Source organism: Rouxiella badensis (genome assembly GCF_002093665.1).
GTDB classification, from domain to species: domain Bacteria; phylum Pseudomonadota; class Gammaproteobacteria; order Enterobacterales; family Enterobacteriaceae; genus Rouxiella; species Rouxiella badensis.
This window is the reverse complement of the sequence record NZ_MRWE01000008.1, coordinates 57,672-113,115: the sequence shown is the minus strand read 5'-3', so window position 1 is coordinate 113,115 and position 55,444 is coordinate 57,672. Positions and strand designations below refer to the sequence as shown.

Here is a 55,444-nt window from a genome sequence, read left to right as displayed (position 1 = left end):
GTTGACGATAAACGCCAGCGAAGTATCCTTAATCAGCGAGATAAACAGGCCAATATAGGAAGGCAACAGGTTGGGCCACGCCTGCGGCAGCAGGATAAAGCCAAGAATTTTTAGCGGACTCATCCCAGAGGCAATTCCCGCCTCTTGCTGTCCCGTTGGCAGTGACTCGAGACCGGCGAGGGTTGAATGCATCACCGCCGCTGAGGTAAACCACGCCAACGCAAGCACCACGGTCAGTGGCCCCGGAATTGAGCCGCCAAAAACGACCGGCAGTAAAAAATAGAGCCAGAAAATAACGAAGATCAGTGGGATACCGCGAATGAACGACGCCCAGAGGAACAGAACGTGTCGCGTCCAGCCGCCGAAACGCCACGCTAACCCGGCCATCAGCACGCCTAAAACCAAGGCCAGAACACCCGCCGAAAGCGCCATAATCAGCGTTAGCAACACCCCGCCCGGCTGCCCGTCGGCGACGCGCCCCCACAGCATATAAGTAAAATTATCGTGCAGGACCGAGTAATCAAACTCCATGATGCCCCTCCGCCGACGCTTCCTGCGTTAACCCCGCAATCCGAGGCTGTTGACGCTTTTTAGCCGGGCGCTTCGGCCCTAGCCAGGTCAATAATCCCCCCAGAATCAGGCCGAGCAGCAGATACAGTCCGGTGCCCACGGCAAAGCCTTCAAAGGCGTGCGCGTTATAGCTTTCAATCTGGCTAACTTGATAGGTCAGCTCCGAAAAACCGATGCCGGTGGCGAGTGATGAAAGCTTCATCAGATTGAGATACTGGCCGGCGATTGGCTGCCAGGCGTTAGTCACGGCCTGAGGCAACAGCACGCTTCGCAGCCGCTGCCAGTCGCTAAATCCTTGTGAAATTGCGGCTTCGCTTTGCCCTTTAGGAATCGCATTGAGGCCCGACTGCACCTCTTCGAGCAGAAAGGCAGCGGTAAACAACGCCAGTCCCCACGCCGCACAGAGAAACTCCGGTGTCAGCCACGCCACGTTACCCGGCAGCGTCGCCCACGGATGATTGTCGCCGATGTAAAAACGCCAACGCTGCGGCAATGCACCGTAGGCGGCGAAATACCAGAAAAATAGCTGAACCAGCAGCGGCGTATTACGAAATATCGAGACATAGGCGGCGACAAATGCCCGCCCCACCCGCTGGCCGCCGAGTCTCAGAGCCAGCAATAACACGACCAGACCACTTGCCAGGAGGCTGCTCACCACGCTGACGTAAAGCGTGGTCAGAAAGCCTGAGATAATCCACTGCAACGGCTGGCCGGTTAGCACCCCGGCCCAGTCTGGATGCCAGCTCATTGCGCGGGCCCTTCTTCCGGGTGCAGCGGGAACAGCACTTTCTGCAGAAACCGCTGCGCCCGCGGGTGGGCGGGCCGGGTGAAGAAGGCTTCAGGCTCGGCCTCTTCAAGTATTTCGCCGCCGTCCATAAACACCACTCTGTCGGCGATTCCGCGTGCAAAACTCATCTCGTGGGTCACCACTATCATGGTTATCCCACTCTGTGCCAGCTCACGCATTACCAGCAACACCTCCCCGATCATCTCAGGGTCGAGCGCTGACGTCGGCTCATCGAAAAGGATAATGGAGGGATCGGTGACCAGTGCACGCGCAATGGCCACCCGCTGCTGCTGGCCTCCCGAAAGCTGCTCGGGGTAATGCAGCGCGCGGTCTTTCAACCCTACGCGTTCGAGCAAGGTCTGCGCCTTCTTGCGCGCGTCCTCTCGCTTCCAGCCGTGCACTTTAATGAGCGCAAGGCTGACATTGTCCTGCGCCGTGAGGTGGGAGTAGAGGTTAAACTGCTGAAATACAAAGCCAATATGAGTACGTAACTGTCGCAGCGCGGCGCCGTTCAAGCGCGAGGTAGGCTGCTGGTTAATGAAAATTTCGCCTTCGCTTAGCGTCTCAAGATGATTGATCAACCGAATTAAGGTCGATTTACCCGAGCCAGATGGACCGCATACCGCAATCACTTCGCCGCTCGACACACTCAGATTGACCTGTTTTATCACCTGATGAGGGCCAAAGGATTTGCTGACCCGGCGGAATTCCACCGCCGTTTGGTTTTTCACCGCTGAACGTGAAAAAACCGCAGACGTCGCTGCGGTAGAGAGAGAGTCTTGCTGCATCGCAGGTACCCGCCGATTATTTCGCTTCGATTTTGAACAGTCGCGGCTGCGGGGATTTCGTCTGCGGGCCAAACCATGTGTTGTAGATACTGACCGCCTGACCGTTTTTCTCGAGGGTCAGCAGCTCGTCATTGACCGCTTTCAACAGGTTGCTTTCGCCTTTTTTGACACCGACACCAATCTCTTCTTTGCTCAACAGTTCTGGCAACACCTTATATTTCGCCTTGTCCGGCGCGCCATCGAGCAAGCCCGCCAAGATAGTGCTGTCCTGGGTGATAGCCTGAACGTTGCCGTTGCGTAACGCCGATAACGCCAGCGGAATGTCGTCATAAGACAGCACGCGTGACTGCGGGAAACGGTGATGAAGTTCCTGCTCGCCGGTCGTACCTTTTACCGCACCGATGCGAGCGGTCGCGTAGGCGTCCAGTTTGTCCGGTGAACCCACCGGCACCAGGAACTGCTGACCGGTCACAAAATAGGGAACGGAGAAATCGACCACCTGCGCGCGCTCAGGTGTGATGGTAATGTCGGCAACGATCAGGTCAGCCTTACCCGATTGCAGAAGAGGAATGCGGTTTGCCGGGTTGGTCGGCACCAGCTGCAGTTTGACCCCCCAGGCCTTCGCCAGCGCCTTGGCAAAATCGACGTCGTAGCCCACGATGTCGTGAGTTTTTGCGTCAACGGAACCGAACGGCGGGTTTGAGTCGAAGGTCGCCACTCTGACCACGCCGGCTTTCTTGATATCGGCCAGTTGGTCCGCATGAGCGGCCACGGCGGTAACGCTGCTGAGTACCAGAAGTCCCCATGCGGAAAGATTGCCACGGCGCAAAATAGATTTCTTCATTCCTGTTCCTTATGCAAAAGCCTGAGCTTCAACCCTATATCCGGTCATAAACCAGAGTGTCTTTTCTTATATTGCTCAGAGAATTACACAAGCCCGTAAACGGCACTACCAAGAAAAAATGCTAAGAATTACAGGAAAATGCATAACGGGACGGAGAAATTACTGCTAACTTTTTGGCAATACTTACAGAGGAATTTATTATGACAACACACCTTTCACGCCCGGTCGCCGTAGTGACCGGCGGCACCAGCGGCATCGGATTGGCGGTAGTGTATGATCTGGCAAAAGATCATCAGGTTTATGCATTGGGCCGCAACAAGGACAGCCTGGTTGCGCTGCGTCTGTTGCAAAACGTCGAGGCGGTCGAGATTGACCTGCTCGACTTCGAGGCGCAGCAAAAACTCATCCACTCACTGCCGCAGATAAACGTGCTGGTTCATGCGGCTGCCGTTTCCGAACAAACTACCGTTGAGAACGCCACGCCAGACGTCTGGCAAAAACAGTTTTCCATCAACCTTTTTGCGCCCGCCGAGCTGACTCGACTCGCCCTCCCCGCACTGCGCGAACAAAACGGTCAGGTGGTGTTTATCAACTCGGGGTCAGGCACGCTGGCACTGCCGGGACATACGGTCTATTCGGCCAGCAAGTTTGCCCTCAATGCCCTCGCACACGCCCTGCGTGGAGAAGAAAGCGACAACGGCGTGCGGGTCGCTACGGTATCTCCCGGCCCCACGGATACGCCAATGAACAGAAAGAGCCGCGAACGTGCCGGTAATTTTGCAGAAATTGATCCGCTGGAATACAGCACGCCTGAGTCGGTTGCCCATGCGGTGCGGCTGGTGGTTTCCGCCAGTGAAGACACACAGATAACCGACGTTAATGTTCGCCCGCGCCACGACAAGGCAAAGCGCTAGTTTCCCCCTTCCTCGTTCTTAAGCCGGCAATGTTCCTGCTGAATGGCTAAAAATGCGTTGCCAGGCTTCTGTCTTTAGAGAAAAACATAAGCAAAATTATTCTATTCCTATGATCTCTAAGGAGCTATGACGCCGCAAGAGGTGGCCCGTTTCCATGCAGAATTCGGACCGCCCTTTTATCTATGCATTATCTTTTTATCATCGGTTTCTCAACCAGAAACCAGGATAATGACGCCAGTACGAAAGTAATTAATAAAGATAAAATCATTGAGGCGTAAAAAGGGATGCCCATTTCATTAATAACTATCTGCTGCACAGGAAATGCATAAATATAGATACCGAATGAAAAGTCAAACCTTCCCTTTATCAATTGATCTTTAATTGAGACCCCGATCACAATTGTCATTACACAAATGGCTATCGGCCCTAACACATTGGTGAGAAGCCCGCCGCAGGAAGCGAAATAGATAACCAACAGGCCTGCTGTCAGCATCAGGACTTTTAGATGAAGATTGTTAATCCACCTGTCCCTATTAATATATAACAGTGCTCCAACACAAAAAGGCACAGTGAATAAACTTGTCCCTATTATCGCCAGGTGGGTAATGCCTTTCTTAACACAAATTACCTGTATAATTGCCGATAAAATAAGCGGAATAAAAGCCGCCAGATTCTTATTTTTGAAAACGGTCAAAAATAACGCAATCACGATGTAATCGAACACTTCAAAAAACAAGGTCCATAGACTTCCGTTCATGGTATTGCTGAGTAAATAACCCGAGGTAAAGTCATTGATATCACTGGGCATGACGCCAACAACGCCAACCCCCGTTATGACCATAACCCTAATGAACGTCTTAACAGGTTCCAGAGAGAGTGCCCATTCCGCCCACCCAGCTTTACCAAAAAGACCGCAACATAAATATAAGGTAAATATCAGGCAAACGGCCAGGCCTGGATAAATCCTTAAAAATCTTTTTTTAGCGTAATCAAAATTAGATTTTCGCCTTTCATAACTTTGCGTAATTAAATAGCCAGATATTGAAAAAAATATAAAGACAGCAAGAGAACCTAAAGTTCCCGAGCCTAAAAAAGTCGGCTCGTCCTGACCACTTAATGCAAAATGATGACTGTAAATAACCATGATTGCAGCGAGGTGTCGGATAATATCGAAACAGTTGTTATGGGCGGGTCCCTGTTTTGTTTGCATAAATCTCCGTTAAATCAGCTTAACCAAAAGCCTGGAGATTTAGCCTCCATATCGTAAGCTTTTGGTAAAGAAATCGTAAAGTGCTATCCTAAGCCACTTTTAAAATACTTCAAGCGGCCAGAGTGAATAGAGGCTAAACAAATTGATTTTTCAGAAAAATTGACCCAATTTATAATGAGAAATCTTTACTATTAAGCGCTATAGGGTTCAAAGTTGACGGCTAAGAAATTGGTGCACTGCCCGGTTAAATGCGCCCCCAGCGGTGCAACCTGCATTTCATCGAATTGATAAGCGCTGGAGTGCCCTGTATACAGCTCTTCTCGTCAAAATGTCCATTTCGAGATAATGAAAGTCGAGTCCTCGGCATAAAGCCAAAAAGTTAAGCCTTAATCTAGACGCATTCTCATTAAAGAGTGTGTCTCATGATAAGTACCAAAAGGCTGAAAACCCTATAAGCTTGATGATAATGGGGTTAAAAAATAGACTGATATCATTTTAGGTTGAAAGGAACAGCCAGCGAAAGGTAACGGCTGGGGCAACTCGGCCCCAGCTCGCGAATTTTAACCTTCAGTAATGATGTGTGCAGCACAGATAACCGACAGATGGCTTAGCCCCTGCGGCAGGTTGCCGTAGCATTTTTTAGTCCGTACATCATACATTTCGCTCATGATACCGGCATTTTTGCCACCGCCGAGGATCTCCAGAAGCGATTGCAAGTTCTCTTCTGCTTCCTTCTGATGGCCGAGCACCGCCAGCGATGACGCCAGCCAGAAGCCGCAGGCGATAAAGGTATTCTCCTCCTTCTCAACGCCGGAATAGCGATAAAGCAGGTTTCCGTCGGTGCCGAGTTCCTGCTGAATCGCCCTCAACGTGCTGAGCATTCTCTTCGGCGAAACCTCTTTGCCGTACTGGTGCATCAGGCCGACGGCGGCGTCGAGATCGTTGCTACCGGCCCAGAAGGTATAGCTCTGCCGTTCCTCTGACCAGCAGTTCTCTTCTATCCAGTCTCGTATCCTGTCGCGCTCGCGCTCCCAGCGCCCAACCCACGTCGGCTCGATGTGCTCGCCCTTAGCCAGATGCACCGCCTGATGAAGAGCAAGCCAAGAGGCCATTTTCGAGTGGGTGTAATGGTGCGACTCCTGCAATTCCCAGATGCCCGAATCCTCCTGACGCCAGGTGTCGGCACAAAGGTTGGCCATCTGACCGAGCAGCCGAGAGGTTTTGAGATCCAGCACGTGCCCTGCCTGGGTAAACAGCACCGCAGTATCCAGGACGTCGCCATAGTTGCTGAGCTGTAGCTGGCTGGCGGCGTTATTGCCGTGGCGTACCGGCTGCTCACCGCGATATCCCTGAACCGGGATCATCACCTCTTCCGGGACCGGCTCGCCGTTCAGCGTAAAACAGGTATGCATCTCACAGCCGCTGTCGTACAGCGCGTCCGTGAGCCAGGAGAAGGCTGCCTGACAGTCGTCGAGCGCGCCGATATAGAGGAACGAGCGAATAATCATGCAGGCGTCGCGCACCCAGGCGTAACGATAGTCATAGTTTTTACCGCTGCCCTTGCCCTCCGGCAGGCTGGTCGTCGCCGCCGCCGCGAGCGCACCGGTGGGCGAGTGCCACAGAAACTTCAAGGCCAGCGCAGAACGAATAACCTGGGGCTTATATTTCCCTTTGTAGTCAAGAGAATCCACCCAGTCACGCCAGGCGATATCGCTGGTCTCAATATGCTTGTCGATTCGTTTGAGCGAAGGTACCGCCAAGGGTTTATTTTCGGTCACCAGCAGCGCAGCCAGCGTTCGTTCACCGGCCTTTACCGGAAATGTCGCCTCTGCACCATCGTCTGCGCATGAGGAAAACTTGATATTTTCCTGAGTACGCAGCATCAGCAGCAGGTTACCCACGTGCCAGGCCGTGCCCTCTGGCGTTTCATGTTGCCACGGCGTGCGGGTGTCAGATGCGGTACCGATACGCAGCGTCAACGCCATCGAAACCGTGCCTTCGAGCCCCTCGATACGTCGAGCGAACTCGTTCCACGGCAGACACCCGGCCAGCGTGCTGTTGATAGACTCGGTGACCTTGACCCGTCCTTTCGCCGTTTCGTATAGCGTTTCAAGCACGTTGCTATTCTCGCGATACTGACGGGTCATGCGGTAAGGCTCTGCGGGAAGCAACTGAAAATATCCCCCTCTTTCGGCGTCGAGCAGTCGGTCAAATAAGGGAGGTGAGTCCAGATCCGGCACACACCACCAGTCGGCAGAGCCGTCGGGAGACAGCAGCGATACCGTTCTGCCTTCGCCTACGGCGGCATAGTCGCCGATATCACAAAATCCCTCTTCGTCGCGAAATTCCCCAGGATAATCTTGATTCTTCAAACGGTTTTCCCTCTGTCTTTCAGCCAGTCATGCAACAGCTGGCTCTGCGTTAAACAAATAGGGAAACCCTTTCCCTCCGTTATTTAAGCCTAGCAGCTGAGTGAAAATTTACTGCAAGCAGCAAAGAGCCGCCCATAAAGGCGGCTCGCGGTATGGCTGAAATTGAAAGAATTTAGTCCTGAACGGAGACGCCTTCCTCGGCCTGAGCGGCAACCTTCGCCTGGCTCTTGTTGCTTGAATAGATAAAGTACAGCGCGATAGCCAGACAGACTACGGCTCCCAGACGCGTGGCCGAAAAGTGAATGGTCTGATTCCCCAGCCAGCCGAAGTTGTCGATAAGCATGCTCATCGCCAACTGACCGAAAATAACGGCCACCGTTGCCACTGCCGCGCCAATACGCTGCACGGCAAGCACCATAATAACGATATAAGGGACGCCGCAAAGCGCGCCCATCAGCTGCCATTTCGGCACGTCCAGCAGAGTGACCGCATGTTTAGGTTCAAAGAAAAAGATCAGTAAGGCGGTCACCAGTGCACCAAGAGAGAAAGTCAGAAACGCACAGCGAAACACGCCGACTTTACTGCCCAGCTGACCGTTTACCGCCGCCTGAATGCTCAGGAATGCACCACCGGCAACCGCCAGCAAAATAAATAGAAACGTCATTTTTTCACCTTAACCTTTAGCCACGAGGACCAGTGCGGCAATAATAAATATCAGCGCGATGATACGTTTGTTGTCGATTTTTCGGTGCGCGGTGCCAAACAGCCCGTAGTGGTCGATGATCAGGCTTTTAAAGACCTGCCCCGCGAGAATACCGATCATGGTCAGTGCAATACCAATGCTCGGTACGGCAACGGTGAGGATAACCACATACATCGGCCCCAAAATACCGCCAATCAGCTGCCAACCGGGTTGAGCAAAAAACGAGGGACTGTTGCGCGGGCTGAAAAACAGCATCAACAGAAACGTCAGCGCGGCACCGACGCCGAAAATACTGAAAGTGGCCCATAAATCACCGACTTCTCCCCCCAATGGCCCCAGTAAACCGGCCTCAACGGATAACCCCATCCCGCCAACGACGACGAGCAATATTAATAAAAGCTGCATAAAACAGTCTCCAGTGATGTAGGCGACGATCATATAGCAGCGGTTGATGGCGAAAAACGGTATAATCCAAGAAACACTTTTGCAGGGAATGAGATAATGTACGACCCGAGCGCGATTAATTTCAGAACACTGCTGTTCTTTATTGGCGTCTTTGATGCACAAAGTTTTTCAGTAGTGGCGCGGCGTGAAGGGGTATCGGCCTCAATGGTGTCACGGGTGATTCATCAGTTAGAAGACACGCTCGGGCAGCAGCTGTTCTATCGCAACACGCGCGCGGTAATCCCCACCGAAGCGGGTCGTTTGTTCGTGGAGTATGCACGCACCATGACCGAGCAGCTTAATGAAGCGCGCCGCGAGTTGCTCGATCGAGCGCTTGAACCGGCAGGCCTGGTCAGAATCAATGCGCCGGTATTTTTTGGACAGCGCCACATCGCGCCCTGGTTGACCGAATTATCGAGCCGCTACCCCCGGTTATCGATTGAGCTAACGCAAACCGACGATTATATCGATCCCCATCGTGACGCCACGGACGTTTTGTTCAGGATTGGCACGCTGACGGACTCCTCGTTTCACGCCCGCGTATTTGGCACTCAGCGTTACCATCTGGCGGCGTCTCCCGCCTACCTTAGCCAGTTTGGAAAACCGGCTACGCCCGCCGAGTTCAGCCAGCATAAGTGTCTGGTGTACAGCGGTTCGACCGGCCCTAACCGCTGGCTGTTTCGAAAGCCAGAAGACGACTGGACTCACTACCCCATTTCGGCGGTGCTGACCTCCAACAACGCCGAGTCGCTGCTCACCGCCGCGCTCGACGGGATGGGGCTGGTGCTGTTCCCCGACTGGCTGATCGGTGACAGCATCAAGAAAGGCGAGCTTATCAGGCTATTGACGGACTATGAGGCGGCGATAAAAACCGAACCTCAGCACATCGCTGCCATTTACCCCAATACACGCCATCCCCCACTCAACGTCAGAACGGTGATTGACTACTTTGTCGAGGTCTACGGTACGCCGCTTTACTGGCAGTTTGATTGAGCGGGTAGCCTGCCCGGGGGGTAATCCGCCAAAGTGATCGGTCTGACGGCCCCTTCAACGGTATTAAACAGAGTTTTTTACTGCGTACGTCTTCGAATACGTCGAGCAGGCCGAGAAAGCGGCGCATGAGCAGCAGATTGCCCTGCGCTGTTCACGAAATCTGACGCATCGCCGGGTGATTGACCTTTGAGCCTTAACGGGCCGGTGAAAACCCCTTAAATATCGTTGAATACAATGCCCAATTCACGGCGTACTTCATCGAGCGTTTGCAGCGTGAGCAATGAGTCAGCCAGTGGGCGAATCGGCGACTCAGTCAGCCCATCCGCAACACAAAAGGCCAGATGCGCCGCCTGATGATAAAGCTGGTCGTAAGAAAAACGCGGCTCTTCATAGCTGATTTTCTGCTTATCGTTGTTGAAAATGTGGAAGTTTCCCGGCGCATAGAACATGCCTTCGAGAAAAATATAGCCTTCGGTACCGGCGATCACCGCAGTACCGGGCGTATGGCTAAACAGCGTGGTGTGAAGAGAGGACTGGTTGCCGTTCTTATGTTTGAGGACGATAGACGCCTGCCCATTAACCCCAGTCGGTGCGGTCTGTCCAGACGCCAGCACCTGCTCCGGCGCACCCAGAAATTTGGTCGCCAGCGCAACCGGATACGAGCCGAGGTCCATCAGCGTTCCGCCCGCCAGTTCAGGACGCATAATGCGGTGGCTCTGCTCAAAATATTCACCGTGATCGGCAATAATGGTACGAATCTCACCAATCGCGCCCTGATCAATCACCTGCTGTAGCACATCAAACTTTGGCAGAAATGCGGTCCACATCGCCTCCATCAAAAAGACCTTATGCTCTCGCGCCGCCTCCTGTAATCCCCGCACCTGCTCGGCATTTATCGCCAGCGGCTTTTCGACCAGCACATGTTTACCGGCCTGAATCGCCTTGAGCGCGCAGGCATAATGCGTTGGGTGAGGCGTTGCCACGTAGACCACGTCCACGTTGTTATCCCTGACCAGCTCGTCGATGGAGCCGTAGGCATGGGGAATTGAAAACTGCTGGCCAAAGGCCCGTGCCTTGGATAACGCACTACCGGCCACGGCGTAGGCAATCTGGCGGGTATTTTTTTGCAGCGCTGCAACGAAACGCTGCGCCACCCAGCCCGGTCCGACGATTCCCCAACGTAACGCCGGCGCGCTGCGCCCTTCCGGGGTTCTGGCGGCGGGCAGTGTGTAATGAAATTTCATCGTTGTTCCTTTTATTGATCTCTCGAAAATTACAAATACTCGGGTCCGTATTGTGAAGATATTCAACAACTGCGTGCAGGGCTAGCGAGAATTTGATGCGAAACAATCAAAAATTCCATTTATATAAAATTGAAACTTTTATTCTAAAAGATTAGCATGGTAGCGATTAAATGGCCATTTCGAGCTTTGTACCCCATTACTTCTAAACATAATCATAAAGAGACAAGGAGTACCCGATGCAAAAAGCCCTACACGGAATCTCAACCCATTATTGCAACATTGTGACCGACGCTCGAATTGCCAAAGAGACCGGTTACGACAGCCTTGAACTGCTCAGCAGTAAGCTGGTGCGTTATCTCGATAACGGCGGCACCACGCAAAAACTCAAGAAGATATCTGACAGTTATGGCCTGTCGGTCGGCTGCGTTAATGCGTTGCTGGAAATCGAACGTTATCAGGGCGAGGCCAAGCAGACCATGCTCAAGGAGGCGACCCGACTGACTCGTGCGGCAGCCGAGCTCGAGTGCCCGACGGTGCAGATTCTGGCGCTGGACGGCATTGACGATAAACCCGATGAGACGGTGATGGACATCATCACTGAGAACGTCGATGCCATTGCCAAAATTGGCCAGGAGTACGGCGTTCGCTATCAGATTGAGGTCATTGCTTTCACCAAATTCCGCACTCTTGAACAAGGGCTTGAGGTCATTCGTCGCGTTGGCCGCGATAACGTCGGTATGGTCATCGACTTCTGGCATCTTTATGCCTCCGGATCCAAGCCTGAAGATATCGCGCGTCTTGATAAAAACCTGATCTACGGCGTCCATTTCTGCGACGGCCGCCTGCCTAAACCCGGCGAAGCCTGGGACCAGATGGTGCTGCGCAATTACATGCCGGGCGAAGGGGAAATTGATATTCAGGCCTGGACTGATGCAGTGAAAGCGACCGGATATGACGGGCTATGGTCGGCCGAGCTGTTTAGCCCAAACCGCTGGGAATATGACCTGTATGAGATTGCGACGGAATGCCGCGAGAACATGACCCGCTATACCGGCTAAGCCAGGTTCGTTCAACGATATCAGGTTAAATCGGCAGGAACATTTCATCGATGACCCAGATTGCCCAACGTGGCGTAATCTGGGTCATCGACTTTAGAGGCTTATTTCATCTGCAGCTGCGGTTGCAGTTTCAGCAGTTGACGAGTCTTGCTTGCCTCGCTGGCAGGCACAGCCGACGCCGCATTGCCCCATGAGTTGCGAATATAGGTCGCCACTGCCGCGGTCTGCTCGTCAGACAGTTTCCACGCAAAACTTGGCATTGCACCGCTGGTTGGATTGCCCTCGGTCACTGCGCCACGACCGCCCTGCAAGACAGTGGTCAAGATAGACGAGGCGTCAGGCGACATGATGGCCGGGTTATTGGCCAGTCCCGCCGCAAGATGCGATATGCCTTGCCCATTGCTGTTGTGACAGGCCGAACAGTTGGCCTCATACACATTAGCACCGATCTTCATCTGCGCATTATCCGCCGCCAGTGGGGTCGGTTTTTTGTTGTCCGAACCCGGCTGAGCCTTGATATAGCTGGCGATGGCGTGCAAGTCGGCGTCAGTCAGGTGCTGGGTGGAGTTGGTCACGGCCTCGGCCATTGGGCCCGATGCCACAGCAACATGGTTGCTGCCCAATTTCAGATACTGCACCACCTGATCTTCCGACCAGTTACCAATACCGGTATACGTATTGCTGGTGATCTCTGGCGCATACCACTCGCCGAGATTGCTGCCCTGCAAATAAGCTCCGGTATCCCCGCCGATGATATTTTTCGGCGTATGACAGGCCGCACAGTGCTCAAGACCTTCGACCAAATACGCACCGCGATTGTACTCGGCCGACTTCGACATATCCGGCTTGAAGCCTTCGTTTTTGAAGAACAGCAGATTCCAGCCCATCATCGCCATGCGGATGTTGTACGGGAACGGCAGTTGGGTTTCCGGCACCTTGTTGTTTACCGGTTTCACCGAACGCATATACATCCACAGGTCGTGCATATCCTCATCGCTGACCTTGACGTAGGCATTATAAGGCATTGCCGGATAAAGATTTTCTCCGTCGATACCCTTGCCGTGTCTCACGGCACGGTAAAACTCGCGCTCGGTCCAGTTACCGATACCGGTCTCTGCGTCCGGAGTAATGTTGCTGGCAAAAATGCCGCCAAACGGTGTGCTTATTGAATAGCCGCCCGCAAAGGCCTCTTTGCTGCCAGGCGCGGTATGACAGGCCACACAGTCGCCGGCGACCGCGACATAACGGCCACGGCTAATCGCGGCTGCATCGGCAGCGGTTAACGGCTGCTTCATCTGGGTCTTGTTGTCGGCGACGTTGTCCGCCGCCGTGCTGCCATTTTGATACAGTAAAACGCCCGCCACAACGGCGGCGATGACGACGACGCCGCCGACTACTTTAATCTTTTTCATATCATACCTTTACCAATGGACCAGGGTTTTTCAGATACTGTTCGATGATGGCTTTCGCCGTCCACAGACTCAGTGCACCAATCGTTCCGGTCGGGTTGTACCCGGCGTTGTTCGGGAACGACGATGCGCCCAATACGAAGAGGTTATGGGCATCCCAGCTTTGTTGATAACGGTTGAGCACGCTGGTTTTTGGGTCTTCACCCATGACTGCCCCCCCAATGGTGTGGTCACTGGCAAAACTGTATGGCGAATAGGAGGTGTTGGTGGCGTTGGTCCCGATGACCAGTTTCGCGCCCATCGCCTTGCCTATCTCGACGCTTCTGTCCTCAACGAACTTGGCAGAACGGCGATCGTTCTCGTTGTAGTCGTAGGTCACGCGCAGCAGCGGATTGCCGTTGGCGTCTTTGTACTCTGGGTCGAGATCGAGATAGTAATCTTCGTGCGAGTAGCTGGTGCCCTGCCCAAAGATGAAGGTCCCGTTCTGGAAGGCGTGGGTGTAGGCTTTCTTCCAGTCTTTACCCCAGCGTGGCGTACCCGGAGGCAGTGCATCGGCGTTACCGATTGGCCGAGCGCCGCGGGCAACCACCAAAATACCTGCCCCGCCGATGAAGCCTTTTCCGGTATGGTCGAAGTTATCGCCGTTCCAGTCGTCAACCTGCTGCGAGAGCGCCCCGGCCCCGATAAACTGATTGAGGTATTCGTCTTCAAAGAACAGGTTAGCGCCAGAAACGGTCTGGAAACTGTAGGCGCGGCCGACGACGCCGGTTTTGGTCACCGGATCGTAAGGTTTGCCGATTTTGGAAAGCAGCAGCATACGCACGTTTTGCATCTGGAAGGCAGAAAGCACGACGATATCGGCAGGTTGTTCCCACTCCTGACCGTTGCGATCGATGTAGGTCACGCCGGTCACGGTTTTACCGTCTTCAGCCTTATTGATGCGGGTGACGGCAGACTCGGTCAGCACGGTAAAGTTTTCGCGCTGCATCAGGGCCGGCACCACGCAGGCGTTCGGGCTAGATTTGGAGAAGTTGCCGCAGCCGTAATAAAGGCAGTAACCGCAGTAGGTGCAAGGACCCATGCGCACGCCAAGCGGGTTAACGTAGGCTTTGGAAGCCTGCCCCGCCGGAACCATAAACGGATGCTGCCCGAGTGACTTGGCCGCATCGCGGAACAGGTCGGTCAGGCGCATGCCTTCAAGCGGCGGCAGCGGATATTCGCTGCTGCGGTTGCCTTCAAACGGGTTACCGTCTTCGATAACCTTACCGTTGAGCTTGCCCGCTTTACCGGAAACACCGGCAATTTTTTCAAAACGGTCATAGAAAGGCTCCAGCTCTTCATAAGTCACCCCCCAGTCCTGCAGGATAAGCCCTTTGACTATCTGTTGTTTACCGTAACGCTGAACCGTTTGCGTGTAGGGTTGAAGGTCAAACGGCGTGAAGCGCCAGGCCATGCCCGCCCAGTGCGTGCCAGAACCGCCCACGTTGTAACCCATCTCGTTCAGGTTCCAGTCGCGGGAAGGCAGCGCTTTTTGGGTGCTGTTGTTACGAAAGGTTGTGGTTTCAACGGCAGGCGGGAGCAGCATGCTGCGGCGGGTATCCCAGCGCAGCTCATCGGTATCAATGGAAGGTGGGAAATCGGTGGCGGTTTCAAACCATGGGCCACGCTCAACGGCGACCACGTTAAGGCCTGCGCGGGTCAGCTCTTCGGCTATCAGGGACCCACACCAGCCCAGTCCGACGACGACAACGTCAGCTTTTGGACGGATATTTTTCATATTAGGACTCGTTGTTGCTCAATCGCTTCAGAATTCCAGCTTAAAGAGTGTTATCAATCAGGCTGGTTGGAATAATGTTTAACTTCTGACCTTTCTTGCTCAGCAGATCGCGGAAGTCATAGCGCGCACCTGGGAAACCAATCATTTTCCAGCTCGCCATATCTTTGTTTCCGCCGTAAATCGGGTCGGATAAAAAGCCTTCGCGCACGTTCTGCAATAAAAGTTCGAAGAAAACTTTGGTTTCCACATCTGGTCCCAAATCGAGCTTGCCTGCTTCCATTGCGTGCAATATCTGGTCCTGCTGGTCACCGCTCAGGTCGACGAAATTCTTGCCAAACTGTTTTTGGAGGGTCTTGTCCAGCGCAGCCAGGCCGACGCGATAACGTTCCGCTGGCGTTTTCGCCTCTTGCGGCCCCTGTTCCGGCGTGCCCTTGACGAAACGGCCAAGGCGGTAGGTGCTGCTTGCCTGACCAAAATCCCCGGCAAGTTGGCGGTCAACGAAAATGGCGCAACCGGCCTCTTTGCCGCTAATGCTCATCTCGTCGGCCGGGATAAAGCGTTCGGCAATCGCACCGACGGTATCGAACTCGTGCTGCGTAAGATACTGCAACCCCCCTTTCCGTGGCTGAGCGAGAGGTCGGGTGTCTACCTTGCCCGGTTCCCACGGTTGACCGCCTTTGACTTCCTGCGCACTGGCCAACGGAATCGTTGACGTCACGCCCAAAACGGCAATAGACGATAAAAATTCTCTGCGTTTCATGAATTTCCCCTGCTCAAATAAGTTATTACTGCACTGTCCAGAGAGTAATAAAAACGACACTTAGGAATAAAAAGAGAATGGCTATTCTTGATATAGAGACATGACAGAAAAACCGAACCCATTAGTAAATGATTATGCTTCTCATTAATCGTCAAGTTTTAAGCAATGGGAATCCGAGCATTTTTAAATAAACGCTTTGAGGTATTTATTATTGCTTAGCACTGATTAATTTACGTCGTTTTGAATATAATCCTGTTGTTAAGCCCTGCACTCATATCTTTAGCGGAATACTTTTACTATATTGATTCACAAAACAAATGTAATCGGGCGAATAGTAAACCCATTTGAAGAGTGGTGGTACTTTTGGTTTGATGGTTTCCCATCATTTATAAACAATTTTACAACATAAAATGCGCTTGCTGTTCACTTAGCGTTCCAGATAAAAAAACATGCTGATGGCGCGACAACCGTGTTGCCAAACACCGCTCGCGGGTTAAACTGCGCTAAAAGGTTGTCTCTTCTCTCAAGGAAGCCGGTATGAAAAAGCTTACCCTCGAAACGCTGGCAAAAATGGCCGGCGTTGGTATAGCGACAGTAGACAGAGTATTAAATGAACGCGGTGGCGTCTCTCCAGAAACAACACGCAAAGTTTTAAAAGCCGCAAAAGAGGCAGGATTAAACCGCACGCTACCCGAAGAACGAAGAAGTCCCTGGCAAATAGAAGTTATCTTAAGTTCAAATGATACTTATTTTTTTAAGAAGCTGGCCGTGGATTTTAGAGAGGTCGCCAATGCTCTGGGCTATCAACGCCTCACATTACACCGAACGCTTATTTCTGAATCGCAGCCAGAGAAGTTGGCTCAGCATATTATTACCTCGAGCCATAAAAGAAATGGTTTGATTATTTTTGCCCAAAATCATCCCGCCGTTTATAAGGCGCTCGAGCATTGCAAGAATAAAGGTTTGCCGGTTATTACGCTGGTCACCGATCTGCCCGAATCACAGCGCCTGTGCCATGTGGGAATTAATCAACTTCAGGCCGGGCGCACAGCGGGATTATTGATGGCCAAGATGCTTCATCAGCCCGGAGAAGTCATGATGGTCAGCGGACGCGTCGATTTTAGCGCTCACCGCCAGCGTATCGAAGGCTTCAAGGAAGTTTTGCAGCACAGGGCGCCGCACATTCGACTCACCGAAGTCCTGGCCGGACAGGACCATCCCGAGACTCTGCGTCGGCTGCTTGAACAGACGCTGGCGCAGTCTAAAAATATTGTCGGTATCTATAACACCGGTGACGTCAACGCCGAGGTGAGCGAGGCGCTGGCAAGACACAAATTGCAGGGGAAATGCCTGTATATTACTCACGAGCTCTATGACCTCACGCGGCGTTTGCTCGAAGAGAATATTTTGTCCTTCACGCTGGACCAGAACGCCCGGCAGCACGCTCAGCTTGGTTTAAGTCTGCTGCTACAGGGACTGGAAGAAGGCTTACTGCCGGACACCTATTCAGACGGCAAGGTTGAATTCAAGATTATGACCGCAGAGAACGTCGATTAGGCTTTGAGAAAACGTCAAGCTTCCTGGGCCGCCCTGTAACGGGTTGCTGGCAGACGAAGGCGTTTTACCCTAACTTGATGACAAAATAATTTTGGCACCCGTCCCTGGGTGCCAATACGTTTAATAGCCGAAACTGCGTCCCTGAAGAGGGAGATCACAATACAGCACAAACTCTTCCGCGTTTCTGGCGGCGTACAGGCGGTAGGTTTGCTGCGCAATAACCCATTTTTGCTCTTCACTGTGCCAGTTGGCAATGGCCTTAGACTCAAGCTGAAGCGCTATCTCGCGGCTTTCTCCCGGCTCGAGATGAACGCGTTCGAAGGCGACAAGACGCGCAGCGTAGCGTTTATCGGTCGGTTGAATATAGAGCTGTACGACCTCGGCACCGGCGCAATGACCGGTATTGGTCACCGTTAAACGGGCATCAATCACCCCTGATGCCTCTTCGACAGCCGCTAAATGGCTGAGCTCGAAGGTGGTATAAGAAAGGCCGAACCCAAAGGGGAAAAGCGGTTTCTGCGCGGTGCGCTCAAACCAACGATAGCCGACGTCAGAACCTTCCACGTTATAGTCAATGTGAATTATCCCTCCCTTTACCGGGCTTCCGGGTAGCGATGTGGTGCTTTCAGGATTGACTTGTTTAGGATGCGGCAACTGCGCTTCGCTGGCCGGGAAAGTCACGGGCAGACGCCCGGAGGGATTAACGCGACCAAACAGCACACCGGCAATCGCCTCACCGCCTCCCGACCCGGGGTACCACGCCTCTAACACCGCAGCAACCTCATCGAGCCAGGGTAACGTGACAGGTCCGCCGGTTTCCAGCACCACTACCGTCTGGGCATTCACCGCGGCCAGTGCCTCGATGAGCCGGTTCTGGGCCTCTTCAAGCCCCAATCCCTGCGCGTCCAGCGCCTCTGATCGCCATTCGTCGGCAAATACAATGACCGCATCCGCCTCGCGCGCCTGTTGCGCGGTTTTGCTAATATCTTCACCGCTGGAAAAAACCACCTCAGCAGCGTACGACTCGGCGCGGATCGCCCACAGAGGGGAAGACGGATGATAAACTTTTTCGGTTTTAATCCCCATGAAATCAATACCCGGCAGGCTCAGGCAGCCGACCGGCGTGACCGCCGATGACCCTCCCCCACACAGCACGCCGTGGTCGGCATGCGCCCCGACCACCAGCAGCCTGTTAGCGCCTTTTCTCAGTGGCAAAGTTTGTGCCCGATTTTTCAGCAGCACTATGCCCTGCTCCGCCTCGCGCTGCGCGATAAGCCGGTGCGCCATATAATCGATATCGCCGTAGCGAGTGGCTGGATTTTCGACTGCACCCACCGAGAAAAGGCTGCGCAGAATACGGCGCACCATGTCATTGATGCGTTTTTGCGGAACCTCACCTGACTCGACCGCCTCCTTCAGCGGCTGCCCGAACCAAACCTGCCGGTCGAGATTGGCACCAGACTGTACGTCCAACCCGGCCAGCGCAGCCTTCGCCGCCGAGTGAGTCGCTCCCCAATCGGACATCACCCAACCGGGATACTGCCAATCGCCCTTCAGCACCTGGTTTAATAAAAATTCATTTTCCGACGCCCATTCGCCATTCACTAGGTTGTAACCGGGCATCACCGCTCCCGGCTTGCCAATCGCATTGGCAATCTCGAAAGCCAGCAGGTCAGACTCACGCAGTGCGGCCTCGCTGAGGTCAGAACTCACCACCACGCGGCCGGTTTCCTGGGCATTAACGGCAAAATGCTTGACCGTTGAAACCACGTGCTGCGACTGAATGCCGCGCACGGAGTGTCCGGCCATGACGCCGGTTAACAGCGGGTCTTCGGAGAGATATTCAAAATTCCGCCCTCCTCGCGGCTCGCGCACCAGGTTGGCTCCCCCGGCAAGCTGCACGTTAAAACCTTTAGCGAATGCCTCGCGGCCCACCAGAGTCCCCGTTTCCTCAGCCATTTGGCGATTAAAGGTTGAAGCAAGAAGCAGTCCAGAAGCCAGCGCCGTGGCGTTATCGCCCGGGCGAATATTACCCAGCGCGCTGACGCCAAGGCTGGCGTCGCTCTGTTGCATAGCAGGAATACCCAGGCGGGGAATAGCAGGATAATAGGCAGCAGAACCTATCGCACCGTCTGGGATAGACTCACCGCCAAGCGGGATAGCCATCGGCCCTGAGAGCCAGGCAAACTTCTCCTCTTCGGTCATCTGGTTCAGTACAATTTCTGCTTTTTGATCGGCGGTTAAGCCTTCTTTCTGCCAACTGTATTTCACTCGCGATCTCCTGTTGAGGCTATTGCATGCCCATCGTGGATAAGACATTAACAACAGTACCCTAGCAAATCGCGAGGTCCATAAACCGCCTTAACGTGTTATTGCGCTGCGCCAATCTGATTGAGCGTTTCCAGGGCTTCTGCTGGAATTTTCAGCTCGGCGGCGGCCAAATTTTCCTGCAAATGCTGCGGAGAAGAGGTTCCCGGGATAAGCAGGATATTGGGCGAGCGTTGTAGCAGCCAGGCGAGTGCAACCTGCATCGAGGTTGCCCCAAGCGACTGAGCAACCTCATTCAAGCGGTTATTTTGCAAAGGCGTAAAGCCTCCCAGCGGGAAGAAAGGCACGTAGGCAATCTCCTGCACCGCAAGCTGGTCAATCAATGCTTCATCCTTACGATTTACCAGGTTGTAAAGGTTCTGAACGCAGGCAATCGGGGTGATTTTTTGTGCATCGACGACCTGTTTTGCCGTGACGTTGCTCAGACCGATATGACGAATCAGGCCTTTGTCCCGCAGGGCAGCCAGCGCTTCGAGCTGTTCATCCAGCGTCCCCTCCGCCGGTTGATGAACGTCATACATGCTGCGAAGATTCACCACATCCAGCACCTCCAACCCCAGATTACGCAGGTTGTCCTCGACGGCGCGGGTAAGATCCTCGGCGCTGAACGCCGGCAGCCACCCCCCTTTGCTGTTGCGCACCGCCCCCACTTTAGTGACGATACACAGGTCGTGCGGATAAGGGTGTAACGCCTTTTTAATCAGCTGATTAGTGATGTGTGGCCCGTAAAAATCGCTGGTATCGATGTGACGTACGCCGGACTCAATGGCATCGCGCAACACCTGAAGCGCTCGCGCCTCATCGGCTGGGGGGCCAAATACGCCTTTCCCGGCCAGTTGCATTGCGCCATAGCCCATACGTGGAACCTGGCGGTCGCCGAGTTGATAAGTCAATGTTGCTGTAGACATGAAACACCTCCTGAGTGAGTGACACAGTAATTGTATCGGTATTATTACTGTGCAACTATTAGGCTAAATAACGACAAACTGTACGGGATGGCGGACAATGCAGTTGGATATAGCCCTGCTTCACGCGGTGGTCGCGGTGGCCAAGGCGGGAGGATTTCGCGAGGCGGCACGCGTTACCGGCAGCAACGCTTCAAGGCTGAGTGATTCCGTTCGACGGGCCGAGCAGCAGCTGGGGGTGCGCCTGTTTCATCGCACCACGCGCACCGTGGCGCTGACCGAAGTGGGTAGAGCGCTGATGGAAAGGCTGATGCCGGCCATGACCGAAGTAGACGCCGCGCTGGACATCATCAATCGCTATCGCGACACGCCTGCGGGCACACTGCGCCTCAACGTGCCGGTCAGCGCCGCGCGGCTGGTGCTCCCGACGCTGGTGCCCGAGTTTTTGGCGCGTTACCCCGACATTCAGCTGGAAGTGGTGGCAGAAAGCAACGTGCAGGACGTCTTTCGCGAAGGCTGTGACGCCGGTATCCGTTATGACGAATGCCTGGAGCAGGACGTCATCGCCCTGCCCATTGGCGCTCGTCGCCAGCGTTTTGCCGTGGCCGCTTCGCCGCAGTATCTTGCACGTCACGGACGGCCTGAGCACCCCAGCGAACTGTTGAAACATCGCTGTATACGCGGCCGTTTTGCGAGCGGCGTCATCCCCGAGTGGGAGTTCGAGCGCGACGGTGAGGTAGTGCGGATTCAGCCCAGTGGGCAATTGGTGGTTAGCATTGGTGCCGCGGTTGACCTGGCGGTCGCCACCGCCATTGCGGGCGGTGGCATTATTCAGCTGTTTGAGGAATGGCTGCGCCCATCGCTTGAGAACGGCGAGCTGGAGCCGCTTCTTCAACCCTGGTGGCCCAGCTTTTCAGGCCCCTATCTTTACTACCCTGACCGGCGTTTGACTCCGACGCCGCTCAGGGCATTCATTGATTTTATTCAGGAGAAAAATCAGCTTTCCCTCAGCAATTTCTCAGGGAAAAATCATCAGAACACGTCTTCAATCTCTTAACGGCAGCGGTTTTCTCGCGTTTTCGAGGCGTCTTTTCTGGCTGATAAAAAATCCGCAGACTCCCAGTGCGAACACCCCGGCCGCCAGAAATAGGGTGCGGGTATCCTGTGAGAGATAGCCCATAAACGCCGAGAGAAACTGCCCGAGAAAGATAGCCATCGAAAGACGCGCCAGGTTGTGGGCGCGCTGTGTCAGGCTTGAAAGTTCAACGATAAGATGATTAACCAACGGAATAGAGAAACCAAATCCGCAGCCTAACGCGACCCCACCCAATATAAACAGCGGCATTGAAGGCGCAAAGGCAAACAGCAGGTGCGCGACCCCATAACAGGCAAAGGCAACACAGAGCGTGCCAAAGTCGGAAAATCGCTTAATCAGTTTCGGCATCAGCCAGGCAGCAAACACCGCGACCAGCGACACGAACGACAGAAAATACCCTGTTTGAGCCTCAGTGATCCCCAGCGCATGGAAATGCAGAGGCAGCAGGATGATGGCGGTGAAAAAGGTAATCATCGAGAATACCGCAGCCAGATAGGTCAACCTTATCGCCTGGGGTGCCTGTGTTTGCGTCGCTTCCCCTTCCTCCTCAGCCACGCCGTGGGCAGGGGTTTTCGGCACAAAGGCCAGGACCAGCCCCAGCAGGATCCAGGCAAACAGATACAGGCAGAACGGCCAGCGCCAACCTGCGGTTACCAACAAACCGCCAATGAACAGGAATATCACGCCGCCAAGCTCGATAGACATCCCCTGACGGGCAATCATCTGCATTCTCTGCTCACCGCGAAAGAAGACTGAAATAATACCTGTACCGGTCGACATCACAATTGCCGTCGCCCCTCCAAGCAGAATTCGGTCGGCAAACACGGCCACCGTGCCGTGCATAAATACCCCCGCAGCGCCGAAAAGACCATAGAAAAACAGTCCGTAACACAGCGAAGGATACAATCCGATGCGATGAGCGATACGTCCGGCAAGAGGCCCGAAGATAACCACGCCCAGCGAAGGCAGCGTGACCAGCCAACCCGAGGCATGTTCGACTCCAAGCTGTCGGGCTATCGAGGGCAGCCCCGGAACAATCACGCAGCCCACCATGATGGTCAGGCAGGCTACAGCCAACAGCGTAAACCCTCCCATTTTGGACAGAGTTTTCATGCTAATCCTTAAAAAATGAATAGTGACCGTTAAACGGAATATATAACCACTGTACGGTCACACTTTTAAGGCCAATTTATGATAATGTCAACGTCTCAACATTGAAGATCGATGTTATTCACCCGTTTAAATAAAGGATCCAGGGATGTCGGAAGAGTCGGACAAGAATGGCAAACAGGTCATCGCACGCGCCGCCGAGGTGCTGCGGGCGCTGGAAAAATCACGCGTGGGAATGAGTCTGGCGCAGTTGGCCAGAGAGACCGATTTGCCGCGCACGACGGTGCACCGGTTAGTGAATGCGCTTGAGGCACAGCAGCTGGTTCAGAATGCTCACGATGGCATCAAGCTTGGCCCGGCCCTGGCCCGCATGGCTGCCGCTGCGCATACCGATTTTGTGACTATCGCCAGACCGGCGGTTGAGGCGCTGGGCAGAAGAACGCGCGAAACAGTCGACGTCAGCGTGTATCGAAATCTGCATGCAATTTCCGTGGATCAATACGCATCGGATCAAGAGCTGCGGGTGGTTTCTGCCGTTGGCACAGCATTTCCGGCCCACTGTACCGCCCTCGGCAAGGCCATCCTGGCGCAGCTGCCCGACGAGTTTCTGCTCAAAGCCGTCTCGCTGAATCTTGAGGCCAGGACCCGACAGACCCTGACCACGCGTGAAGCGCTGCTTGAGGACATTGCGCAAACCCAACGCAGGGGCTATGCGCTGGATATCGAAGAGCACGCACGCGGCGTCTGCGGCATAGGTGTCTGTTTCAAAACCGGGCACAGTGATTTTTATGCTATTTCACTGGCGGTACCAGCGCTGCGTTTCGAAGACGAGTCTGCATCACTCATCGCCGCCCTGCTGAAATGCAAGGCCGAAATTGATTCGCTGCTATGATGCCAGAGCGTCCCACAGCAGTGAGCCTCCTGCCAGCATCAGCATGGCATCTATCAGGTAATTAAAGGTTTTTTCAGACATTTTAATGACAAAACGCTTGCCAATGTACATACCTGCCACGAGTGTCACCCCCACCAGCAGGCCGCTTATCAACAGCGGAGCAGGCAGTGCGCCAAGCGCCCCAAAGGTTGAGGCTTTAGCCAGATAGATGGCAAACGAGGCCGCGGCTTCCGTCGAGAGCAGCGCGCCTTTTGCCAGCCCGTAAGCGGCAAAAATCGGGATAGTCAGCGGACCCGTCGAGAAAACCACGCCGGTAAGGTAGCCTACCAACGCCCCGGCCAGCGCCAGTTGCCAAAGGTTGAGCGTAAACGCCCGCGCTCTTGCCCAGAAGCGCAGCGGAACCAGCAGAAAGAAAAAAAGCCCGATAAAAACGTTCGATAAGGCGGCAGGCATTATCCACAGCGTATTTGCCCCCAGCACGGCGGCCGGAATACCGGGAAGTGAATAGGTAAAAAATGCCTTGAAATTAATCTCCTTGCGCCAGAGATAAACGCGCGAAATATTTCCCATGATGGCCGCGATTGCCATTATCGGGATTGCCGCCTTTGGCCCAAAAGTGTAGGCCAGCGACGGCAGCAGCATAATCGATGCCCCTGTCCCTACTATCCCGCTAATGACACCGGCCCCAATTCCTATCATCACAATGATTAAATACATCACGCCATACGCTCCTTTCTGAATACGATAAGCGCGATGATAGCGATTAATAAATTCACAGACTCGTGATAAAACATCACAGGACTGTGAGTAAAAAGGAGCGATCGTGCATTCTCTTCCCCCTCTGACCGCGCTGAGCGCGTTTTTCGTCGCCTGCCATGCGGGCAGTTATACTGCGGCGGCCAAAGAGCTGTATATCACTCATGGCGCGGTCAGCCGACATATTCAGGTAGTTGAAAAATGGTTCGGCGTTAACTTGTTTATCAAGCAAGGGCAACGCCGGGTGCCGACACCTTATGCCCTCACCCTCGCGCGCGAGTTGGGCGGCGCCTTGGATACGCTGTCTGATATTGCTTTGCGCTACGGCAACGGTGGCCGAAATAACGTGTTCAACGTCAGCGTGCCCACGACTTTAAGCCTGAAATGGCTGCTGCCGCGCCTCGATGATTTTTATGGCCGCTATCCGCAGGCAAACCTGCAGATATCCTCGGCCAATACTGAACAGCTGCATATTATCGGTCACTATGACCTGCTGATACGGCGTGAACCCAGTATGACCGAGTATTCGGCAATCCCCTTTCTGCAGGACACTCATTGCCTGATGGCCTCGCCTGATTTGCTGGCGCGTTATTCGATAAAGACGGTAGAGGATATTGTTGCCTGCCCAAGAATAGAAACGCTAACGCGGCCGGGGCATTGGAATCAGTGGCTGGAAGCCGCAGGGGTGAAGAAAACACCGGTGAATGGATCCCGCCGTTACGATCATTTTCACGTTTCGCTGCACGCTATGCTGGAGGGAATTGGGATAGGCTTAGGACCGGTCAATACGCTGTCGGCGGAAATTGTGCGCGGAAATTTAGTGCCACTGTTTCCAGATATCCGCATTGCCCCATGTCACTATCATGCCCTTACGCCGGTCGGTGTGCAGAAGACCTTGCTGCATCAGGCGTTTGAAGACTGGCTAGTGACACAGGGCTGCGCCTAGGCTATGCCCCCATATTGGCTGGCTGAGTGGCTGACTTCTTGTGCTGAGCCTTTTTCTCTTTCATTTTCCAGAAAACAAACAGCATCACAAACCACAGCGGTGAAACGCACAGTGCGGCCAGCGTGTCCGGATCGAACAGCATAATGAAAATAGTAAAGGCAAAGAACAACAGCGTAAGCCAGGTCATTGGAACACCCGCTGGCATTTTAAACGTTGATTTTACGTGTAAATCTGGACGTTTTTTACGATAGACCAGATAGGCCACCAGAATCATTGCCCAGCTGTAAATCACCAGGATCGCGGCCAACGTAGAGACGATGGTGAACAGGGTCATAACATTGGGCACCAGGAACAGCAGTAAGGTACCGCTCAGCATGCAGAAACAAGAAAAGAACAGGCTGCGCACCGGAATTGACGTTGTTCTGGAAAGAATACGGAACTGCCAGTGGGCATGTTTCTCAACCGACAGGCCATACAGCATGCGAGTGCTTGAATAGACACCACTGTTGGCCGAGGACATTGCCGAGGTGAGTGCGACAAAGTTGATAATGGCGGCGGCGGCCGGCAGACCGGCTTTATCAAACAGCAGCACAAACGGGCTGACATCTGGAGAAATGGCCGCCCATGAGGTCACGGCGATAATCACCGTCATCGACAGCATATAAAAAATGATGATACGCAGCGGCAGCGCGTTGACCGCTCTTGGCAGGATTTTCTCAGGATTCTTGGTCTCAGCGGTCATCGTACCGAGCAGCTCAATACCGGTATAAGAGAAAATAGCGATTTGGAAACCGGCCAGGAATCCGGCTATGCCGTGGGGCATAAACACCGCAGGGTCAGTCAGGTTGTGCACGGAAGCGCGGACGCCGTCCGGCGAGGTCCAACCGGTTGCCACCATCCAGCCACCGGTCAGGATCAGCGCAATAATGGTCACGACTTTGATAAGCGCAAACCAGAACTCGGCTTCACCGAACATTTTTACCGACAGTAGGTTGAACAAACACAGTACGCCGAGCGTAAACAGCGCCGGGATCCAAGCAGACATGTGTGGGAACCAGTACTGCATGTAGCCACCACAGACCACTACGTCGGCGATGCAGGTGACTACCCAGCTCAGCCAGTACGACCAGCCGAGAAAAAAGCTCGCCTTTGGGCCGAGATAATCTGCTACAAAATCTGCGAAAGAACGATAATCAAGCTTCGAGAGCAAGACCTCCCCCATCGCCCGCATCACCATGTACATGAAGAAGCCAACCAGCATGTAAATAATGAGAATCGAGGTGCCGGAAACGGCGATATTCTTGCCAGCGCCCATAAAAAGGCCGGTACCAATAGCACCGCCGAGGGCGATCATTTGAATGTGGCGCTCGCTCAAGCCACGCTGAAGTTCTTGAGGAGCATCAAGCTCATCGGCAGGGGTAACCTGCCGTTCCGTGTTTTTTTGGGTCATTGCAATTCCTTTCCCTTGCAGAAAAGCCATGGAGCGGCGGGTTGAGGGAAGCATGCTGACCTTGGACTTTAACAAAGTCAACACACAAAAACAGCCTTCCATTCACTTTTTGACCCATTTCAAAGTTCTGATAATTGAGGGAAAAAACTTTTTTATGCACAAAATTGAATAATAAATGCATAAACAAGCATCTCTATAGGGCTATCTACTATGTATAATTATTCATTTAATGAATAGGTTTTGGGCCTAAAAAGACCTTTTTCCTCTGTCGCAAATAAAGACAGTTTTCTAAAAGCTGATAAAATCACTTTCGCACAGTTAATTGCACTTCTCTTCCACAGCTTCACAAAATAAATGACTTTATTTAAAAAGGCTTTTTATGGAAAAGTTATCCTACGCGTCAGAAAGCAGTACATCTCCCTGGACTACCTACCTGCGTCAAATCGATCGCGTCGCCCCTTACCTCGGTGACCTGTCTCGCTGGATTGACACCCTGCGTCATCCAAAACGCGCACTGATTGTTGATATCCCTTTGCAAATGGACGACGGTTCTATCCGCCATTTCGAGGGTTATCGCGTGCAGCACAACCTGTCACGCGGACCGGGTAAAGGCGGCATTCGTTATCATCCGGACGTTGATCTCAATGAAGTGATGGCCCTTTCCGCCTGGATGACCATCAAGTGTGCGGCCGTCAACCTCCCTTACGGCGGCGCTAAAGGCGGTATTCGTGTCGATCCTTTCGCGCTGTCAGACGGTGAACTTGAGCGACTCACCCGCCGCTACACCAGTGAAATCGGCATTATTATCGGGCCACAGAAAGATATTCCGGCTCCCGACGTCGGCACTAACGGCAAGGTTATGGCCTGGATTATGGACACCTACTCCATGAATCACGGCACCACAATTACCGGCGTCGTGACCGGTAAACCCATCCATCTTGGCGGCTCACTGGGACGTGAAAAAGCCACCGGCCGTGGCGTCTTTGTGACCGGACGTGAAGTCGCGCGCCGTGCTGGCATCGAGACCGAAGGTGCCCGCGTTGCGGTGCAGGGCTTCGGTAACGTAGGCAGCGAAGCCGCACGCCTTTTCGCCGAAATTGGCGCCCGTATTGTGGCTATCCAAGACCATACGGCGACCCTGTTTAACGATCAGGGTATTGATATGGCGGCATTAAGTGAGTGGCAGATTCAGCACAAGCAGATTGCAGGCTTCCCAGGCGCACAGGAAATCGACAGCGAAGCCTTCTGGACGACGCCAATGGATATCTTGATTCCTGCCGCACTCGAAGGGCAAATCACCCTCGAACGCGCCAAACTGCTTTCGTGCAAACTGGTGCTTGAAGGCGCAAACGGCCCAACCTTCCCTGAGGCGGACGATATTCTTTCAGAGCGCGGCGTCATTATCGTGCCTGACGTCGTCTGTAACGCAGGCGGGGTAACGGTCAGCTACTTCGAATGGGTTCAGGATATGGCGAGCTTCTTCTGGAGCGAAGAAGAGATCAACGCGCGGATGGACAAAATCATGACTGACGCGATGGTACATGTTTGGGAAAAAGCCAGAGACAAATCCTGTTCACTGAGAACCGCAGCCTATATCGTGGCCTGCGAACGCATTCTCATGGCACGTAAGGACCGGGGTATTTATCCAGGTTAATTCACCCTAGACTTCATCATTTTATTAATCCCGTACGTGGTAAATTCCGTACGGGATTTTTTTATCACTTTTTGATAATGAAGAAACGTCCTTTTTCTGGCATAAAGAACTGCGAAAAATTCGGGCTATAATTATTATCTTAAATAATGGCCTGCGACAATGGATTGAAAAATAACGGGGTGAAATTTATGCGTAAATTAACGACTGCATTGCTGTGTATGGCTGCTTTATTACCTGCCTCCTGGGCAAATGCGCAGGTTATTACCAAAGAACAGCAGCAAAAAGTGGAGAAGAAAGCATTGGGCGGCGGTAAAGGCACTGTTGATGCTGCCTTTGCGTTTACTCGTGATAAAGCAAAACCCGATCAGGCTATTAAAGAACTGAGCTGGTTGACCATCAAGCCCGGCGACTCGATTGGCTATCACAAGCATAAAGACAATGAAGATGCCTATATCATCGTCTCCGGCACCGGCACTTTTAAAGACACCGACGGCAACGATTATCCGGTTAAAGCGGGCGATATTACCATCGTGCGCAAGGGCGAGTCACACGGCCTGACCAACAGCGGTAAAGAACCGTTGGTCATCGTGGACGTGATTGCTGCACAACAGTAATCAATCGACCCGCAGAGGTCATGATAATCCGGGAGCGTCTTCCCGGATTTTTTATGTGCACAGCATTCCCTGAAGCAAGCTCAACTAGCAACTCGATTAGCACCGTGAGTCGCCCACTTTCCTCATCATCGCCACAATCATAAGCGCCATTGACCTGAAAACCGACTCTCCGTTGAAGGCGTTGTTATCCGCTGAACCCCTCGATTTTAGCGATTTCCCCTTATTTCTCTGGAAGAAAAAGTATTTTCTCTATATCAGCAAGGTTGATTCCGACCCAGTAGTCGTGAATTCCATTCAGTGAGTTTATATATCTTATCTTAAAGCAGAAAAACTCAATGTTACAAAAGGAAACAAATGGTTACGATTGCAGAACCTTAATAATACAAAGACATTTGACATGAAACTAAACCACCTAGCTATAGCGATTGCTCTCGCCTCTGTCCCAGTAATCGTCTTTAACCAAGCACAGGCCAGCATTAATGTCTTTCTTGATAAAAACGCTTTAAAAAACAACGTTGAAGGGGCGCTTTCTGGTAGTGTGAAATTCGCCCAAACCCATACTATTGATGCGAGTGGCAACAGTGAACAAGAAATGCCAAGACTCACGAGCACGCGTGACACATTGGTGATGTTTATTCCGCAGCAACAAAATATGAAGAGAATTACCCTGCGTGCGTATGACAAAAGTGGTGCCTTACTGGGTAGCCTAGTGATGAACGACCCGGATCGGTTAGCAAAATCTGACCGCCCTGCTGACAGCAAGAAGCCGGACGTAGTTTACAGTGATGAAGCGTGGAGTCAGAGACTGCCTGCCGACTGGGTCCAGCCGGGTTTATCTCTGGAGTTTTCTGCTGATAATGGACGTGAGAGCAGGCTAAAAAAAATCGATATCGGGGGTGAAACGCAGGTTGTTTTACAAAACATCCGTATCGGTATGCTAACGGCTCCTGGACCGCTGAAAGATAATGCATTAGAAAAAGAATCGGAGAAAATGGCGCGTGATTATTTCCAGAAAATACCGGTTTCGCAATTAATTGTTGGCAACTACTCACCACTTCACTTAAAAGAAGTCGTTTTATCCACCGGGAAAAAATATACCTCACAAAGTGAGGATATAGGCAGTGGTTACGATGGTGATATGCGGGAAAATATTGCTAAAGGTGTTATCTCCATGGGTATTAATAATGCCAATTTTGGTATTAACTCTTCTCAGGGCGAACGCCAGTGGCAAGCCGCCCTTTTTCATCAGGTCGCTGTTCATCAATCCTGGGGACAATACCGTAACGGCAAGCTACAGCACGGATTTAGCGGCGGTAATGGCATGGCCACAGTGTACGACACGGACGGCAATGAGTTTAGTCACGAAGTCGGCCATGGTTATGGAATGGGGCACTATCCGGGGGGCGGGAAGTACGCCACTCACAATCAGAACTCAGGTTGGGGATGGGACGAAAATCAAAACCGTTTTATTGCTAATTTTTTCTGGGATAGGAGCGGAGATGCGGTTGTAGAAGGCCATACCACTCCACCTTTTAAAGGAATTTATCGTTTCAACAGTGACACGATGGGCGGCGGTGTAGCCAGTTCTCCACTTTCTCGCTATACCCTCCACACCGGCTATACCCAAAAACGCATTCAGCAATCGCTGGAGTCAACCGGGGTCATTACGCCAACCTCTGCTTCTGGTTATCTGAAGTGGGATGAAAAACAAAAGAAAATGGTTGAAGCGAATGACTTCCCGCGCCGCAAACCATCGGTATTTGGGGTTCCTGTGACTACGCTAGTGGGCTTTTATGATCCGCGCGATGAGCTGGAAAGTTATATTTATCCTGCCTTACAGGGCAGTTATGGTTATATTTATCGGCCAGAGCCTGTCAAAGCGGGGCAATGTTGGGCCGAGGTTGCTTACCGTAACGGTGAATCCGAGAAATTTGCGCTGGAAGGGACACGTATACAATCTAACCATATGAATAAATTCCACATCAATGTGCCTAGCAGCAAGCACCCCGAATCCATGATTATTGCCTGTCCATCTAAAAACATGGAGGAAATGTATACCCAGTGGAAGCTGAAAAAACTCGGTGTAGATAAAATTTACCTCTGGGACACAAACAAGAATGAAAAACTGGGGTCCGTCTACAACTATGAGGAATATCAATATTATTTCAAACTAAAAAGTAAGCCTTTCTGGTACTTCCCTACGGCAAAAGTAGACAATAGGGATTGGACTTATTTAACCGATGAGAAAACACTTAAGGATGAATATGAGAACCAGCTTTCTTTGCTGAACGCAGACTATTTTGGTCAAAATGTGTTAGCGCAGAGCGATATTCACACCGCCAGCGTTGCCCCAATGCCTGCTGCAACAGTAGGACATCTTTTTGCAAAAAACGCAGCTCAAGCGCCAGTTGCAGTAGCCGGAGACGATTTTACCGTCACACCAACCAAATACTTGTCTACGGCTTACGAACTGGATGCCAGTGCTAGCCAGAATGCGGTGTCATATAAATGGACCATCCTGAAAGGCGCGGGTACCTTCTGGTTACAGGAGAAACACGCAGGTTTGTGGGTCAGGGAAGTGAGAAGCGCTAAAGCACGAGCCCTAATCCCAGCAAATACTCGCGGTGAAGTCACCTACCTGCTCACCGTAACGAGTAAAGAGGGTAAAACAGCCACCAGCCAGATAACTGTTTCAGTGAAAGAGAATGAACAAGTGAATCAGGACCAGGCATTTATGGACAGCCTGAATCTGCGCATGACTTCTCAAGATAAAGATTCCAGCGTGTTCTTCACCGGGAATATCGATGTCGGTACACAGCCTACCAGCAAACCGGGATACGTTTGGACACTGCCAAGCGGAGCAAGTGGCGCAAACAACGGCAAAACTGAGCAATCTTTCAGCATCATGAAAACCGACCGCATCCAAACGCTGAACGTCAGCGTGCAGGCCGCTGCAGGTAAGGTCTCGCGTACTCTGCGACATACGATTATTGTTCCTGCCAAACAGGAGAACAACAACATACCGGCCTGGGATAGCGCGAAAACCTACACTAAGTCCTGCGTTAAAGTCAGTTATAACGGCAAAGTATGGCTGAATGGTTGGTGGACCCGGGGTGAAAAGCCGAATAACAGTGGCGAGTGGGGTGTATGGCGTCAAGAAGGAAGCAAAAACATGCATCTATCTTGTAAGTAAATGATGTTATGCAACTCGTAGTGCCTGAAATTCAATATAGGCACTACGAGTTGCTTTGAGGGGTCATTTGGCCGTTAATTCACAATGATTCATTTTATGCTTCAAATTTACATTGCAGATTTTTTCATCCCCTCACATGCCCGGCACACCGATACCCTCTCAAAGTGCGCTTTACAGCAGTCTTCCCCCCAATACCGTCGCGGAACGCCCGGTGCCGAGATAGTGGGTCTCTAGAACAATGATGTTTGCCGCCGGAGGCAACAGGCAGAAGAGATAGAGTACGGCGGGGTTTTTGCCAACCAGGGTTTGCCCAGTCGCTCTGGCAATAAGCAGCAACAGCGTCATGGGCACGGTCAGCGCATCCCTGTGCCTGCTATTTCATGACGACACGCCAGTCAGATTCCGATCGGCTGATAACCCTGCCACTCTGGGCTGAAAGGTTTACCCGCATTGCTCCGCGTCAGATGGACATAAAGATCGCCGACTTTGTCCAGCAGGATACAGTCATCTACGTCGGTAAGATTATCTTTATGCTGGTGCAATTTACCCTTCAACAGCGACTCGAGGCCTCGGGCCTTCGCCTCACGGGAATCCTCGGCAACGAACAAGTCAAAGGCGTGCAATTCGGCTAACGACGAGGGGTCGTAAGCGCCTGCATTCACAAAAAACAGTTTCTTATTATCGGCCGGCGGAGTCTCAGACAGCGAGACCGCGTAGCCGTCTGCCCAGGTAATTCGAGCATAGCCATCAACGTGAATTTTATCGGCATCACCGAACCAAGCCTCACGCAGTGCAGGCCAGGCATGTTCCGGCTTTTCGACGGGGACAAACTGGATGTCATGGACTTCAATATTCGATTTTCCGGCATTCCCGCCGACATAAAACATAAAAAGATGCACGCTGAATTCCTCATTAAAATCACGTTTTTTCAAAAAGAAAGATATCACCCCACCTTCGCTATATAAAATAAGCTGAGCGGCGAGACCGGGATCGTAGATAACCGGCTGAGGGAACCAGGGATCTCCCCTCTGATACTCGATAAATCACGCGATAACGTTTGCAGCAAATCAGGATGCGGATAAATTGCCCAATATCCCCAGCCCGACAGGGATTCAGCTTGTCCGGTGTGTACCTCATCAAGGTTGACCAACACAATATGCCCCTGCGGCGCAACGTGGTCTCCTCCGCTGCGGTAGAAACGTTGGGCACCCTTTTCAATCAGTAGAATACAAAATGTCTCATGCACGTGGCGTGAAAAAAACTGCTCGCGGTAGGATGCCTTGAGCATCTCAAGGCCATTAAATTCTGGCAGTTGATAGAACCTCGCCTGTTCTTTTATAGGAATCACTTTATTGAAATAAACTCGCCGCTAAGGGGAAGTAATCTGTATACCTCTAGTTTATTTTAAATTCTTGAACAAAATGGCTGTGGGAAAAAATTTATGTCCTTAAATTTGGTAAAAATGAATGCTTAAAAATCTTAACCATCTTACACTCGCCGCCAGCGATATCAGCCGTAGCCTGCAATTCTACGTCGAGATTCTCGGATTCATTCCGCATGCGCAGTGGGATCAAGGGGCTTACCTTTCACTGGGGCAGCTATGGCTTTGCCTGTCGAAGGACAGCGTCGACACAAAACGAGACTATACGCATTATGCGTTTACCATTGGCATACAAGACTTTACGGACTTCATCTTAAAATTGCGCCAGGCTGGCGTTGTTGAATGGAAAGAAAATCGTAGTGAAGGTGAATCCGTCTATTTTCTCGATCCTGACGGTCACAAACTTGAAGCCCACTGTGGTGACCTGCAAAGCCGCCTGCAAGCCTGTCGACAAAATCCCTACCAGGGAATGAAATTTTTTTGAACCTGTCATCAGATCTGCCGTCATAGTACGGCATAATTTTTGGAAAGAGATAGCTGGCGGAATGATTGATTTTAGTGAAGCAGTAAAACGTTCTCAGGATAAAACCGATTTCCGGATCCGATTAAAACTTATCGCAGAACTCCGCCAGTTTCCCGGCGAACAGAGCCAGCAGATGTTATTGAGCATTCTGCAAAACGATTTTGTGTTTTCAGTCAGGCTGGCGGCATGGGAAGCACTGGACGCCGTCGGCGTGGTGCAGAAAAAACCAAAAATCGTGCGCGATCATCCTTTAATGGGTTTTCTGGGAGACATCAGATTCCAGTTAATTCGTATGGGCGCCTGGGCAGGTGACGGCTCCTTTACTAACTAGTGCCCCGGCGAAGGAAGCGAAAGCCCCCGCAAAATCGTTTGTAGCCACTGGTTCGCTGCGCTTTTACCGCTAAAACGGTGGCTGTATATTTTCACCTGATAATTCGGCACATAAAAAGGCAGCGGGAAAGCGTTGACGTCGACCAGTCGGCAGAATTTTTCTGCGGCAAAGCGTGGAAGGGTCATCAGCAAATCACTCTGCGCGACAATAAATGGCGCACTTAGCATCGAGGGGGTTTTCAGGGTCACATGACGGTGGAGCCCCATTTTTTCGAGCTGAAAATCAATCACACCCCGCGCCTCATTCCAGGGCGTCACCACGACGTGGTGAGCTTTCAGGTACTCCTCTGTGGTTAACGTGGCAAACTCCTTACGTCTGATGGCGACATACTGATCCTCGAGCCAATCAATCGCCTGTATTTCATCATGTATATTTTCATCGGGTTCGCTAAAGCCCAGCGCAAAATCCAGATGGCCAGCCAGTAACTCATTAATGGCCAACATCTGTGGCGAATAGAGCAGCTCAAACTTCACGCCGGGCGCTCGCTTTTGCAGTTCGGCCATCAGTTCCGGGAAAACGCAAAACGCGGTGTAATCGGTGATAGCAACCTTGAAACACACGTCGCTGGTCAACGGATTGAAATCCGGCTTGGGCATCAGGTGAAAATTAAGCAATCGCAGCGACTCGGCGACGGGCTCTGCCAACTGATTGGCATAAAGACTCGCCCGCATCTGATTTCCTTCGCGGAAAAACAACGGATCGTTTAACGTGCTTCGCAATCGGGTCAGCGCATGGCTGAGTGCGGAAGTACTCATCGCCAACTCGTCAGCGGCGAGCGTGACCGATTGATGCCGATAAACGGCATCGAAGGCCAGCAATAGATTAAGATCGAGTCGACGCAGCGCAGAATGCATAATTTTCAATTTCCATTGATAAGATTGCACTTAATTCAATATTAAACTGAGTTTATGCTATCGCCTTACACATGAACAGACACAGGACCTTTCCACTATGAGTATTAAAATTCGCTCAGCCGTTTCCGACGATGCGCAGGCGATTTTCGACATGATTGTCGAGCTGGCGATTTATGAAAAAGCGCCACAGGAAGTTAAAACCAACGTCGAAGAGATCCGTGCCACACTGTTCGGTGAAGGCAGTAAAACGGAAGCGCTGGTGTGTGAGGTTGCGGGCAAGGTCGTGGGCTATGCCGTGTTCTTCACCAGCTACTCCACCTGGCTGGGCCGCAACGGCATCTATATGGAAGATTTGTACGTTTCACCCGAGTCTCGCGGCGTCGGTGCAGGCAAAGGTATGCTGCAACAGATTGCTCAACTGGCCGTTGAACGCAACTGCGGTCGTCTGGAGTGGAGCGTTCTCGACTGGAACCAACCGGCTATCGACTTTTATCTCAGTATCGGTGCAAAACCCCAGGATGAATGGGTGCGATATCGCCTGGATGGTGAAGCGCTGGTGTCATTCGCAGGACGCTGATAAGGCTGAATCAGCGTCCGTTAGGGTTTACTCGGCCCTCAGGTCGTCGTAAGACACCATAACGTGTTCGGCAAACGCCGGGCGCTGGGTCAGGTTCTGGTAATACTGCTCGACGGCCGGGAACGAGGCTCTCTCGATGGCGATATCAAAGTAGCGATACAGGACGTGTCCGAACTGAATATCCGCCAGCGTGAAGGCCTCACCGGCAAGAAATGGCTGTTTAGTCAGCTGATTTTCAGCAATTTGCAGGTATTTGTGGAAAACATTTAACGCACTGGCAATCGCCTTCTCGTCTCTGTCTTTAGCCGCCGTTCTGACCACTCGCCAGAAAATCGGGCCGGTAAAGGTTCCGGCAATATTTATCTTCGCCCATTCGGCCCATTTATCGACGTTGGCACGCGCCTGTGGCTGCTGGGGCCAAAAATCGCCCGTGCCATATTGGGTTGCCAGATAGCGCAAAATGGCTCCGGTCTCCCAAATAGCCTCGCCGCCGTTGTCGCGCAGTACCGGCACGGTCCCGTTGGGATTCATTTCCAGAAACTCTGGCGTATCGTTACCACCAAATTTGTGTCCAATATCATAACGTTCATACGCCAGATTAAGTTCAGCAACACACCACATGAGTGCCTGCACGTTGGACGATGTCTTCCTTCCCCAGATGCTGAGTTTGCCTTGCATTTTTGATTCCTCTTAAAGATACCGCCCCAGTTCCGATTTGGCTCTGGAAACAATCCAGTCTCTAAACTTTTTACCTAAACGGGTTAACAGCGCCGACTCGTCATAGACCAGATGATATCCGGTCGATACCGTCACCGCAGCAGAAATAGGACTCACTAACCGCCCCTCCGCCATTTCCTGCTCAATTAATGAACCGCGAATAAGCGCAATGCCCTTTCCTGCCAGCGCGGCGTCAATCACGCCGTTTGAATTAATAAAAACAGGACCGCAATTCGCGTCGCTATCATCGACGCCCAGCGCACGAAACCAAAGCCGCCAGTCAAGACGGTGTTCATCGTGAAGCAACGTGTAGCGCAAGATATCGCGCGGGCCGCTAAAAGTGACGTTTGCCGGAATAAGACCGGGGCTGCATACCACTTGCAGATTGTCATTGAGCAGCAGCTCCGACTCGAGAGCCGGAAACTTGCCCGTCCCATGCCTGATGGCAAAATCCACGCCTTCCGACAGCAAATCGACAAGCCGATTGGTGGTGCTGATACGGACCTCAACCCCCGGATGCAGACTCTCAAACTCAGGCAAACGCGGCAAAAACCATTGGGTAGCAAAACTGCTGGTGCAGCTAATCGTCAGGCGATTGTTATTGCCCTCATCACGCAAACGCTGCGTCGCCTCGGCAATCTGGCTAAAGGCCGGTTTGATGGCGCGCAGATAAATGCGTCCCTGAGACGTGAGTTCTATAGCGCGTGGCCCACGAACAAACAGCCGCACGCGCATCAGATCTTCCAGCTTGGCAATTTGCTGACTTATCGCCCCCGGCGTCACGCTAAGCTCCTCGGCGGCTTTCTTCATGCTCATATGCCGCGCGACGGCCTCAAAACACATAAGGGCATGTAAAGGAGGAAGTTTCATGGTAGGCCCATCATCCGGTTTAGTTAAACTCAACTGTATGCGAATAAATGATTTGTTATCAACATCCTTTGATTCTAAAGTCGGTCCACAGCACAAGATGCTTCATCAATATTTCAACGAAACGTTTAGCCGAGCGAGAGAACAGCATGAGAGCAGCGGACTGTCTGAGATTGTTATTGTTAGCAGCGATATGGGGCGCCAGTTTTCTGTTTATGCGAATAGCGGCCCCTGCCTTTGGCGCAATAAACACCGCATTTCTCAGGGTGTTCTTTGGCTTTGTTGGGCTAGGTATTATTTTGCTCGTTATGCGGACGCCGATTAAATTTAACGGCAAGACTACAACGTCGATGCTGCTCGGCGTGATTAATTCCGGACTCCCTTTTCTGATGTACAGCCTGGCAGCGAGATGGCTACCGGCGGGTTATTCCGCCATTCTCAATGCCACCACGCCGTTGATGGGGGCACTGATAGGCTTTTCTTTATTCGGGGAAAAACTCAGTTTCAAAAAATGGGCGGGAGTCTTGCTGGGGCTGTTCGGTATTACGCTGATAACGACAACCGACGAGATTAATGGTTTCGACAATGTCCTCTGGGGCGTACTGGCCTGCCTGATAGCGACAGCCTGCTACGGCTTTGCCGGATATCTTGCAAGGCGATGGATTTCCAATAAAGGCGGATTAGATCCCAAAATTGTCGCCTTTGGAAGCCAGATGGGGGCGACCTGTTTCTTGCTGCCGTTCTTCGGTTATACCACCACGTTCGGCCCGGCGGTGAATTGGCTTAGCGGCGAGGTATGGATCTGCGTGCTTGCGCTCGGTCTACTCTGTACCGCGTTGGCCTATATTCTCTATTTCCGATTAATCGCCGATATTGGCCCAATGCGCTCCCTGACGGTGACCTTTTTGATCCCCCCGTTTGGCATCTTGTGGAGTTACCTGGTGCTCGACGAAAAGGTGAATCAGGGCTTCGCACTGGGCGGCGTGATTGTTGCCGCTGCCGTCTGGCTAGTGGTTGCCCCGGCCAAAAAAAGCGCCGTCGAGCACACAGATTCTCTCAGACACTAGCAGAGCGGCTTGCCATAAGCCCTGACTTCATTCTCCAGGAAGTCACAACCGGCGGTCACTCAATAAACCGCCGCAGGCCGCTAATAGAGCAAGCGCGCGTTCAGCACCCGAGTCTCTTTGCAACCTGATAATTTTCACTCCAGAAAATTACCCCTCGACAGGTTGCCAGATAAAACGCTCATGCCGTTTCTCAATAGTCCCCACCGAGCTGCCGCTAAAGTGGGAGCTAAAATAGGTCGTGCGATCGCGGGCAACCTGCTCCAGAACCTGTAGACGCGTTTTTTCTGCCAGCGGCTTGTCTTCACAAAATACGCACGCCAGCTGCGGTTGCTGAATTTGACGCAGATTATGCATGACGTCTCCGGCAAATAGGCCCTGTTCTCCGCCTGAGGTTAAACGAATGGACGTATGGCCGGTGCAATGACCGGGGGTAGGAAAATATTCGAAGGCTTCATCAATCACGCCGCCTGAAGCCGGAATGAAATCGGCCAGGCCCGCCTCTACAATCGGCACTACGCTGTCGAGAAACGCAGCATAACCCGACACCGTCTTGCCCTGTTCAGTCAGGAAAAACTGATAGCTCTGTTGTGGAAATACATAGCGCGCATTGGGGAAAGTCGGCACCCACTTCCCGTCCTTAAATGAGGTATTCCAGCCCACATGGTCGGTATGAATATGGGTTATCAGCACATAATCGACCTGCTCAGGCGTAACGCCCTGTTCGGCCAGACGTTGCAGGAACGGATTATCGAGATCGCTAAAAAGTGGGGAAGGACGCTTCCTGCCGTTGCCAATTCCAGTGTCAATCAGGTAAATCTTGCCATTGTTTTTTACCAGCCAACCATGAACGCTTAGCGTGATTAATTCAGCAGCGTCGGTCCATTGCGGGAATAAAAAATCTGATTTGAATTCGAGCGAGGTTTCAAAGATTTTACTAACGACGGCCGTGCCTAGCTTGTGGCCTGAAAGCTGCTGCGACATAATGGACTCCAATTGATACCGAACGGTATCAAAATAATGAGACCGATCGGTATCATTCGTCAAGAGGTGATGATGAAAAATACAACAGAGCAAAAAATCCCTCCGCGAGAGCGCATTCTGGCCGCCGCAGAAGAGCTGTTTTATCAGGAGGGAATACGCGGCGTGGGCGTTGAGGCGATTGCCGCCAGAGCCAACACCACAAAGATGTGTATTTATCGCCATTTTGAATCGAAAGATGCCTTGGTGGCCGAATGGCTGCGTCTGGCCTCCGAAAAATATGACAACGTGCTCGAAAACTTGCAGGCACGATTTGAAGACTCCCCTAAAGCGCAACTGATGGGATGGGCGAATTTTATTACCGACAGGCTCCTTGCCAAAGACTGCCGCGGCTGTGCATTCGCTAATTCGGTTGCTGAAATACCCGATAAAGATCATCCGGCGCGCCAGGTGATTGAACGGCATCAGGTCAATCTGAGGCAGCGTTTAACGCAGCTATGTGAGCAGGCGGGAATAGAGGATCCGCAGACCAGCGTCTCGGAGTTGATCTTTGTTGTTCAGGGCGCACAAATGGCCGCACAGAGTTCGGAGGACAATCATGCCATTGCAGAAAACTTACTCAAGATTGTTAGAAGAATAATCGATAAATAACGGTCATTTTCCTCTGTCTCAAAGCGGTCTAACCGTCATTGCGCCCCCCTGAGGGGTCAGGGGGCAAGGTCAGCCAAACGGGACTTTGACGGCGTCAATAATAAAATCCATTACCGCACGAATCTGCGGTGAATGCCTCAGGTCCGCGTGGATCACCAACCAGATTTCACGGCTAAACGACGGTCCATCGTAAGGAAGAAGCTGTAGCGTCGGGTCCGTATCGCCGAGAAATCTCGGCAGCCCGGCGACGCCAATCCCCGTTTTTGCTACAACGTACTGGCTGGTGATATCGCTGACCTCGGTCACAATCCGCCGACCGTTTGCCACACTCATTACCCACTTCTGATGCGGCATATAGGCTAAATCTTCGCCGTAGGCAATAAACTCCCACTGCTCGGGATTGTTGGAATGCTGATAGTCTTTGCTGGCGTACAGCGCAAAAGGCATATCGCCAATCTTGCGCGCGACGCTGGTCGGCTCCTCGGGCCGAAATAGCCGCACGGCGATATCCGCCTCACGACGGCTCAGTGAAACACGCTGTGCCTGACTGGCAATCGACATCTGAATATCGGGGTGCTGCTGTCGAAACTCGAACAACCGTTTGGCGAGAAAATTATTTCCCAAAACCGGCGGCGCACTGACCGTCACCTTTCCTACGCGCGGGAGCTGTGCCGCCCGTGCCACTCTCTCGACCGCAAAAGCGCTGACCTCCATCTGCGACGCCAACTCGGCAATCTGTTGGCCCAATGGCGTGAGCTGGCAGGCGCGCGGCAGCCTGTCCACTAGACGTACCTTGAGTTTTTCCTCCAGCAGATTCAGCCGGCGGCTCACCGTAGCATGGTCAACTTTTAGCGACCGCGCTGCGCCAGACAAGCTGCCGCTCTGTGCTACGGCATGAAAATAACGTAAATCTTCCCAGTCAAACATCGGTGCATTTTTCCCAGTTAACTGTGTGCTTTTACCGAATATTCGCACAGGCTGAGTCAGACTACGATAGCTAAATCTTGATGATGAGGAATGCATTATGGAAAGTCATACACCAGCTCGGTTGCGCTTAATACAGCTTGCGGCCTGCCTGGGTTTTGTCGTTGTTCTGCTCGACGTCAGCGTGGTCAACGTGGCACTGGAGGCGCTGCACACCCAGTTTAATGCCAGAGTGACCGACCTCCAGTGGGTGATAAACGCCTACGCGCTAGTGTTTGCCGCGCTGCTTCTAACCGCCGGTGCGTTGGGTGACAGGCTGGGTGCGAAACGCGTGTTTATGCTGGGCTTTACCATTTTCACTGCCGGTTCGGTGGGCTGTGGGCTGGCTCCAGGCCTGCCCTTGCTGATATTCGCCCGCATCGTGCAGGGACTGGGCGCTGCACTGCTGGTGCCTGCTTCACTGTCACTCATACGACAGGTTTTTCTGGACGACGAGTCCCGCAGCCGCGCCGTCGGTTGGTGGGCAGCAGGCGGAGGCGTTGCGCTGACTGCGGGGCCGGTGATAGGCGGATTTCTTATTGCGGCAGTGGGTTGGCGCAGCATCTTTCTGATCAATCTTCCCCTCGGCCTCATTGGGCTGTGGATTGTGGGACGCTTCGCCCCCGCCTCCGTCGCGCAGGTCAGTAAGAGTCTCGATCTGCCGGGACAAATCACCGGTGCGCTGACCTTAGCCAGCCTGACCATCGCACTGACCGAGGCCAGCAGCCTGGGCTGGGGCAATCCAGTGATTATCGCCGCGTGCGCGTGCTGCGGAGTCTTCGCTGCGCTGTTCCTGTGGCTGGAAGCCAATAACCCTTCGGCGATGCTGCCGTTGAGCCTGTTTCGCCATCCGACCCTCAGCGGCGCTACCCTCATCGGACTGATAGCCAACCTGACGTTTTACGGCATGATCTTCACCTTCAGCCTCTATTTTCAGTTTATCCGTGACTTTGCGCCGCTGAAAACCGGCCTGGCCTTCCTGCCGATGATGGGGATTATGGTATTTGCCAATATCGCGGCGGGTCGTCTTGCAACCCGGATGGGGACACGAACCCTTGCCGCCACGGGGATGCTCGCCTCGTCGGTAGGGTATTTGCTGGTGCTGCCCGGACTGGCCGACGGATCCTATGCCCAGATGGCTATCCCGATGCTTATCGCAGGGGGTGGCATCGCATTAACCATCCCGACCATTACCCACGCCACGCTGGCCGCCGTGCCGGGTTCGCAGGCAGGCATTGCCTCCGGCCTGCTCAACGCGGCGCGGCAGGTCGGTGGCGTCATCGGCGTAGCGCTGTTCGGATTTCTGGTCCGACAGCGTGAGACGCGGCCGTTTTTGCAGGGAATGGAGCATGCGCTGGTGATTTCCGCATTGCTTTTGCTCGCCGCAAGCGTACTGGCCTTAAGATATTTGCAGGCGCGCCAGCCAGACGCCTTGGTGTCGCTGGACTCTTAAACGCTGGCTGCAAGCGTCGGGGGTAACCGGGCTTATCGGGCAGTTGCTTGCCACTAGGAGAGAGGACCGGCAATGAAACATAAGTTTCAGAACCTAAGGTTTTAATGACCTGCTCAGACGATGCGCCAACGGGGGAGACGCTGGCGCATTGATGTTGTCGTGAAGGCCGCATCAAGCCGTTTTTCCCTCGTTCTCACGCTCGCCCTGTCGCATCGATAACGCCGTCGCGCTGGCGGCATCAAACAGCGAAAGGCTTTCAATCTGCGAAGCCATAATCACCTTGCGAAAATCCATCGCCGAACGGGGTGATGAATCTAGCGTAATATCGTGCTCGTCATACCAGGCGCTGTAATTATGCTCGATGCAAAGATTTAGCGTTTTGCCTTCGCGATAGCCGCTTAGCATAGGAATTAATACCACGTTGGCAGTCGCACTATTTTCAAAAGAGGTGGTGTGTACCATGCCGATATATATCCGCCGCGATTTCAAGGTTATCCAGGCGAGATGGCCCTCCTCCATACACTGAAATAATATGCCTTCAACGCCGTTAGAGTGGGTGAGCCTTTTATACAGATCTTTCCTGCCTGCACTGTCTAATCTTGCGCTGCCCGCCCAGTTGGAGCGATAAAAACAGAAAATCACCGCGAAGGTCAGCATAATAATCACCGGCGCCTGGATCCCTAAAAAACTCCAGTTCATGAAGTCCATTTGCAGGTGATGATAATGATCGGCCAGCGAGTAGGATGTGGCGTTCATAATAGTCGACGTCAACAAAAGTACCAGCCAGATCAGGGCCGTAGCCACCAACCCCTGCAATACAAAAATGCAGCCGTAGAGTGCCACTAAAAAATAGACGTCCCAGCCGAAGGTGCGTTTAATTTTAAAGCGAGTGGACAGGTCGCGGCTGGTGTACCAATAACCGCAGACCATCAAGACCATAAAAACAGCCGTTCCCATTTTATACTCTCCTTAGCGTTTGCACGTGGCGAGCAAAATCCTCTTTAACCTCTTTGCTGCAAGTATTGACCGAGGCCACGCCGTCCTCATTGATAATAATGCGATCCCCTTCTTCTATCGCCTCTTCAATATCGCTCTGACTCATCACCTGCAAAAGAGATTCCGGGCTGGAAAAAATCGAAAATAAAAATTTGCGCATTACGACCTCCATGAATAATGCAATAAGCATGGCAGGCGAGTGTCTATTCATCTATAAGATAATTGGCGGTTTCGACCTGAAGGGGAAAATAAAAAGGGAATACCAAAAGGTATTCCCGTAGGACTGTCGTCTTGATAAGGCAGGATTATTCCAGCGGACCGCCCAAAATGGTTTCACACATTCCGTCAAGAATACGCTCACCCGTTTCCTCAGTCAGGTCGTGATACCACTGCTCAGTCAGCGCCATCTCTTTACCGTGGGTGACATCGCAGCGTTTTCGGGCCTTCAGCACCAAATCTTTAACCCGCGGCGCGCGTTTTTCCTGATAACGCAGCAACGCATCCTCAATCCCCAGCGAGTGGGTTTGCAGCAGATTCGCCAGCACCACGGCGTCCTCCATCGCCGCACAGCCGCCCTGCCCAATGTCCGGCGTGGTGCTGTGAGCAGCGTCACCCAGCAGCGCAATGCGCCCTTTCACCAGGGTCATAAACGGCTCGATATCGTGAATTTCGACGCGATTAGTGGTCTCAGGATTGATACCTGCAATCAGTTTCTGCACCGGTTCCGCCCAGTCGGCAAAATAGCGCTGTAGGTCTTCACGCACCGTGCTGCGGTCTTGCTCGAGCCCTTTTGGCAGAGGGACGTCGAAGAAGAAGTAAAAACGGTTGCCGCTTACCGGCATCAGTGACACCCGCTTGCCTTGACCGACAAAGGTGGTCCACTGGTCAGCCGGGGCGATGCTTTCATCAATTTCAACCAACCCGTTCCAGTTAACGTAGCCGGCATAGCGGCGCTCGGTATCATAGCCCAGCACGTGCTTACGAACGACGGAATGAGTGCCGTCGGCGGCTATCAATAAATCACCGTGGGCAGAGGTGCCGTCGTCAAACCAGGCGGTCACGCCGTCGGCGGACTCTTCCACGTGGGTCACGCGTTTGCCAAACTGCACGCTGTCGCGGCCATAGGTGTCGAGCAGCATCGCCTGTAGCTCAGCGCGTGCCACCGGGTAAGGCTGCTCGCCTACGCGTTGGACCAGCGGGTCCATGCTGAAACGGGTCATAGTCTGGCCCAGCTTGTAATCGTTGTACGCCATGTAGCGCATGTGTCCGCCCAACTCGCGCAGCGCGTCTTTCATGCCAAGATAGTTAAGGCATTTGACGCCGTTAGGCCAGATGGAGATGGCGGCACCGACCGGTTTGATCTCCTTCACCGCCTCGTATACGGCAGTCTCGATACCAAAGCGCTTCAGCGCAATCGCCGCACACGTCCCGCCAATACCACCACCAATCACGACAGCTTTCATGTTTTTCTCCTTGAAGTCTCTCAAGAGAAAAGCAATTTCCGTACCAGCTTGAAAAGAAGCTCTGATTTCACGCAAAGCCCTTGTATACAATCGATGTATACAATGCTCAATGAAACAATCGTTACAAAGACGGGTTCAACGCACCAACTTAACGCACGAGGATGGGGCATTGAACGAATCTGGTGCACCCTTAGCACAAAATAGAAACAACCCAATTATTTCATAGGGTTAAATTATTACTATTGATTTTATGTTTAATGTCATTACAAATTTGCAACAATTAAACATTAAGAAATAATCAATTTTTGGCGCGCTTCACCAATGGCGATTACCCTTACTTTTCTTGAGGAGAACACCCATATGGAGAAAGTGAAATGCTGACACGTCGTGATATGTTGAAAATATCGGCCGCAGGCGCGGCAACCGTCGGTCTGACCAGCGCTCTGGTGAGCCAGGCCTCGGCGGAAGAAACCCGCAATCTGGCTCCCCCTACGACTTACCAACCCGCTCATAACGCCACAGCAGTTTATAAATACAAATACTCAGACAGCGTAAAACGCATTCTACCCGGTGGATGGGCACGCGAAGCCACGGTTAAACAGTTCCCGATTTCAGAAGGTATTGCCGGTGTCGATATGACGCTAGCACCGGGTTCCGTTCGAGAACTTCACTGGCATGCAATCGCCGCCGAGTGGGCATTTATGATTTCTGGCAAGGCACGCATTACCATCATCGATCCGCAAGGCACTTCGGAAGTGGCCGAGTTTGGCCCTGGCGACGTATGGTATTTCCCCAAAGGCTATGGCCACTCGATTCAAGCACTCGAGGGCGGCGCGCATTTTATTCTGACCTTCGATAACGGCCACTTCTCGGAGTTTGGCACTTTCAGTATCACCGACTGGGTGGCTCATACGCCGAAAGAAGTATTGAGTAAAAGCACCAATCTTCCCGCCTCCATTTTCTCAAAAGCCAAACAGGGAGAAGCCTACATCGTCACCAGACGCGTTCCTCCTGCCCTGCCACTGGCGCGCAACAACGGGGGCCGAGACGACTCCCCGCTCAAACACCACTATCCGCTGATGAGCGTTCCTCCGTTCTTCGAAAGCGAAAACGGCAGTATTCACATTGTTTCATCAAAAGAGTTTCCCATTTCTCAAACGATGACCGGCGTCATCGAAATCATGAAACCCGGCGCGGTGAGGGAGATGCATTGGCATCCGAATGCCAACGAATGGCAATACTATATTTCAGGCAAAGGCCGCATGACGGTCTTTAGTTCACTCGGTCACGCCGAGACGCAAGAGTATGACGCCACCGATGTAGGCTACGTGCCGCAGGGCTTTGGGCACTATATCGAGAATATTGGCGATGAGGATCTCAAGGTGCTGGTGGTGTTGGACAACGGCATTTATCAGGATATTTCGCTGTCAGACTGGCTCGCTAAGACCCCTTCCAACGTGCTTGCCGACAACTTCCTCAACGGCGAGGCAGACTGGGACCCTCGACCTGCGGAAAAACTGTTTATTTCTAAAGGCGCTCAGTAACTTTCCGTTTGTGATTTGATGCACTCCCAGGCCCGGAATCGATTCGGGGCCTGGGACTCAGTCCACCGACGTCAGACCCGACGGAGCGCAGATAGTTGAGACTTGCGGTCACGTCTCGCAGGCTGCTCTCGACGTTGCGGGGGTCCCGCTCGATACGGGTGTATCCTGCCTGAGGACGTGCTGTTTCACTTGATTCCGATCTCGACTGGCGTGCAACGCTTGAAGAACATGTCGAAACCGTCACGCCCCTGTAGTTATTGATTACTTGTCGGCAAGGTTGTGCAGAGACTCTCCGAACAGCCGAAAATGAAACATGCCGTCGAGAGTCTCGCCGCCGAGCGAACGATAAAATCGCGCTGATCCTGCGTTACTTTTCTCCGACATCCAGTCGAGACGCAGGCATTCCCGCTCAACGGCCAATCGAGCGATATACTGCATTAAGCGCCTTCCCACGCCTTGCCCACGCTGAGCCGCTGAAATATATAACTCCTTGATATACATCTGCCCCGAATACCTCGGAGACGGATAAAGGATGTTCACGCAGGCGAACCCAATAATGGCCTCGTCTTGCTTGACTCGGATAACAATCACGCCAGAATCAGGTGCAAAAACACGTGACTCGAGGTAAGTCTCCATCTTTGACGGCTCAATAATGCCAGCACCAAAGTAGTGTTCCTCCATCTCGGTAAAAATCCCCACCATGCTCTTCCAGTCCGATTTTTCACACACGGCAATCGATAAACTCATCCTTTGCTCCCTGAGTTATTACTGATTTAGTTCTGATTCTTTCCTGAATATCTCTTTACCACAAAACCCCTCACGCTGCTCAACGCTTGACGTCACGCGCTAAGTAGGTAGACTGGGCTACCTACTCAATGTGCAATTAAACCAACAGGTGACGCTATGACGGCAAAAAAACCCGACGCAGGAGAGAGCGCTCGAGACCGCCTCCTCAATGCCGCAAGAGTCTTGTTTTACAACGATGGCATTGCAGGAACGGGCATTGACGCCGTGGTAAAACGGGCGGGTGTCGCAAAAAAAAGCCTCTACAACAATTTCGCCTCCAAGGCCGAATTGGTCGAAACCTACCTGCATCTCCGCCATGACGAGTGGCTGTCGTTATATCAACATCGTCTAGAGGCGGCGAACAGTCCGCTAGAGGGCGTACTGGCGGTTTTTCTCGCCTATGAGGACCATGCAGAATACGCCTATGAACGCGGATTTCGAGGCTGCGGCCTGCTTAACGCCGCCGCTGAACTCCCCGCCGACGCGCCGGGCAGACAGGCCGTACGACGCCACAAAGAGCAGGTAGAGTCCATTCTGGCCACACATCTTATTGAACTGACTCGGGGCGATGAAAAACGGGCAACGCTGTTGGCGAAGCACTTGGCCTTTCTGCTCGAAGGTGCGATGTCGCGCGCGGGCCTTGAAGGCAATGGTGACTGCGTTCGCCAGGCGCGCAGCATGGCTATAACGCTGATGGAGGCACTATGACAATAAGCAGTGACCGCCGATTTGGTGGCATCACGGCGGTATTGATTGCCGCCATACTGTGGGGAACAACGGGTACTGCCGCGACCTTTGCCCCTCAGGTCAGCAGCGTGGCCATCGGTTCAGTCGCCATGGGCGTCGGCGGACTGCTGCAGGCACTCATTGCCTTGAGGAGTTTGCTGCGTTTTCGGCACGCCCTCGGTCAGCAGTGGCGATTGTTGATAGTCGGTGCTCTGGCGGTCGCGGTCTATCCGCTGGCATTTTATGCCTCCATGCGCATGGCGGGCGTCACTGTCGGCACGCTAGTCTCGATTGGGTCGGCCCCGCTGCTTTCCGCGCTGATTGAATACTGTCTCGAAGGGCAACGCCTTTCGCTGCGCTGGATGGCCGGTGCATCGCTTGGCATTGTTGGAATGTTACTGCTGTGTTTAGCCAAAAACACCGGGCACGGCGCGACGTCCGAGATGCTTCCCGGCATCCTGACCGGTCTGATTGCGGGTCTCACCTACGCGCTGTATTCCTGGGCCGCACGCCAGCTCATGCAGCGCGGCGTGCCTTCCAAAACGGCGATGGGCGCAACCTTTGGGGTCGGAGGCATCCTGCTAATGCCGGTGCTTTTCGCGACCGGAGCGCCTCTCCTGGCGTCATGGAATAATGCTGCCGTCGGGGCCTATATGGCGCTGGTGCCGATGTTCATCGGCTACCTGTGTTTCGGATTTGGCCTGGCGCGCATTCCGGCAAGCATGGCGACCACCTTGACTCTGCTCGAACCGGTCGTTGCCGCCGTTCTCGCGGTGTTTATTGTCGGCGAAAGGCTCACGCCCCAGGGCTGGCTCGGCATTGCGCTGGTCGGTATTTGCCTGATTTTGATTACCGCTCCGGCCAAAAGAAATTCAACGCTTTCAGAAAGCCGGGAAACGGTTTAAGTAAGGTATTCCTGTTGCCTGGTTCAACGTTTTTTAAGCGAATTCATCTCATGATACAATAGGCGCTTTGTTGTTTATGGTTACCTATTGCGTTATGAATTTATTGATAAAAAAGCTTAAAACCGCCTGCGATCACTTCTGGCCGCAGGCCGTTATATCCAGTCGGCGGGAACGGATCGTTGGCTGTGTCGGGGCCGCTTTCGGCATTATCCTGACCGAATGGCTATGCCGATTGTCAGTGGGTGAATCTGTCCCGTGGTTAATCGCGCCGATGGGAGCCTCGGCGGTACTGATGTTTGCCGTTCCGGCCAGCCCGCTGGCGCAGCCATGGGCGGTCATCGGCGGAAATTTACTCGCCTCAGTGGTTGGCGTAACCTGTGCGCTCGCAATCCCCGACGCCAGCGTTGCCGCCGCGCTGGCCGTGGCGATTTCCATCGCCCTCATGTTTCCGCTTCGCTGTCTGCATCCCCCCAGCGGTGCCGTCGCCATTACCGCGGTGCTCGGTGGCCCGACCATCACCCATTTAGGCTATGGTTTTGCACTGTATCCGGTGCTGCTCAATTCACTGTTGCTGACCGGTGCCGCGCTGTTGTTCAACAACACGATGAAACGCCGTTATCCCCATTCCGTTCACAGCGTTCGTTCATCTGTCCCTCCGGCCAGCGTGACGCCGCTGACGCCTGCCCCAACGCTTAGCATCACGGCCGCAGACCTTCAGGCCGCGCTGAAAGAAAACGCTGAAGTGCTGGATATCGATGAAGACTCCCTGCTTGAGGTCTTTTCCCGCGCCGAGTCAATTGCCCGACGCCGGCACGCGCTCGATGCCTCAGAAACTCAGACGCAACCCACCCGGATTGCCTCTTGAGCGTTTTCTGATGTCATCGTTCACGTTACGGCCTTGAGCCTGGCGACGCCCGGCGGCAGGTTTGAGTTAATTGAGTGGCGTCCTGAGGGCAGGATGCTGCTCTGACTCATGCCGGCTCCCATGAAGGCCATGGATCGCTAAATTTGACCCAAACCTTGACCCCCATCGACATCTCCTCATCGCTCAGCAGGCAATCGTCCAGTTTGGCGCGCAGACCCTGTTCATCCATATCGATACCGATGAACACCAGCTCCTGACGTGCATCGCCGACGCCGTCTAACCAATATTCGAGGATAAATGCCAGCGTCTCAGAGTCCTCAGGCCAACGTTCTTTCGGCACACTCGCCCACCACATACCGGCCTTGTCCTGCCGCGATACGCCACCGGCCTGCGACCATTGTCCGGCAAAGGTCGGCCTGCTCGCCAGCCAGAAGAAGCCTTTCGAACGGACGACGCCGGGCAGGCCATCGTTAGCCAGGACGGCAAAACGCTGCGGATGAAATGGACGGCGAGCACGATAGACGAAATGCGTAATGCCATACTCTTCGGTTTCTGGTGTGTGCTCTCCGCGTAACTCCTTAAGCCAGCCAGGAGCCTGAGCAGCCTGTTCGAAATCAAAAAGCCCGGTGTTAAGCACCTTGTCTAACGCCACCTGCCCGAAGGAGGCGACCTCAATGTTGGCGCGCGGATTAAGACTGTGCAGAATGGCATACAGCCTGTCCTGCCGTTGGACGCTGATGAGGTCAACCTTGTTGAGCACGATGACATCACAGAACTCAACCTGCTCAATCAGCAAATCGACCACCGCGCGATCGTCAAACTCACCGAGCGACTCCCCTCTTTCCCGCAGGCGGGTGTCAGACTCGTAGTCATTAAGAAAGTTAAAGGCATCGACCACCGTGACCATGGTGTCGAGCCGGGCAAAGGTTGACAGGCTTTGCCCGTCATCATCGGTGAAGGTAAAGGTCTCGGCGACCGGTAACGGCTCTGAGATACCGGTCGATTCAATAACCAGATGGTCGAATCGTCCGGCTTTCGCCAACCTGTCGACCTCAATCAGCAAGTCTTCGCGCAGCGTGCAGCAGATACAGCCATTGCTCATTTCTACCAGCTTTTCATCGGTGCGCGACAGCTCGGCACCGCCTTCTCGCACCAGCGCCGCGTCAATATTGACCTCTGACATGTCGTTGACGATGACTGCGACACGCAGCCCCTGACGATTATTAAGGATATGGTTCAGTAACGTGGTTTTACCTGCGCCTAAAAAACCGGAAAGCACGGTGACCGGCAGGCGCGGGTCATGAAGGAAATTTGAAGATGGTGCAATGCTCTCTGTCATAGCCTGACCTCTGAAAAGGATGCCTTAATAGAATTAATTTGTTATGTTATAACATAACAAATTAAGATCAAGCTTATCCTGATCGGACATGTGGCTAACCAGGAAAAAAATCAGCCGTTAATAGGTGATGACAATCACAAATCTACATTTATATTCATCTTGAAGGGTCACAAAAATATCGGCCCTTTAAATTAATTTAAATTAAAATCAAATGATTAAACCAAAAAATAATCATTTATTTCATTTTTAATATAAATTGAAATTTTCATTTCTTTAGCATAGCCTCTCTCCCGTTGAATTGATCATTGAGCCACTGCGCTACTTCTTACGGGAGTTGTAAAAATGAGCCATACCCTGACGCCAGAAATTTTGCTTCAGCAGGAAGCTGAACACCGTTTTGACAATCTGGATTTTGATTTCACTTCTGCATGGGAGATTGGCAGCGCAATTCGTCAGCGTGCGCTGGAGTCAGATGCGCCCGTTTCGATTGAGATTTTTGCTTTCGGCCAACCGCTGTTTCTGACCGCCTTACCGGGTTCGAGTGCCGATAACCTGGAATGGATGAAACGTAAAAGAAATACCGTGCTGCGCCTCGCCCACTCCTCCCTTTATGCGGGGCTCAACTATGAGCTGACTGGCGAACGCATGGAGCATCACGCCTTTATCAATCAGGCCGAATACTGCGACCACGGCGGCAGCTTTCCGTTATTGACCCGAGCTGGCGCGGTATTCGGTGCCGTTAGCGTAAGCGGCCTGCCGTCGCAGGATGACCATGCGCTGGTGGTTTACGGCATCAGCCATTACCTGAAACACAAGAAGTAACTCGTTGCCAAGGACATCATGATGAACAGCGATTTTGTGAAACTGGCCATAGCCCCCATCGGCTGGACCAATGACGACATGCCTGAACTGGGCGATGAAAACAGCTTCCAGCAGTGTATCAGCGAGATGGCGCTCGCCGGGTTCAAGGGCAGTGAGGTTGGCAGTAAATATCCTCGCAGCCCGGCGTTGCTTAAACCGGCACTGGAACTGCGTGGGCTGCAAATCTGCAACGCCTGGTTCAGCACCTTCTTTGCCGATGGTCGTCGCGAACAGACGGTCGAAGAATTCAAGCAAACGCTGGAGTTCCTGCACAGCATGGGCGCGAAGGTGATTGGCTGCTCGGAGCAAAGCGGCAGTATTCAGGGCCTGCCTCAGCCGGTGTATGGCGAGAAAATTATCTTTAACGACTTACAGTGGCAGCGCGTAGCCGAAGGCTACAACCTTATTGCCGAGCTGGCGGCTGAAAAAGGGATGTCGGTTTGTCTGCATCATCATATGGGAACCGGTATTCAGACGCCGGCAGAAATTGACCGCTTCATGGAGGTTGTGAGCCACAACGTTTTCCTGCTCTATGATACGGGGCATGTTTATGCGTCTGAGCTAACTCAGCAGGCGGTAGTGAACGTGCTGGAAAAACATCTCGCACGCATCCGTCACGTGCATCTGAAAGACTGCCGGGACGAGGTATTAAGGCAGGTTAAAGACAAACAGCAGTCCTTTATGACCGGCGTTCGTCAGGGCATGTTTACCGTGCCGGGTGACGGCGTGATTGACTTTGCGCCGGTGTTTGAACTGCTCGATAAAAGCGGGTATCGCGGCTGGATGGTGGTCGAGGCCGAACAGGATCCGTCGAAGGCCAACCCGCTGGAATATGCCCTTAAAGCACGGAAGTTTATTCGCGACCAGACCGGCCTCTAAAACCCTAGGTATTTTATTAATTATCTCACGCGCCGCAGTGGTCATTCTTGCGGCGCTTTGCTAAAGCACTCTCCCACCAAGACAGTCAAGACCCTCGCCTAACTGCACGGGGGAAGAGGCGGGTCGAAGCCTACCTGGCAAAGGCAGCCTGTTTACGTTAGTGCTGCCGCGCCACTGACGGTACGATTAAGCGAAAACGGTTCTCAGATGCTGTTTCAGGCGCAGCACGTCGCTGTCGACAGAGGGGGATTTCAGCACGTCATAGCAGGAAAATGACGGCACCACCTCAACGCCGCAAAACCGGTAGTTAGCGGTATTGTGGGCGAAAACGTCATCGACAGATTTACCGGAAAACAGCGCCTGATGCGGGTTATTGAACGCCGCTTCAGGCGCATTCCAGGTCAGTGACAGCATGTATTTTTTGCCCTGCATCTTGCCACCGCTGCCGTACTGGCGGTCAGGGTCCTGTCTTGTTCGACCGTCATCGGCCAAAAAGCTCTGCTGCATCAGGCCTGCAGTAAACACTTCATCAACATATTTTTTGTAGATCCAAGGGTTACCAAACCAGTAAACCGGCGACTGGGTGATAATAATGTCGGCCCAGAGATGTTTCTGCACCTCTTCATTAATTTCATAACCCTGGTCAATGTGCGTGTGCTGTACCTCATAACCCAGACTGTGCATCTCTGCGGCTAGGGTATCCACCAGCAGCTTGTTCAAACTGCCGGAAGACATGCCTTCGTAAAACTGGTGCGCATTGACGATCAGTACATTTTTCATGTTTTCTTCCTGTGCGTTTATTAATGAGTCCGGCGTCATTCCGGGCTGATACACAAGAAGATACGCTACCCACACTCTGATGATTAGAGGGGGGAATGCGCATAAACTTAGAAATGCGACTTCTGAATCGAGGCAGCAGGCCTGACTCAGCCATGCGGCCTGTAGCGCAGCCTGTCGAGAAGCAGTGAAAATGCGGGAGTGTGCTGCTTTCTGCTGGGATAATAAAGATGATAGCCGGGTAAAGGCTCACACCAGTCCTCCAGCACACGCACCAACCGACCTTCTGCCACATGCTCAACAATTTGGCTTTCATAGATGTAGACCAGCCCCAGTCCCTTGAGCGCGGCGTCTTCAAGCATATTGCTGTCGTTAACTATCAGCGCGCCGTCCACCTTAACGTCCAGTGCGCTCTCCCCCTTTCGGAACTCCCAGGCGAAGAGGCCCCCGGCGGTCTTCTGCCGATAGCGTATACAGCGATGCTCGCCCAGTTCTCTCGGCGTTTGCGGTGGCGCATAGCGGGCAAAATAGTCCGGGGTAGCGACCACCGCCATGCGAATATCCGGGCCGACTCTCACCGCCACCATGTCTTTCTCGACCTGTTCACCGAAGCGAATTCCCGCGTCAAAGCGTTCGGCGACGATATCCGCCAGCCCTTCGTTAACGTCGATTTCAACCGTGATGTCAGGATATTCAGCCATAAACGCCGACAGCGCGGGAAAGAGTACGGTCTGCGCGGCATGTTTAAAGGTGGTGATGCGCAGATTACCCGCTGGCCGATTGTGCAATGTCTTCAGGGTATCTATCTGATTATTGATGCTTTCCAGTGCCGGTTTAAGCGTTTGAAAAAAACGCTCCCCGGCGTCGGTCAGCGAGAGGCTGCGGGTCGTTCGCGAGATAAGCCGCGTTTCAAGCCGCTGTTCGAGCATTCTCACCGCGTAGCTCAACGCCGACTGAGAAAGTCCCAGTTTTGCTGCCGCACGCGTGAAACTGCCTTCTTCTGCGACGGCAATAAACGCCGCGATATCACTAAAATCGCCGTTTCTCATTCACTCTCTCTTAATCAAAATCGCACCTTAGCGCAGGCTACCCGTTGCATAGCCCCCCGTCCAGCCTCTGTCTTGCCGAGTCTGAATAAAGCCCCTGGCACCGGCAATTTTTTTAAACAGCATGTTGGCTCGTTCGCCCCCGCCACATTCCAATATTCTTTCTTTTTTTCTGGTACTTAGCTTTATCCTTCTGCCGAAAATAGATAGCCGGAATTGATCTAACCGGCCCCGTCTAGCTGTGACAGGATGGTTATCCAGCGCCTATGCGCCACATCATTCATGAGGAGTGCCTATGTCCACTATTGAAGTTTCCCCTCAGGCCGCCGACGTGCGGGTTAATTCACCGGAACCGCTGGCCCCTCTTCCGCGCCCTGCCACGCCAGCGCAGGTGATTAAAAACGATGCCGAGGCTATTGCCGTCGCCGAGCGCCTGGCAAAGGTGTTTGCTGAGGGTGCGG

The 55,444-nt window shown here is 52.9% G+C and carries 56 protein-coding genes (2 of these 56 only partly in view); 24 read left to right on the top strand and 32 right to left on the bottom strand.

The genetic code is table 11. The features are described 5' to 3' along the window. The 4 genes in view from BS640_RS06965 to BS640_RS06950 are tightly spaced (at most 16 nt apart) and all read right to left on the bottom strand, a layout consistent with a single transcriptional unit that may run on beyond the window. Positions 1-531 carry the 5' portion of an amino acid ABC transporter permease gene (locus tag BS640_RS06965; RefSeq protein ID WP_017492061.1) on the bottom strand. Its footprint begins 171 nt before the window's first position, so 531 of the gene's 702 nt are visible here — the first part of the coding sequence; the start codon lies at positions 529-531; the stop codon falls past the left edge of the window. Then, a complete protein-coding gene (locus BS640_RS06960) occupies positions 521-1,318 on the bottom strand; it encodes an amino acid ABC transporter permease (protein WP_084912253.1) in 798 nt (265 codons plus the stop codon). The genes BS640_RS06965 and BS640_RS06960 overlap by 11 nt, the downstream gene beginning before the upstream one ends. Further along, entirely contained in the window at positions 1,315-2,145 is an 831-nt protein-coding gene (locus tag BS640_RS06955) for an amino acid ABC transporter ATP-binding protein (RefSeq protein WP_084912252.1), read from the bottom strand. The genes BS640_RS06960 and BS640_RS06955 overlap by 4 nt, the downstream gene beginning before the upstream one ends. A gap of 16 nt (positions 2,146-2,161) precedes the next feature. Continuing rightward, positions 2,162-2,989 carry an ABC transporter substrate-binding protein gene (locus BS640_RS06950; RefSeq protein ID WP_017492058.1) on the bottom strand — a complete coding sequence of 276 codons (828 nt, stop codon included), beginning with the start codon at positions 2,987-2,989 and terminating at the stop codon, positions 2,162-2,164. Positions 2,990-3,189: 200 nt separating this feature from the next. On the opposite strand from BS640_RS06950, the gene BS640_RS06945 reads away from it, so the two are divergent. Beyond that, positions 3,190-3,903 carry an SDR family oxidoreductase gene (locus BS640_RS06945; protein WP_084912251.1) on the top strand — a complete coding sequence of 238 codons (714 nt, stop codon included), beginning with the start codon at positions 3,190-3,192 and terminating at the stop codon, positions 3,901-3,903. Positions 3,904-4,090: 187 nt separating this feature from the next. Here the strand turns inward: BS640_RS06945 and BS640_RS06940 are convergent, their stop codons facing one another. The 4 genes from BS640_RS06940 to BS640_RS06925 all read right to left on the bottom strand — a co-directional run bounded on the left by BS640_RS06940 (position 4,091) and on the right by BS640_RS06925 (position 8,593). After that, entirely contained in the window at positions 4,091-5,113 is a 1,023-nt protein-coding gene (locus BS640_RS06940) for an acyltransferase family protein (RefSeq protein ID WP_017492056.1), read from the bottom strand. A 560-nt stretch (positions 5,114-5,673) separates the two neighbouring features. Next, the gene (locus BS640_RS06935) at positions 5,674-7,485 is read right to left on the bottom strand and encodes a glycoside hydrolase family 15 protein (RefSeq protein WP_017492055.1); all 1,812 of its coding nucleotides are present in this window, start codon (positions 7,483-7,485) and stop codon (positions 5,674-5,676) included. A 172-nt stretch (positions 7,486-7,657) separates the two neighbouring features. Next, positions 7,658-8,149 carry a DMT family transporter gene (locus BS640_RS06930; protein ID WP_017492054.1) on the bottom strand — a complete coding sequence of 164 codons (492 nt, stop codon included), beginning with the start codon at positions 8,147-8,149 and terminating at the stop codon, positions 7,658-7,660. A 9-nt stretch (positions 8,150-8,158) separates the two neighbouring features. Next, positions 8,159-8,593, bottom strand: coding sequence for a DMT family transporter (locus BS640_RS06925; RefSeq protein ID WP_017492053.1), 435 nt, complete (start codon positions 8,591-8,593; stop codon positions 8,159-8,161). Positions 8,594-8,689: 96 nt separating this feature from the next. Between BS640_RS06925 and BS640_RS06920 the strand changes: the two genes are divergently transcribed. Beyond that, positions 8,690-9,625: a LysR family transcriptional regulator gene (locus BS640_RS06920; protein WP_017492052.1), complete on the top strand. Its 936-nt coding sequence runs from the start codon at positions 8,690-8,692 to the stop codon at positions 9,623-9,625. A gap of 215 nt (positions 9,626-9,840) precedes the next feature. On the opposite strand, the gene BS640_RS06915 is transcribed toward BS640_RS06920, so the two are convergent. Beyond that, positions 9,841-10,869, bottom strand: coding sequence for a Gfo/Idh/MocA family protein (locus tag BS640_RS06915; RefSeq protein ID WP_017492051.1), 1,029 nt, complete (start codon positions 10,867-10,869; stop codon positions 9,841-9,843). Positions 10,870-11,105: 236 nt separating this feature from the next. On the opposite strand from BS640_RS06915, the gene BS640_RS06910 reads away from it, so the two are divergent. Further along, positions 11,106-11,927, top strand: a complete 822-nt coding sequence (locus BS640_RS06910) for a sugar phosphate isomerase/epimerase family protein (protein ID WP_017492050.1) — start codon at positions 11,106-11,108, stop codon at positions 11,925-11,927. Positions 11,928-12,028: 101 nt separating this feature from the next. Here the strand turns inward: BS640_RS06910 and BS640_RS06905 are convergent, their stop codons facing one another. From BS640_RS06905 to BS640_RS06895, 3 genes are read right to left on the bottom strand one after another with little or no spacing between them, the layout of a single operon-like run. Beyond that, positions 12,029-13,339 carry a c-type cytochrome gene (locus BS640_RS06905; protein WP_017492049.1) on the bottom strand — a complete coding sequence of 437 codons (1,311 nt, stop codon included), beginning with the start codon at positions 13,337-13,339 and terminating at the stop codon, positions 12,029-12,031. A gap of 1 nt (position 13,340) precedes the next feature. Next, complete coding sequence (locus BS640_RS06900; RefSeq protein ID WP_084912250.1) at positions 13,341-15,113, bottom strand: GMC family oxidoreductase; 1,773 nt, start codon at positions 15,111-15,113, stop codon at positions 13,341-13,343. 40 nt (positions 15,114-15,153) lie between these two features. After that, a complete protein-coding gene (locus BS640_RS06895) occupies positions 15,154-15,873 on the bottom strand; it encodes a gluconate 2-dehydrogenase subunit 3 family protein (protein WP_084912249.1) in 720 nt (239 codons plus the stop codon). A gap of 537 nt (positions 15,874-16,410) precedes the next feature. Between BS640_RS06895 and BS640_RS06890 the strand changes: the two genes are divergently transcribed. Continuing rightward, positions 16,411-17,430, top strand: a complete 1,020-nt coding sequence (locus tag BS640_RS06890; protein ID WP_017492046.1) for a LacI family DNA-binding transcriptional regulator — start codon at positions 16,411-16,413, stop codon at positions 17,428-17,430. Positions 17,431-17,550: 120 nt separating this feature from the next. Here the strand turns inward: BS640_RS06890 and BS640_RS06885 are convergent, their stop codons facing one another. Both BS640_RS06885 and BS640_RS06880 read right to left on the bottom strand, forming a co-directional pair. Continuing rightward, entirely contained in the window at positions 17,551-19,701 is a 2,151-nt protein-coding gene (locus BS640_RS06885; RefSeq protein WP_084912248.1) for a beta-glucosidase family protein, read from the bottom strand. 98 nt (positions 19,702-19,799) lie between these two features. Then, positions 19,800-20,666: an aldo/keto reductase family oxidoreductase gene (locus BS640_RS06880; RefSeq protein WP_017492044.1), complete on the bottom strand. Its 867-nt coding sequence runs from the start codon at positions 20,664-20,666 to the stop codon at positions 19,800-19,802. Positions 20,667-20,763: 97 nt separating this feature from the next. Here BS640_RS06880 and BS640_RS06875 point away from each other — a divergent pair, with 97 nt between their 5' ends. Then, entirely contained in the window at positions 20,764-21,720 is a 957-nt protein-coding gene (locus BS640_RS06875) for a LysR family transcriptional regulator (RefSeq protein WP_017492043.1), read from the top strand. On the opposite strand, the gene BS640_RS06870 is transcribed toward BS640_RS06875, so the two are convergent. Continuing rightward, a complete protein-coding gene (locus BS640_RS06870) occupies positions 21,709-22,872 on the bottom strand; it encodes an MFS transporter (protein WP_017492042.1) in 1,164 nt (387 codons plus the stop codon). The two genes, BS640_RS06875 and BS640_RS06870, sit on opposite strands and share 12 nt — an antisense overlap. A 145-nt stretch (positions 22,873-23,017) precedes the next feature. On the opposite strand from BS640_RS06870, the gene BS640_RS06865 reads away from it, so the two are divergent. Then, positions 23,018-23,761: an IclR family transcriptional regulator gene (locus tag BS640_RS06865; RefSeq protein ID WP_017492041.1), complete on the top strand. Its 744-nt coding sequence runs from the start codon at positions 23,018-23,020 to the stop codon at positions 23,759-23,761. Here the strand turns inward: BS640_RS06865 and BS640_RS06860 are convergent. Beyond that, positions 23,756-24,478, bottom strand: coding sequence for a sulfite exporter TauE/SafE family protein (locus BS640_RS06860; RefSeq protein ID WP_081601407.1), 723 nt, complete (start codon positions 24,476-24,478; stop codon positions 23,756-23,758). The two genes, BS640_RS06865 and BS640_RS06860, sit on opposite strands and share 6 nt — an antisense overlap. Before the next feature lie 106 nt (positions 24,479-24,584). Here BS640_RS06860 and BS640_RS06855 point away from each other — a divergent pair, with 106 nt between their 5' ends. Continuing rightward, the gene (locus tag BS640_RS06855) at positions 24,585-25,463 is read left to right on the top strand and encodes a LysR substrate-binding domain-containing protein (protein WP_017492039.1); all 879 of its coding nucleotides are present in this window, start codon (positions 24,585-24,587) and stop codon (positions 25,461-25,463) included. Position 25,464: 1 nt separating this feature from the next. Here BS640_RS06855 and BS640_RS06850 read toward each other — a convergent pair whose 3' ends face one another. Then, positions 25,465-26,913, bottom strand: a complete 1,449-nt coding sequence (locus tag BS640_RS06850; RefSeq protein ID WP_017492038.1) for an amino acid permease — start codon at positions 26,911-26,913, stop codon at positions 25,465-25,467. Between the two features lie 379 nt (positions 26,914-27,292). Between BS640_RS06850 and BS640_RS06845 the strand changes: the two genes are divergently transcribed. The 3 genes from BS640_RS06845 to BS640_RS06835 all read left to right on the top strand — a co-directional run bounded on the left by BS640_RS06845 (position 27,293) and on the right by BS640_RS06835 (position 32,374). Further along, positions 27,293-28,567 carry a Glu/Leu/Phe/Val family dehydrogenase gene (locus BS640_RS06845; protein ID WP_017492036.1) on the top strand — a complete coding sequence of 425 codons (1,275 nt, stop codon included), beginning with the start codon at positions 27,293-27,295 and terminating at the stop codon, positions 28,565-28,567. Positions 28,568-28,755: 188 nt separating this feature from the next. Continuing rightward, positions 28,756-29,181, top strand: a complete 426-nt coding sequence (locus tag BS640_RS06840) for a cupin domain-containing protein (RefSeq protein WP_192503832.1) — start codon at positions 28,756-28,758, stop codon at positions 29,179-29,181. Between the two features lie 397 nt (positions 29,182-29,578). Next, a complete protein-coding gene (locus BS640_RS06835) occupies positions 29,579-32,374 on the top strand; it encodes a M66 family metalloprotease (RefSeq protein ID WP_017494123.1) in 2,796 nt (931 codons plus the stop codon). Between the two features lie 171 nt (positions 32,375-32,545). Here BS640_RS06835 and BS640_RS22045 read toward each other — a convergent pair whose 3' ends face one another. Genes BS640_RS22045 through BS640_RS06825 form a run of 3 tightly spaced genes read right to left on the bottom strand, consistent with a single transcriptional unit; the run spans position 32,546 to position 33,722 of the window. Next, complete coding sequence (locus tag BS640_RS22045; protein ID WP_017494122.1) at positions 32,546-32,719, bottom strand: hypothetical protein; 174 nt, start codon at positions 32,717-32,719, stop codon at positions 32,546-32,548. Between the two features lie 50 nt (positions 32,720-32,769). Beyond that, entirely contained in the window at positions 32,770-33,273 is a 504-nt protein-coding gene (locus BS640_RS06830) for a DUF1543 domain-containing protein (RefSeq protein ID WP_084912262.1), read from the bottom strand. Between the two features lie 44 nt (positions 33,274-33,317). Then, positions 33,318-33,722: an AraC family ligand binding domain-containing protein gene (locus BS640_RS06825; protein ID WP_241528150.1), complete on the bottom strand. Its 405-nt coding sequence runs from the start codon at positions 33,720-33,722 to the stop codon at positions 33,318-33,320. Between the two features lie 118 nt (positions 33,723-33,840). Here BS640_RS06825 and fos point away from each other — a divergent pair, with 118 nt between their 5' ends. Both fos and BS640_RS06815 read left to right on the top strand, forming a co-directional pair. Beyond that, positions 33,841-34,239 (top strand): fosfomycin resistance glutathione transferase, encoded by a 399-nt coding sequence (fos, locus tag BS640_RS06820; RefSeq protein WP_017494120.1) that lies wholly within the window; start codon positions 33,841-33,843, stop codon positions 34,237-34,239. A gap of 61 nt (positions 34,240-34,300) precedes the next feature. Further along, positions 34,301-34,609 (top strand): hypothetical protein, encoded by a 309-nt coding sequence (locus BS640_RS06815; RefSeq protein ID WP_017494119.1) that lies wholly within the window; start codon positions 34,301-34,303, stop codon positions 34,607-34,609. Here the strand turns inward: BS640_RS06815 and BS640_RS06810 are convergent. Further along, a complete protein-coding gene (locus tag BS640_RS06810) occupies positions 34,606-35,523 on the bottom strand; it encodes a LysR family transcriptional regulator (RefSeq protein ID WP_084912247.1) in 918 nt (305 codons plus the stop codon). The genes BS640_RS06815 and BS640_RS06810 overlap by 4 nt on opposite strands. Before the next feature lie 97 nt (positions 35,524-35,620). Between BS640_RS06810 and BS640_RS06805 the strand changes: the two genes are divergently transcribed. After that, the gene (locus BS640_RS06805; protein WP_084912246.1) at positions 35,621-36,100 is read left to right on the top strand and encodes a GNAT family N-acetyltransferase; all 480 of its coding nucleotides are present in this window, start codon (positions 35,621-35,623) and stop codon (positions 36,098-36,100) included. A 27-nt stretch (positions 36,101-36,127) separates the two neighbouring features. Here the strand turns inward: BS640_RS06805 and BS640_RS06800 are convergent, their stop codons facing one another. Beyond that, entirely contained in the window at positions 36,128-36,778 is a 651-nt protein-coding gene (locus BS640_RS06800; protein WP_084912245.1) for a glutathione S-transferase family protein, read from the bottom strand. A gap of 12 nt (positions 36,779-36,790) precedes the next feature. Further along, positions 36,791-37,687, bottom strand: a complete 897-nt coding sequence (gcvA, locus tag BS640_RS06795; protein ID WP_084912244.1) for a transcriptional regulator GcvA — start codon at positions 37,685-37,687, stop codon at positions 36,791-36,793. Between gcvA and BS640_RS22235 the strand changes: the two genes are divergently transcribed. Both BS640_RS22235 and BS640_RS06790 read left to right on the top strand, forming a co-directional pair. Further along, a complete protein-coding gene (locus tag BS640_RS22235) occupies positions 37,686-38,009 on the top strand; it encodes a hypothetical protein (RefSeq protein WP_017490594.1) in 324 nt (107 codons plus the stop codon). The two genes, gcvA and BS640_RS22235, sit on opposite strands and share 2 nt — an antisense overlap. Beyond that, positions 37,894-38,751 (top strand): DMT family transporter, encoded by an 858-nt coding sequence (locus BS640_RS06790; RefSeq protein ID WP_227977568.1) that lies wholly within the window; start codon positions 37,894-37,896, stop codon positions 38,749-38,751. The genes BS640_RS22235 and BS640_RS06790 overlap by 116 nt, the downstream gene beginning before the upstream one ends. Before the next feature lie 147 nt (positions 38,752-38,898). On the opposite strand, the gene BS640_RS06785 is transcribed toward BS640_RS06790, so the two are convergent. Next, entirely contained in the window at positions 38,899-39,732 is an 834-nt protein-coding gene (locus BS640_RS06785) for an MBL fold metallo-hydrolase (protein ID WP_084912243.1), read from the bottom strand. A 36-nt stretch (positions 39,733-39,768) separates the two neighbouring features. Here BS640_RS06785 and BS640_RS06780 point away from each other — a divergent pair, with 36 nt between their 5' ends. Next, complete coding sequence (locus BS640_RS06780; protein WP_084912242.1) at positions 39,769-40,380, top strand: TetR/AcrR family transcriptional regulator; 612 nt, start codon at positions 39,769-39,771, stop codon at positions 40,378-40,380. A gap of 69 nt (positions 40,381-40,449) precedes the next feature. On the opposite strand, the gene BS640_RS06775 is transcribed toward BS640_RS06780, so the two are convergent. After that, positions 40,450-41,307: a LysR family transcriptional regulator gene (locus BS640_RS06775; protein ID WP_084912241.1), complete on the bottom strand. Its 858-nt coding sequence runs from the start codon at positions 41,305-41,307 to the stop codon at positions 40,450-40,452. Positions 41,308-41,404: 97 nt separating this feature from the next. Between BS640_RS06775 and BS640_RS06770 the strand changes: the two genes are divergently transcribed. Next, a complete protein-coding gene (locus BS640_RS06770) occupies positions 41,405-42,796 on the top strand; it encodes an MFS transporter (RefSeq protein ID WP_084912240.1) in 1,392 nt (463 codons plus the stop codon). Positions 42,797-42,967: 171 nt separating this feature from the next. Here the strand turns inward: BS640_RS06770 and BS640_RS06765 are convergent, their stop codons facing one another. The 3 genes from BS640_RS06765 to hpxO form a co-directional block, all read right to left on the bottom strand. Continuing rightward, a complete protein-coding gene (locus tag BS640_RS06765; RefSeq protein WP_084912239.1) occupies positions 42,968-43,753 on the bottom strand; it encodes a hypothetical protein in 786 nt (261 codons plus the stop codon). Position 43,754: 1 nt separating this feature from the next. Next, positions 43,755-43,952 (bottom strand): hypothetical protein, encoded by a 198-nt coding sequence (locus tag BS640_RS06760; RefSeq protein WP_017490587.1) that lies wholly within the window; start codon positions 43,950-43,952, stop codon positions 43,755-43,757. A gap of 145 nt (positions 43,953-44,097) precedes the next feature. Next, positions 44,098-45,255 carry an FAD-dependent urate hydroxylase HpxO gene (gene hpxO, locus BS640_RS06755; protein ID WP_084912238.1) on the bottom strand — a complete coding sequence of 386 codons (1,158 nt, stop codon included), beginning with the start codon at positions 45,253-45,255 and terminating at the stop codon, positions 44,098-44,100. Between the two features lie 374 nt (positions 45,256-45,629). Between hpxO and BS640_RS06750 the strand changes: the two genes are divergently transcribed. Further along, positions 45,630-46,799 (top strand): cupin domain-containing protein, encoded by a 1,170-nt coding sequence (locus tag BS640_RS06750; protein ID WP_084912237.1) that lies wholly within the window; start codon positions 45,630-45,632, stop codon positions 46,797-46,799. Positions 46,800-47,060: 261 nt separating this feature from the next. Here BS640_RS06750 and BS640_RS06745 read toward each other — a convergent pair whose 3' ends face one another. Beyond that, complete coding sequence (locus tag BS640_RS06745; RefSeq protein ID WP_017490583.1) at positions 47,061-47,546, bottom strand: GNAT family N-acetyltransferase; 486 nt, start codon at positions 47,544-47,546, stop codon at positions 47,061-47,063. A 156-nt stretch (positions 47,547-47,702) separates the two neighbouring features. On the opposite strand from BS640_RS06745, the gene BS640_RS06740 reads away from it, so the two are divergent. From BS640_RS06740 to BS640_RS06730, 3 genes are all read left to right on the top strand, one after another. Continuing rightward, a complete protein-coding gene (locus BS640_RS06740; protein ID WP_084912236.1) occupies positions 47,703-48,293 on the top strand; it encodes a TetR/AcrR family transcriptional regulator in 591 nt (196 codons plus the stop codon). After that, complete coding sequence (locus BS640_RS06735) at positions 48,290-49,216, top strand: DMT family transporter (protein WP_084912235.1); 927 nt, start codon at positions 48,290-48,292, stop codon at positions 49,214-49,216. Before BS640_RS06740 ends, BS640_RS06735 begins: the two co-directional genes overlap by 4 nt. A gap of 94 nt (positions 49,217-49,310) precedes the next feature. Beyond that, positions 49,311-50,081: an HPP family protein gene (locus tag BS640_RS06730; protein ID WP_206600916.1), complete on the top strand. Its 771-nt coding sequence runs from the start codon at positions 49,311-49,313 to the stop codon at positions 50,079-50,081. 106 nt (positions 50,082-50,187) lie between these two features. Here the strand turns inward: BS640_RS06730 and zigA are convergent, their stop codons facing one another. Then, on the bottom strand, positions 50,188-51,420 hold the full coding sequence (gene zigA / locus BS640_RS06725; protein ID WP_084912233.1) for a zinc metallochaperone GTPase ZigA: 1,233 nt from the start codon (positions 51,418-51,420) through the stop codon (positions 50,188-50,190). Between the two features lie 342 nt (positions 51,421-51,762). On the opposite strand from zigA, the gene BS640_RS06720 reads away from it, so the two are divergent. Both BS640_RS06720 and iolE read left to right on the top strand, forming a co-directional pair. Beyond that, on the top strand, positions 51,763-52,242 hold the full coding sequence (locus BS640_RS06720) for a heme-degrading domain-containing protein (protein WP_084912232.1): 480 nt from the start codon (positions 51,763-51,765) through the stop codon (positions 52,240-52,242). Positions 52,243-52,263: 21 nt separating this feature from the next. Then, on the top strand, positions 52,264-53,160 hold the full coding sequence (iolE, locus tag BS640_RS06715) for a myo-inosose-2 dehydratase (protein WP_017490577.1): 897 nt from the start codon (positions 52,264-52,266) through the stop codon (positions 53,158-53,160). A 186-nt stretch (positions 53,161-53,346) separates the two neighbouring features. Here iolE and BS640_RS06710 read toward each other — a convergent pair whose 3' ends face one another. Then, a complete protein-coding gene (locus BS640_RS06710; RefSeq protein WP_017490576.1) occupies positions 53,347-53,940 on the bottom strand; it encodes an NAD(P)H-dependent oxidoreductase in 594 nt (197 codons plus the stop codon). Between the two features lie 146 nt (positions 53,941-54,086). Next, positions 54,087-54,986 (bottom strand): LysR family transcriptional regulator, encoded by a 900-nt coding sequence (locus BS640_RS06705; RefSeq protein ID WP_017490575.1) that lies wholly within the window; start codon positions 54,984-54,986, stop codon positions 54,087-54,089. 292 nt (positions 54,987-55,278) lie between these two features. Between BS640_RS06705 and BS640_RS06700 the strand changes: the two genes are divergently transcribed. Further along, on the top strand, positions 55,279-55,444 hold the start of the coding sequence (locus BS640_RS06700; RefSeq protein WP_084912231.1) for an SfnB family sulfur acquisition oxidoreductase. 1,100 nt of this gene lie beyond the right edge of the window; the window shows 166 of its 1,266 coding nt (coding positions 1-166); it begins with the start codon at positions 55,279-55,281; the stop codon falls past the right edge of the window.

Excerpts from the sequence above, each read along its gene's own strand:
- BS640_RS06960 (WP_084912253.1), bottom strand. The coding sequence starts at position 1,318 with ATGAGCTGGCATCCAGACTGGGCCGGGGTGCTAACCGGCCAGCCGTTG.
- BS640_RS06955 (WP_084912252.1), bottom strand. The coding sequence starts at position 2,145 with ATGCAGCAAGACTCTCTCTCTACCGCAGCGACGTCTGCGGTTTTTTCA.
- BS640_RS06950 (WP_017492058.1), bottom strand. The coding sequence starts at position 2,989 with ATGAAGAAATCTATTTTGCGCCGTGGCAATCTTTCCGCATGGGGACTT.
- BS640_RS06945 (WP_084912251.1), top strand. The coding sequence starts at position 3,190 with ATGACAACACACCTTTCACGCCCGGTCGCCGTAGTGACCGGCGGCACC.
- BS640_RS06940 (WP_017492056.1), bottom strand. The coding sequence starts at position 5,113 with ATGCAAACAAAACAGGGACCCGCCCATAACAACTGTTTCGATATTATC.
- BS640_RS06930 (WP_017492054.1), bottom strand. The coding sequence starts at position 8,149 with ATGACGTTTCTATTTATTTTGCTGGCGGTTGCCGGTGGTGCATTCCTG.
- BS640_RS06925 (WP_017492053.1), bottom strand. The coding sequence starts at position 8,593 with ATGCAGCTTTTATTAATATTGCTCGTCGTCGTTGGCGGGATGGGGTTA.
- BS640_RS06920 (WP_017492052.1), top strand. The coding sequence starts at position 8,690 with ATGTACGACCCGAGCGCGATTAATTTCAGAACACTGCTGTTCTTTATT.
- BS640_RS06915 (WP_017492051.1), bottom strand. The coding sequence starts at position 10,869 with ATGAAATTTCATTACACACTGCCCGCCGCCAGAACCCCGGAAGGGCGC.
- BS640_RS06910 (WP_017492050.1), top strand. The coding sequence starts at position 11,106 with ATGCAAAAAGCCCTACACGGAATCTCAACCCATTATTGCAACATTGTG.
- BS640_RS06905 (WP_017492049.1), bottom strand. The coding sequence starts at position 13,339 with ATGAAAAAGATTAAAGTAGTCGGCGGCGTCGTCGTCATCGCCGCCGTT.
- BS640_RS06900 (WP_084912250.1), bottom strand. The coding sequence starts at position 15,113 with ATGAAAAATATCCGTCCAAAAGCTGACGTTGTCGTCGTCGGACTGGGC.
- BS640_RS06895 (WP_084912249.1), bottom strand. The coding sequence starts at position 15,873 with ATGAAACGCAGAGAATTTTTATCGTCTATTGCCGTTTTGGGCGTGACG.
- BS640_RS06890 (WP_017492046.1), top strand. The coding sequence starts at position 16,411 with ATGAAAAAGCTTACCCTCGAAACGCTGGCAAAAATGGCCGGCGTTGGT.
- BS640_RS06880 (WP_017492044.1), bottom strand. The coding sequence starts at position 20,666 with ATGTCTACAGCAACATTGACTTATCAACTCGGCGACCGCCAGGTTCCA.
- BS640_RS06875 (WP_017492043.1), top strand. The coding sequence starts at position 20,764 with ATGCAGTTGGATATAGCCCTGCTTCACGCGGTGGTCGCGGTGGCCAAG.
- BS640_RS06870 (WP_017492042.1), bottom strand. The coding sequence starts at position 22,872 with ATGAAAACTCTGTCCAAAATGGGAGGGTTTACGCTGTTGGCTGTAGCC.
- BS640_RS06865 (WP_017492041.1), top strand. The coding sequence starts at position 23,018 with ATGTCGGAAGAGTCGGACAAGAATGGCAAACAGGTCATCGCACGCGCC.
- BS640_RS06860 (WP_081601407.1), bottom strand. The coding sequence starts at position 24,478 with ATGTATTTAATCATTGTGATGATAGGAATTGGGGCCGGTGTCATTAGC.
- BS640_RS06850 (WP_017492038.1), bottom strand. The coding sequence starts at position 26,913 with ATGACCCAAAAAAACACGGAACGGCAGGTTACCCCTGCCGATGAGCTT.
- BS640_RS06845 (WP_017492036.1), top strand. The coding sequence starts at position 27,293 with ATGGAAAAGTTATCCTACGCGTCAGAAAGCAGTACATCTCCCTGGACT.
- BS640_RS06840 (WP_192503832.1), top strand. The coding sequence starts at position 28,756 with ATGCGTAAATTAACGACTGCATTGCTGTGTATGGCTGCTTTATTACCT.
- BS640_RS06835 (WP_017494123.1), top strand. The coding sequence starts at position 29,579 with ATGAAACTAAACCACCTAGCTATAGCGATTGCTCTCGCCTCTGTCCCA.
- BS640_RS22045 (WP_017494122.1), bottom strand. The coding sequence starts at position 32,719 with ATGACGCTGTTGCTGCTTATTGCCAGAGCGACTGGGCAAACCCTGGTT.
- fos (WP_017494120.1), top strand. The coding sequence starts at position 33,841 with ATGCTTAAAAATCTTAACCATCTTACACTCGCCGCCAGCGATATCAGC.
- BS640_RS06815 (WP_017494119.1), top strand. The coding sequence starts at position 34,301 with ATGATTGATTTTAGTGAAGCAGTAAAACGTTCTCAGGATAAAACCGAT.
- BS640_RS06810 (WP_084912247.1), bottom strand. The coding sequence starts at position 35,523 with ATGCATTCTGCGCTGCGTCGACTCGATCTTAATCTATTGCTGGCCTTC.
- BS640_RS06805 (WP_084912246.1), top strand. The coding sequence starts at position 35,621 with ATGAGTATTAAAATTCGCTCAGCCGTTTCCGACGATGCGCAGGCGATT.
- BS640_RS06800 (WP_084912245.1), bottom strand. The coding sequence starts at position 36,778 with ATGCAAGGCAAACTCAGCATCTGGGGAAGGAAGACATCGTCCAACGTG.
- BS640_RS22235 (WP_017490594.1), top strand. The coding sequence starts at position 37,686 with ATGGTAGGCCCATCATCCGGTTTAGTTAAACTCAACTGTATGCGAATA.
- gcvA (WP_084912244.1), bottom strand. The coding sequence starts at position 37,687 with ATGAAACTTCCTCCTTTACATGCCCTTATGTGTTTTGAGGCCGTCGCG.
- BS640_RS06785 (WP_084912243.1), bottom strand. The coding sequence starts at position 39,732 with ATGTCGCAGCAGCTTTCAGGCCACAAGCTAGGCACGGCCGTCGTTAGT.
- BS640_RS06780 (WP_084912242.1), top strand. The coding sequence starts at position 39,769 with ATGAGACCGATCGGTATCATTCGTCAAGAGGTGATGATGAAAAATACA.
- BS640_RS06775 (WP_084912241.1), bottom strand. The coding sequence starts at position 41,307 with ATGTTTGACTGGGAAGATTTACGTTATTTTCATGCCGTAGCACAGAGC.
- BS640_RS06770 (WP_084912240.1), top strand. The coding sequence starts at position 41,405 with ATGGAAAGTCATACACCAGCTCGGTTGCGCTTAATACAGCTTGCGGCC.
- BS640_RS06765 (WP_084912239.1), bottom strand. The coding sequence starts at position 43,753 with ATGGGAACGGCTGTTTTTATGGTCTTGATGGTCTGCGGTTATTGGTAC.
- BS640_RS06760 (WP_017490587.1), bottom strand. The coding sequence starts at position 43,952 with ATGCGCAAATTTTTATTTTCGATTTTTTCCAGCCCGGAATCTCTTTTG.
- hpxO (WP_084912238.1), bottom strand. The coding sequence starts at position 45,255 with ATGAAAGCTGTCGTGATTGGTGGTGGTATTGGCGGGACGTGTGCGGCG.
- BS640_RS06750 (WP_084912237.1), top strand. The coding sequence starts at position 45,630 with ATGCTGACACGTCGTGATATGTTGAAAATATCGGCCGCAGGCGCGGCA.
- BS640_RS06745 (WP_017490583.1), bottom strand. The coding sequence starts at position 47,546 with ATGAGTTTATCGATTGCCGTGTGTGAAAAATCGGACTGGAAGAGCATG.
- BS640_RS06740 (WP_084912236.1), top strand. The coding sequence starts at position 47,703 with ATGACGGCAAAAAAACCCGACGCAGGAGAGAGCGCTCGAGACCGCCTC.
- BS640_RS06735 (WP_084912235.1), top strand. The coding sequence starts at position 48,290 with ATGACAATAAGCAGTGACCGCCGATTTGGTGGCATCACGGCGGTATTG.
- BS640_RS06730 (WP_206600916.1), top strand. The coding sequence starts at position 49,311 with ATGAATTTATTGATAAAAAAGCTTAAAACCGCCTGCGATCACTTCTGG.
- zigA (WP_084912233.1), bottom strand. The coding sequence starts at position 51,420 with ATGACAGAGAGCATTGCACCATCTTCAAATTTCCTTCATGACCCGCGC.
- BS640_RS06720 (WP_084912232.1), top strand. The coding sequence starts at position 51,763 with ATGAGCCATACCCTGACGCCAGAAATTTTGCTTCAGCAGGAAGCTGAA.
- iolE (WP_017490577.1), top strand. The coding sequence starts at position 52,264 with ATGAACAGCGATTTTGTGAAACTGGCCATAGCCCCCATCGGCTGGACC.
- BS640_RS06710 (WP_017490576.1), bottom strand. The coding sequence starts at position 53,940 with ATGAAAAATGTACTGATCGTCAATGCGCACCAGTTTTACGAAGGCATG.
- BS640_RS06705 (WP_017490575.1), bottom strand. The coding sequence starts at position 54,986 with ATGAGAAACGGCGATTTTAGTGATATCGCGGCGTTTATTGCCGTCGCA.